Origin of the sequence: Pseudomonas sp. DE0157 (assembly GCF_007678615.1) — a bacterium.
Classification (GTDB): domain Bacteria; phylum Pseudomonadota; class Gammaproteobacteria; order Pseudomonadales; family Pseudomonadaceae; genus Aquipseudomonas; species Aquipseudomonas parafulva_B.
Genome location: NZ_VEJN01000008.1, coordinates 86185 through 141521, shown reverse-complemented (window position 1 = coordinate 141521; position 55337 = coordinate 86185). Strand labels below are relative to the sequence as shown.

The window sequence follows — 55337 nt, the reverse complement described above, 5'->3', positions numbered from 1 at the left end:
CGGGCGGTTGGGCCTAAGCGTGTGCTACGACCTGCGCTTTCCCGAGTTGTACAGCCATCTGCGGGCAGCCGGGGCGGAGCTGATCAGTGCACCGTCGGCCTTCACGGCGGTGACTGGGGCGGCGCATTGGGACGTGCTGATCCGCGCACGCGCCATCGAGACACAATGCTACATGCTGGCCGCAGCCCAAGGCGGGCTACACCCCGGCCAGCGCCAGACCCACGGCCACGCGGCGATCGTCGACCCATGGGGGCGCATCGTGGCGCAACAGGCGCAAGGCGAAGCGGTACTGCTTGCCGAGCGCGACAGTGACGAACAGGCGTCCATTCGGGCGCGCATGCCGGTGATCGATCACCGGCGCTTCTTCTCGCAGGGCGCATTGCGGCCTGCGCACACCTCGGAGTGACTATGAGCCAGATGTTATCCACCGTCAGCGAGCAGCTCCTGACCCCAGGCGGCTTGACCCTGGACAGCCTGCAAAGTGTGCTGGGTGAATTGGCCGGCCCTGGCATCGACGCCGCCGACCTGTATTTCCAAGGCCAGATTTCGGAAACCTGGGCGCTGGAGGATGGGATTGTCAAAGAGGGCAGCTTCAACCTCGACCAGGGGGTCGGTGTTCGTGCCCAGGCCGGCGAAAAAACCGGTTTCGCCTACAGCAATGCCATCAACCTCGAAGCCTTGACCTCTGCCGCACGCGCCGCGCGGTCGATTTCCCGTGCCGGTCAGAACGGCACGGTCCAGGCGTTTCGTGCCCAGGACGTGACCACGCTCTACCCGGCGGATAACCCATTGGACGTGCTCAGCCGTGCCGAGAAGGTCGAGCTGCTCAAGCGTGTCGATGCCGCCACCCGCGCGCTGGACCCGCGTATCCAGCAGGTCAGCGTCAGCATGGCGGGCGTCTGGGAGCGAATTCTGGTCGCGGCCGCCGACGGCAGCCTGGCGGCCGACGTGCGGCCCCTGGTGCGCTTCAACGTCAGTGTCATCGTCGAGCAGAACGGCCGTCGCGAACGCGGCGGGCAGGGCGGCGGCGGGCGCACCGACTATCGCTTCTTCACTGAGGAGCGAGTAATGGGCTATGCCCGCGAAGCACTGCGCCAGGCGTTGGTGAACCTGGAAGCCGTTGCCGCGCCTGCCGGCACCTTGCCCGTGGTGTTGGGGCCTGGCTGGTCCGGCGTGCTGCTGCACGAGGCGGTCGGCCATGGCCTGGAAGGCGATTTCAACCGCAAGGGCAGTTCGGCATTCAGCGGCCGGATAGGCCAGAAGGTCGCGTCCAGCCTCTGCACCATCGTCGATGATGGCACCCTGGAAGGTCGGCGTGGGTCCTTGAGCGTGGACGACGAGGGGACGCCAACCGAGTGCACCACCCTGATCGAAAACGGCGTGCTCAAGGGGTACATGCAGGACAAGCTCAACGCGCGCCTGATGGGCATGGCGGTGACGGGCAACGGTCGGCGGGAATCCTATGCCCACTTGCCGATGCCGCGCATGACCAACACCTACATGCGAGCCGGTGAGAGTGACCCACAGGAAATCATCGCTTCGGTGAAGAAGGGCATCTACTGCGCGAATTTAGGTGGCGGGCAGGTGGACATCACCAGCGGCAAGTTCGTGTTTTCGACCAGCGAGGCCTACCTGATCGAGGATGGCAAGATCACCGCACCGGTCAAAGGCGCGACCTTGATTGGCAATGGCCCGGAGGCGATGAGCCGTGTGTCGATGGTCGGCAACGACCTGTCGCTCGACAGTGGGGTAGGCACATGTGGCAAGGACGGGCAGTCCGTGCCGGTCGGAGTAGGCCAACCGACCTTGAAACTCGATGCGATCACGGTGGGCGGTACCGGGGCGTGAGGGTCGGCTGGGGCCGCATGGCGGCCCCGCCGCGATCAGCGCAGCCCGCGCTGCAGCTCGTCCAGATCGCGAATGTACTTGAACACCTTGCGCGAAGCGGCAGGGGGTTTGTTCCTGGCCTTCTCGTGCTGGGCATGGCGCACCAGCGAGCGCAACTGCTGGCGGTCGGTCTCCGGGTATTCGTTGACGAACCGTTCGAGGTCCTCGTCGTTGCCGTCGATCAACCGATCACGCCAGCGTTCAAGACTGTGGAAACGCTCGTTGTACTGGCGAGTGGAGCTGTCCATCTGTTCCAGCAGGGCATGAATGGCGTCCAGGTCCTGGACACGCATCAGCTTGCCGACGAACGACATGTGGCGTTTGCGAGCCCCATGTGCGGTGTGCTTGCTGGCTTCGGCCAATGCCTTGCGCAGTTCATCGGTCAAGGGCAGGCGCGCCAGGGTATCGGCCTTGAGGGTGGTGAGCCGCTCGCCGAGTTCGACCAGCGCATGCAGTTCGCGCTTGATCTGGGTTTTGCTTTTTTCGCCGTCGAAGGCGTCGTCGTTTGAATCAACCATGGTGGCAGTCCGCTAAAGATCGCCGCCATGATAACCAGTCGGGGGCCGCTTGTCCGGCCCGGCCGTTGAATGGCCCTTGCCGAACGCAGAATTCTGAGTGGAGAAAACCATGAGTGCAGTCCAGAGTATCGGCCCGAACGATCTGCCAGCCTTGCAAGAGCAGGTCGAAGCGATCATTGCCGAGGCCCGCCGCCAGGGCGCCAGCGCCTGCGAGGTGGCGGTGTCGCTGGAGCAGGGCCTGTCCACCACGGTCCGCCAGCGCGAGGTCGAGACGGTAGAATTCAACCGTGACCAGGGCTTTGGCATCACCCTGTACGTGGGGCAGCGCAAAGGCTCGGCCAGCACCTCGGCCAGTGGTCCGGATGCCATTCGCCAAACCGTTGCAGCCGCGCTGGCCATTGCCAAGCACACCTCCGAGGACGAATGCGCCGGGCTTGCCGACGCCGCCCTGATGGCCCGCGATATCCCGGACCTCGACCTTTATCACGACTGGAACCTGGAGCCGCAGAAGGCCATTGAAATGGCCTTGGCGTGCGAAGCTGCGGCCTTCGACGCTGATCCTCGGATTCTCAATGCCGATGGCACCTCGCTCAACACCCACCAGGGGTGCAGGGTGTATGGCAACAGCAACGGCTTTGTCGGTGGCTACGCCTCCACGCGTCACAGCCTGAGCTGCGTGATGATCGCCGAGGGCGATGGGCAGATGCAGCGTGACTACTGGTACGACGTCAATCGCCAAGGCCATCTGCTGGCTGACCCGCGCAGTATTGGCATCCGTGCCGCCCAACGGGCTGCCAGTCGCCTGGGCGCACGGCCGGTGCCGACCTGTGAGGTGCCGGTACTGTTCTCGGCCGAATTGGCAGGCGGGCTGTTCGGCAGCTTCCTGTCGGCGGTTTCCGGTGGGAACCTGTACCGCAAGTCCTCCTTCCTGGAGGGCGCGCTCGGCCAACAGTTGTTTCCAGCCTGGCTGACCTTGGACGAGCGCCCTCACATTCCGCGCGCATTGGGCAGCGCAGCCTTCGATGGTGATGGCCTGGCGACCTATGCCAAACCGTTCGTGGACAAAGGCCAATTAGTGTCCTACCTGCTCGGTACCTACTCAGGACGCAAACTGGGCCTGCCCAGCACCGCCAACTCAGGCGGCGTGCACAACCTGTTCGTCACCCATGGCAGTGACGACCAGGCGGCATTGATCCGGCGCATGGGGCGCGGCCTGCTGGTTACCGAATTGATGGGGCATGGCCTGAACATGGTGACAGGGGACTATTCCCGGGGCGCGGCTGGTTTCTGGATCGAGAATGGGGAGATTCAGCACGCTGTCCAGGAAGTCACCATCGCGGGCAACATGAAGGACATGTTCCAGCAGATCGTGGCCATTGGCAGCGACTTGGAGACCCGTAGCAACATTCACACAGGCTCGGTGCTGATCGAGCGGATGATGGTTGCTGGCAGTTGATCCTTTTCATTTGAGACCGTGGGGCCGCTGTGCGGCCCATCGCGGCGGTCCTATCTATTAACGGCAAAAAATCAATCAGCGGATACTCAATACCATCTACCGGTTGAACTGATTCTATTTATCAATTAATAATGAATATCATTTCACAGCTGCACGATGATGATGTTCATGACTACCGCCCTCCGCGAACTGCCCTATCTCGAAAACTGGCGCTGGCTCAGTCGCCGGATCCGCTGTGCCCTCGAGCCCGATGAGCCGCGCCTGATCGAACATTACCTGGCGGAAGGGCGTTACCTGGTGTGCTGCACCCAAACGTCCCCCTGGACCGTGGCATTGACGTCCTTTCGCCTGCTGCTCGATACCGCCTGCGACCGCATGTTGCCTTGGCATTGGCGCTGCCAGTGCCTGGATCAAGCCTGGCGGCCACTGTTGATCCTGCGCAACCTCGACCGGCAGGAGCAGAACCAACGCTGGCAGCCCTATGCCCTGCAACTGGCCAATTGCCGTTTGCTGCCCTCGATTTCCCCCGATGAATTGATGCAAGGATCCGATGATGACCAATACCCGCATCGAGCGTGACAGCATGGGCGAGTTGCACGTGCCGGCAGACGCGCTGTACGGCGCGCAGACCCAGCGTGCGGTCGACAACTTCCCCATCAGTGGCCAGCGCATGCCTGGCCAGTTCATACGCGCGCTGCTGCTGGCCAAGGCAGCGGCGGCCAACGCCAACGTCGAACTGGAGCAGTTGTCCGCGCAGCAAGGCCGGGCGATCGTCACGGCGGTACAGCAACTGCTGGCAGAAGACTTCAGCGTGCATTTCCCGGTCGATGTGTTCCAGACCGGTTCCGGGACCAGTTCCAACATGAACGCCAACGAAGTGATTGCAACGCTGGCCAGCCGGGGCTCAAGCGAGGCGATCAATCCCAATGATCACGTCAATTGCGGGCAGAGCAGCAACGACATCATTCCGACCACCATTCATGTCAGCGCCGCCCTGGCGCTTCACGAGCAACTGCTGCCAGCGCTAAGCCACCTCGTGCAGGTGATCGAAGCCAAGTCGGTCCAGGTTCGTCCGTATATCAAGACAGGCCGCACGCACTTGATGGACGCCATGCCTGTGCGCATGAGCCAAGTGCTCGATGGTTGGGCGGCGCAGGTCACCGGGGCCAAGGCGCATATCGAGGCCACCTTGCCCAGCCTGCAGGCCCTGGCCCAAGGGGGCACGGCCGTAGGCACCGGCATCAATGCCCACCCTGATTTCGCCGCCGGCTTCGCCCGTCACCTCAGCGCGCTGACTGGCGTAGCGTTTCGCCCTGCCCAGAATCTGTTTGCGGTAATCGGCTCCCAGGACACTGCCGTTGCACTGTCCGGCCAGCTCAAGACCACGGCGGTGGCGCTGATGAAGATCGCCAACGACCTACGCTGGATGAACTCAGGGCCATTGGCGGGCCTGGGTGAAATCGAGCTGCAGGGCTTGCAACCCGGCTCTTCGATCATGCCTGGAAAGGTCAACCCGGTGATTCCTGAAGCCACCGCCATGGTCGCCGCCCAGGTTATCGGCAATGACGCAACGATCGCGGTAGCGGGTCAGTCCGGCAACTTCGAGCTCAACGTCATGTTGCCGGTCATTGCCCGTAACCTGCTCGAAAGCATCGAACTGATGGCCAATGCCAGCCGGTTACTGGCAGACAAGGCCATTGCCACATTCAAGGTCAATGAACACAAACTCAACGAGGCGCTGGCGCGCAACCCGATCCTGGTCACGGCGCTGAACCCGATCATTGGTTACCTCAAGGCAGCCGAAATCGCCAAGGCCGCTTACGCGCAAGGGCGCCCCATCATTGATGTGGCGCTCGAACACACCGACCTTTCCCGTGATCGGTTGCAGGCCTTGCTGAACCCGGAAAAGCTGACCGCCGGTGGTATCTGATGGGTGAAATGGCCCTGGAGGCTCGTCATGCAGCACTGGAAACGCATCACGCAAATCGCCAATCACCTGTTCTCGCAAGGTGAGCTGGTGGACGCTCGCGAACACTACCTCCAGGCCCTGGCATTGGCCCAGGTGCTGTTCACGCGCTGGCAGGATGCCGATGAAGCCGTGGCCTCATTGGTGATTGCGCATCACAACCTGGCCGACTTGCACCTGCGCCTGCAGCAGCCCCATGAAAGCGCCGATTACCTGTGCGCCGTGCACCAACGGCTATTACAGGCCAGTCAGGACGTGTGCCTGCCACCGGCGCTGCGTGATGCAGCACTGCGCCACAGCGCCCGCACCTATACCGAGTTGTTGAGTTTCATCGCCGAACATGGCCAGTACCCGCGCACCGAGCACCTGCTCAATCGGCCCTGTTCACTTCAACCTGCCCACGGAGTCCATTGACATGCCCCATGCATTGCCTGCACTGCCCTATGCCTACGATGCGCTGGAACCGCACATCGACACGCAGACCATGGAAATCCATCACACCAAGCATCACCAGACGTACGTCAATGGCCTCAACGCAGCGGTCGAGAACAGCGAATGGGCCGACTGGCCTGTGGAAAAACTGGTGGCGGCGGTCGAGCAGTTACCTGAAAAGATGCGAGGCGCCGTGATCAACCATGGCGGCGGACATGCCAACCACAGTCTGTTCTGGACGGTGATGTCCCCCCGTGGTGGAGGTGAACCCCAGGGCGAGGTAGCCCGTGCCATCGAGACACAATTGGGTGGCTTCGAGGCATTCAAGGAAGCCTTCACCAAGGCCGCTCTGACCCGCTTCGGCAGTGGCTGGGCCTGGCTCAGCGTTACACCGCAGCAGACCCTTGTGGTCGAGAGCAGCGGCAACCAGGATAGCCCGTTGATGCACGGCCATACGCCGATTCTCGGCCTGGACGTCTGGGAGCACGCGTACTACCTGAAGTATCAGAACCGTCGGCCTGAGTACATTGGCGCTTTCTACAACGTCATCGACTGGGCGCAAGTGAACCGCCGCTACCTCGATGCCATGAAATGAGCCAGGCAGGCATGCGCCCCGAAGTGATGTCCGTCAACAGCGTGCGCTTGTTCAGGCTGGCGCTTGGCACCCTGTTGCTGCTGGCCGGCACCGCGTTGCTGGTGGCGCGCGCACTTGCCTGGCTCGACCTGGACCCACGTATGTTGCGGGCGTTGGAGGGCGGCGCGCTATGCGCATTGGGGACGGCCCTGGGTGCGGTCCCCGTACTGGTAGTTCGCACCATGCCCGTGGCGCTGGCGGACACCCTGTTGGGCTTTGGTGCTGGCGTCATGCTGGCGGCCACGGCCTTCTCGCTGCTGGTGCCTGGGCTGGAGGCCGCTCAGGCAATCGGCTTTGGTTCATGGGGAGCCGGCGCCCTCATCAGCGCGGGCCTGTTGACAGGTGCGCTGTGCCTTTATCTGGTGGACTTGAAACTCTCGGCAGGCTCACCCTCAGGGCTGACCTCTGGCGAACCGGTCATCGCCTCGCGCATGTGGCTGTTCGTTTTCGCCATCATCGCCCACAACATTCCAGAGGGCATGGCCATAGGCGTATCAGCGGGCGGGGGCATGGCAGACGCTGATAGCCTGGCAATGGGCATCGCCTTGCAGGATGTACCGGAGGGGCTGGTCATTGCGCTGGTACTTGCCGGCGCAGGCATGTCACGCTTCAAGGCCTTTCTCATCGGCGCCGCCTCCGGTCTGGTGGAGCCAGTGGCGGCCGTTATCTGCGCCTGGCTTGTGAATGTGGCGCAACTGCTCTTGCCGCTGGGCCTCGCCTGCGCTGCAGGTGCGATGCTGCTGGTCGTGACCCAGGAAATCATCCCCGAATCACGCAGCCACGGTAATCACCGCCTGGCCAGCCTGGGGCTGTGCATCGGTTTCTGCTTGATGATGGTGATGGATACTGCGCTGTCCTGAAGCGCCCGTGAGACTGCGGGCGCAAGGAGGAGGGTGGCGCACTTGGCGACGGTCGATGGAAACGCGTGCTGGCCGTGCTGAGGGTTCACTCCCCCTCGTCGAAGTAGTTGTTGATCAACTCGACCAGTGCCTCCATGGCTTCACTGTCCTGCTCGCCTTCGGTATGCAGGTAGACCTGAGTGCCTTTGCCCGCCGCCAGCATCATGACCCCCATGATGCTCTTGCCATCGACCAGCTTGTCCGGTGCACGACCCACCCTGACCTGGCAGGGAAAGCGACCGGCAACCCCGACGAATTTGGCTGCCGCCCGGGCATGCAGACCCAGTTTGTTGATGATGGTGATTTCGCGGGCGGGCATGAGCTGGCGGATCCTTGGGCTAGAGGTCGCGGTGGCGAACCTGGACGTTTTTCAAAGATTGCTGGAGCAACTGGCCCAGCCGTTCGGTGAGGTACACCGAGCGATGATGGCCGCCAGTGCATCCGATGGCGATGGTGACATAGGCACGGTTGCTGGCGGCGAACCGTGGCAGCCACTTGAGCAGGTAGCTGGAAATGTCGGTGAACATCTCTTCGACGTCCGGCTGGGCGGCGAGGTAATCAATCACGGGCTGTTCAAGGCCGGAGTGCCCGCGCAGCTCTGGCTTCCAGTAGGGGTTGGGCAGGCAACGCACGTCGAACACCAGGTCGGCATCGACCGGCATACCCCGCTTGAAGCCGAATGACTCCACTAGAAAAGCCGTACCCGGCTCTGGCTTGTCCAACAGGCGTAGTTTGATCGAGTCGCGCAACTGATAGAGATTCAGGCGGGTGGTATCGATCTTGAGGTCGGCCAGATCGGCGATCGGCCCCAGCAAATCCCGTTCGACGCGGATCGCCTCGGCCAGTGAGCGATCAGCATTGGTCAACGGGTGGCGCCGGCGGGTTTCGGAGAAGCGCTTGAGCAACGTGTCTTCGTCGGCATCGAGGTACAGCACGTCGCACTGGATGTGACGGGCACGCGCTTGTTCAAGCAGTTCGGGAAAACGCGACAAATGGCTCGGCAGGTTACGCGCGTCAATCGATACGGCAACCTTGGGCTGCGGCAACTCGGTGTTGAGCAACGCGCTTTCCGCCAACTGCGGCAGCAACCCGGCGGGCAGGTTGTCGATGCAGTAGAACCCGTTGTCTTCAAGGACATCGAGGGCCGTGCTCTTACCGGAGCCTGACCGGCCACTGACGATGATCAAGCGCATGTTCAATGCTCGTTCTGCACGTCCAGGACGACCTGGAACAAGGCCTCGCTGCTCTGGGCTGCACGCAAGCGATCACGAACGTCCTTGCGATCGAGCATGCTGGCTATCTGGCGCAGCAGTTCAAGATGGGCGTCGGTGGCCGCAACCGGAACCAGCAGAACGAAAAGCAGGTCCACGGGCGCGCCATCGATCGCGTCATAATCAATAGGCGCGTCGAGGTGCAGAAGGGCGCTGACCGGTGAGGAGCACCCTTCAAGGCGGCAATGGGGAATGGCGATGCCATTACCGAAACCGGTAGAGCCCAACTTTTCGCGGGCCACCAGTTTTTCGAAGACGTCTTGCATTTCAAGTTCAGGCACTTGATCGGCAATCAGGGTGGCGACCTTTTCAAGGGCGCGCTTCTTGCTGCCGCCCGGCACGTTCACGAGGGAACGGCCGGGGGTCAGGATGGTTTCAAGTCGGATCATGGATGAGGGGGATCAGCGGGCTGCTGCACCTTGCAGCAGGCTTTGCTGTTTTTCCTTGTGTTTTTTCAGTTGGCGGTCGAGCTTGTCGGCCAAGGCGTCGATCGCTGCATACATGTCTTCGTGTTCGGCGTTGGCTACCACTTCACCGCCAGGAATCTGCAAGGTCGCTTCGACCTTCTGCTGCAGCTTCTCGACTTTCATGATGACCTGCACGTTAGTGATCTTGTCGAAGTGACTCTCCACGCGGGCGAGCTTTTCGAGCACGTAATCGCGCATTGGCTGGGTGACTTCTACATGCTGTCCACTGATATTGACTTGCATACAGCTTCTCCTTTTGTTGCCCGTGCATCAAAGAGGCAGGTGTTGCACCTGCCACACAAACGCGGTGGCACATCTCAGGGGCTACATCAATCGCTTGCGCTCGCTCGAGGGTGCGATACCCAGGGACTCGCGGTACTTGGCGACGGTGCGACGGGCGACCTGGATGCCTTGTGCCTCCAGTAAACCAGCGATCTTGCTGTCACTCAATGGCTTTTTCTGATTTTCCGCCGCAACCAGTTTCTTGATGATCGCGCGGATCGCCGTGGACGAGCATTCACCGCCCTCGGAGGTGCTGACGTGGCTCGAGAAAAAGTATTTCAGCTCGTAGATGCCACGCGGCGTGTGCATGTACTTCTGGGTGGTGACCCGGGAAATGGTCGATTCGTGCATGCCCACGGCTTCAGCGATGTCGTGCAGCACCAGCGGCTTCATCGCCTCGTCGCCGTGGTCCAGGAAGCCGCGCTGGTGCTCGACGATCTGCGTAGCCACCTTCATCAAGGTTTCGTTACGACTTTGCAGGCTCTTGATGAACCAGCGGGCTTCCTGCAGCTGGTTGCGCATGAAGGTGTTGTCGGCACTGGTGTCGGCGCGGCGCACGAACCCGGCGTATTGCGCGTTCACGCGCAGACGTGGCACCGCCTCCTGGTTCAGTTCCACCAGCCATCGCTCGCTGTCCTTGCGCACGATCACATCCGGCACCACGTACTCGGGCTCGCTGGACTCGATTTGCGACCCTGGGCGAGGGTTAAGGCTCTGCACCAGTTCGATGACCTGGCGCAGCTCGTCTTCCTTGAGTTTCATGCGGCGCATGAGCTGGCTGTAGTCGCGGCTTCCCAGCAGATCGATGAAGTCGCTGACCAGGCGCATGGCCTCGGTCATCCACGGGGTGCTGGCCGGCAGCTGGCGCAGTTGTAGCAACAGGCATTCGCCCAGCGTACGGGCGCCCACACCGGCAGGTTCGAATTGCTGGATGCGGTGCAGCACTGCCTCGACTTCGTCCAGCTCGATGTCGAGCTCGGGGTCAAACCCTGCACAAATCTCGTCCAGGCTGTCTTCCAGGTAGCCCTGGTTGTTGATGCTGTCGATCAAGGTGACTGCAATGAGGCGGTCGGTGTCGGACATCGGGGCAAGGTTCAACTGCCACAGCAGGTGGCTTTGCAAGCTCTCCCCAGCCGAAGTGCGGGTAGTGAAATCCCACTCGTCGTCGTCATTGCTCGGCAGGCTGCTGGCGCTTGTCTGGTAGATGTCTTCCCAGGCGGTGTCGACGGGAAGCTCGTTGGGAATGCGTTCGTTCCACTCGCCGTCCTCGAGGTTCTCGGCGCTGGCAGTGGTTTCCTGGAAGCTGTTGTCCTGAACGTCGCTGGTGGGTTTGTTCTCGGCGTTATCCGCCATGGGGTCGGTGTTGTCGAAGTCGTCGCCGTCTTCCTGGCGCTCGAGCATCGGATTGGACTCCAGGGCTTCCTGGATTTCCTGCTGAAGGTCCAGGGTGGAAAGCTGGAGCAGGCGGATGGCCTGTTGCAACTGCGGTGTCATCGTCAGTTGCTGGCCCATTTTTAGGACGAGCGATGGTTTCATGGCAGATGCTTTGTACCTTGTTCGCCGGCGCACATGCGCCTTCCACTACACGAGGGCGCCGGGGCGCCATTTCAAGCAAGATTTATGCCTTAAATTGTAGCGTTTGCCTAGAGCACTGTAACAACTTGGCCCAACTTGTGGGCGTCTTTGTCCGTGCCCAAGGCGCGCGTCTTGATCAAAGCCTGAACTCGTGCCCCAGGTAAACTTCTTTCACCAGGTCATTGGCCAGGATGGTCTGGGCATCGCCCTCGGCGATCAGGCGACCGTCGTTGACGATGTAGGCCGTTTCACAGATATCGAGCGTTTCACGCACGTTGTGGTCCGTGATCAGCACACCGATGCCCTTGGCCTTGAGGTGATGAATGATCTGCTTGATATCGCCGACCGAAATCGGGTCTACGCCTGCGAAGGGCTCGTCGAGCAGAATGAATTTTGGCGCGGTTGCCAATGCCCGCGCAATCTCGACCCGTCGGCGCTCACCACCGGACAGGCTCATGCCCAGGTTGTCGCGAATGTGGGTGATGTGGAATTCCTGGAGCAGACTTTCGAGCGCCTGGCGCTGGCCCTCGCGGTCGAGGTCCTTGCGGGTTTCCAGGATCGCCTTGATGTTGTCGGCCACAGTCAGCTTGCGGAAGATCGACGCTTCCTGCGGAAGATAGCCGATACCGGCCTGGGCGCGACCGTGCATGGGCTGGTGGCTGACATCGAGGCTGTCGATCAGCACGCGACCCTGATCGGCCTGAACCAGGCCGACGATCATGTAGAAGCACGTGGTCTTGCCGGCGCCGTTGGGGCCGAGCAGGCCGACGATCTGACCGCTGTCGATCGACAGGCTGACGTCTCGCACGACCTGGCGGCCCTTGTAGCTCTTGGCCAGGTGCTGGGCTTTGAGGGTTGCCATTTACTCGGCCTTCTTCTTGGGCTGGATCACCATGTCGATGCGCTGACGCGGCGTGGTTACGTTGCCACCCCGACCGGCAGTGGCCACTTGTGTCTGGGTGTTGTAGACGATTTTCTCGCCTTCGGTGGTGTTGCCTTCGTTCTCCACCTTGGCTCGGTCGGTAAGTACCACCAGGTCTCTCTGGGCCTGGTACTGGATGGTAACGCCCCAGCCTTTCATCTTGTCCGCCTTGGACGCGCTTTGTTGCTGCTCGAAGTAGGCCAGGTTGCCCACCGAAGTAACCACGTCGATATCGCCACCGTTCGTGCGAGTGATGGTCACGGTGTTGCCTTTGATCATCATCGAGCCCTGGGTGATGATCACGTCACCGGTGTAGGTGGCCACGCCTTTCTTGTCGTCCAGGTGCGCATTGTCGGCCTGGATGCGAATCGGCTGGTCACGGTCGTTCGGCAGGGCGAGGGCGCTCGCGCTTCCCAGTGCTGCGCTCAGGCTGAGCAAAAGGGGGAGGGTTTTAACGAGCCTCATACTGTCCTCTTACGTTAGAGAGCAGGTCCATCCTGCCTTCTTTCAGGTACGCTTTCATTCCTTTGCCCGTGGTCGTCCCACCGGCGCCGTCGATTCTAACGGCTTGCTCGGTCTGCGCATATTGCTTCTGCGGGAACACGGTCATGCGCGAGCTGGTGATGATGGTCTCACGCTTCTGTTCGTCAGTGCGGGCAACGCGCACATTGTCGATCAACTCGACCTCGCTGCCATCGGGGTTGACCTCGGCGCGGGTGCTTTGTACATGCCACGGGAACGCCGTGCCGCGGTACAGGTGCAAGTCCGGCGTGGTCAACATCGTGACCTCGCTGGCCTTGAGATGTTCGACTTTGTCGGCGGTCATTTCGTACTGGAGCCTGCCATCGGGCAGAAACTGGACGCTGTGGGCGTTGATGGCGTAGTAGTCGATGGCGCTTTCGTCGACCTGGGCGACTGGCTTCTCCAGGAAACTCTCCGGGCTGACGTTCCAGTAGCCGACGGCCACCAGCAGGGCCGCAATGACCCCGAGCAGCACGATGTTTCTGGCTTTCTTGCTGAACATGGGCAACCTTAAAGGTAGTTGGCGTTGGCAGCATCCAGGGTGCCCTGGGCCTGCATGATGAGTTCGCAGAATTCGCGCGCGGCACCTTCGCCACCGCGGGCCTGGGTCACGCCATGAGCGTGTTCGCGCACGAACGGCGCCGCATTGGCCACGGCCATGCCCAGTGCCACGCGACGAATGACCGGCAAGTCCGGCAGGTCGTCGCCAAGATAGGCCACCTGATCATAGCTCAGGCCCAGCTCGGCGAGCAGGCCGTCGAGCACCACGAGTTTGTCCTCGCGCCCCTGATACAGATGCGCGATACCCAGGTTCTTCGCCCTGCGCTCGACGACCGGTGTCTTGCGTCCGCTGATGATCGCGGTGGTGACGCCTGATGCCATCAGCATCTTGATGCCATGCCCGTCGAGGGTATTGAAGGTCTTGAACTCGCTGCCGTCCTCAAGAAAATAGAGGCGCCCGTCGGTGAGCACGCCATCGACGTCGAAGACCGCCAGTTTGACGGTCTTGGCGCGTTGTATCAGATCCTGATTCATCGTGGAGCTCCTCACAGTACGCCAGCGCGCAGCAGATCGTGCATGTTCAGGGCGCCGGTGGGGCGGTCGTGGGCGTCCACCACCACCAATGCGCCAATCTTGTTGTCTTCCATGATTTTCAGTGCCTCGGCAGCCAGCATTTCAGCCCGCGCAGTCTTGCCGTGTACCGTCATCACCTCCTCGATCAAGGCGGTGCGCACATCGATGTTGCGGTCCAGGCTGCGGCGCAGGTCGCCGTCGGTGAAGACGCCGGCCAGGGTGCCATCGTTTTCGATGATCACGGTCATGCCCAGGCCTTTGCGGGACATTTCAAGCAGGGCGTCCTTGAGCAGCGTGCCGCGCGTGACCCTGGGCAGGTCGTCGCCGGCATGCATCACGTTCTCGACCTTTAGCAGCAGCCTGCGTCCCAGTGCACCGCCGGGGTGCGAGAACGCAAAGTCTTCGGCCGTGAACCCGCGTGCTTCGAGCAGGGCGATGGCAAGGGCATCCCCCAGTACCAGCGAGGCGGTAGTAGAGGATGTGGGTGCCAGGTTCAGCGGGCAGGCTTCCTGGGCGACGCTGGCGTCAAGGTTGACGTCGGCGGCCTGGGCCAGGGAAGAGGCCGGGTTGCCGGTCAGGCTCACCAGCTTGATGCCCAGGCGCTTGATCAGTGGTAGCAAGGTGATGATTTCGGCAGTGCTGCCGGAGTTCGACAGCGCGAGAATCACGTCGTCGCGGGTGATCATGCCCATGTCGCCGTGACTGGCTTCGGCCGGGTGCACGAAGAAGGCTGGCGTGCCGGTGCTGGCCAGGGTGGCGGCGATCTTGTTGCCGATATGCCCGGACTTGCCCATGCCGACCACCACGACCCGGCCCTTGCTGGCCAGGATCAGCTCGCAGGCCTTGACGAAGTCGTCGCCGATACGCTCGATCAGGGCCGTGACGGCCTCGAGTTCCAGGCGCAGGGTGCGCTGGGCGGATTGGATCAGCTCGCTGGATTGGCTCATGTCGAAAAAGCAGTGTCTGATAAAAAGGCGGCGATTATAGCGGTAATGATTGAAACCCTCACGCTTTCGATTGTCGTAGGCAATATCCCCAAACGCTGTCGACTAGCTGAACAGCGGGCGGTACGGCCTTGGGGCGGCGTTCAGAGCGGTGTTATAGTTCGCGGCTATTCGGCCTGGCCCGGGGCGTGTGCCTTCCCGATGAAGGCTGACGTCCACTAGGACAGGGCTGCACTAGCAAGGAGTCTAGATGAGTGTGGATAGCGCCTGCGCGGTCGAGTTGAAGGGGGTTACCTTCAAACGCGGTTCACGCAGCATTTTCAACAATGTCGACATCCGTATCCCACGCGGCAAGGTCACCGGCATCATGGGGCCATCGGGTTGCGGCAAGACCACGTTGCTTCGTCTGATGGGTGCGCAACTGCGCCCTGCAAGCGGGGAAGTGTGGGTGGCCGGGCAGAACCTGCCGGCGCTTTCACGCAGTGACCTGTTCGATGCACGCAAGCAGATGGGCGTGCTGTTCCAGAGCGGCGCCCTGTTCACCGACCTCGATGTCTTCGAGAACGTGGCGTTCCCCCTGCGCGTGCACACCCAACTGCCAGACGAGATGATTCGCGACATCGTGCTGATGAAACTGCAGGCAGTAGGCTTGCGCGGCGCCATCGACCTGATGCCGGACGAACTGTCCGGCGGCATGAAGCGGCGCGTGGCCCTGGCCCGGGCCATCGCACTGGACCCGCAGATCCTCATGTACGACGAGCCCTTCGTGGGCCAGGACCCGATCGCCATGGGTGTGCTGGTGCGCCTGATCCGCCTGCTCAACGATGCCCTGGGCATTACCAGCATCGTGGTGTCCCATGACCTGGCAGAAACTGCCAGCATCGCCGACTACATCTATGTGGTGGGCGATGGCCAGGTGCTGGGGCAAGGTACCCCGGACGAATTGATGGGTTCGGATAACCCGCGCATTCGCCAGTTCATGAAAGGCGATCCCGATGGCCCCGTGCCGTTCCACTTCCCTGCGCCCGATTACCGCGCCGACCTGCTGGGGGCGCGCTGATGCGTCAGAAATCCATTCTTGAACGTGTGCGCCTGCTGGGGCGCTCGGCCATTGACGTGCTGGCGGTGCTGGGGCGGTCCTGCCTGTTTCTGTTCCATGCGCTGGTTGGGCGCGGCGGCATCGGCGGCGGCTTTCAGTTGCTCACTCGCCAACTGTATTCGGTGGGTGTGCTGTCCTTGGCCATCGTGGTGGTCTCGGGCATGTTCATCGGCATGGTGCTGGCCCTGCAGGGCTACAGCATCCTTACAAAGTACGGCTCCGAGCAGGCAGTAGGGCAGATGGTCGCCCTGACCCTGCTGCGCGAACTGGGCCCGGTCGTTACCGCCTTGCTGTTCGCAGGCCGGGCCGGTTCTGCTCTGACGGCCGAGATCGGCAACATGAAGTCGACCGAGCAGCTTTCCAGCCTCGAGATGATCGGCGTCGACCCCCTCAAATACATTGTTGCGCCGCGCCTATGGGCAGGGTTCATCTCGCTGCCGTTGCTGGCGCTGATCTTCAGCGTGGTCGGTATCTGGGGTGGCTCGTGGGTGGCGGTCGACTGGCTGGGCGTCTACGAGGGGTCTTTCTGGGCCAACATGCAGAACAGTGTCTCCTTCACCGACGATGTGCTCAACGGGCTTATCAAGAGCCTGGTGTTCGCCTTCGTTACTACCTGGATTGCCGTGTTCCAAGGGTACGACTGCGAGCCCACTTCTGAAGGGATCAGCCGTGCCACTACCAAGACCGTGGTCTATGCCTCGCTGGCTGTACTGGGTCTGGACTTTATTCTGACCGCTTTGATGTTTGGAGATTTCTGATGCAAAACCGCACCCTGGAAATCGGTGTCGGCCTGTTCCTCCTGGCCGGCATTCTGGCGTTGCTGATGCTGGCCCTGCGTGTCAGTGGCCTATCGGCCAGCCCGGCCACCGATACGTACAAAGTCTATGCCTACTTCGACAACATCGCCGGTTTGACTGTCAGAGCCAAGGTGACCATGGCCGGGGTTACCATCGGCAAGGTCACCGCCATCGACCTGGACCGTGATTCGTACACCGGTCGGGTGACGCTGCAACTGGACAAGTCGGTGGATAACCTGCCGACCGACTCCACGGCGTCGATCCTGACGGCCGGGCTGCTTGGCGAGAAATACATCGGTATCAGCGTGGGCGGTGAGGAAGACGTACTCAAGGAGGGTGCGACCATTCACGACACCCAGTCGTCGCTGGTACTCGAAGACCTGATTGGCAAGTTCCTGCTCAACTCCGTTGGCAAGGAACCCAGAGACGCGCAACCGGACAACTGAGGAGTTTCCATGATATCGATTCTGCGACGTGGCCTGCTGGTTCTGCTGGCGGCTTTCCCCTTGCTGGCCGTGGCGGCACAATCGCCCCACGATGTAATCCAGAGCACCACCAACGAGCTGTTGACTGATCTGAAGGCCAACAAGCAGCAGTACAAGGCCAACCCCAATGCGTTCTACGAGTCGCTCAATCGGATTCTCGGTCCGGTGGTCGATGCCGACGGTATCTCCAGGAGCATCATGACCGTCAAGTATTCGCGCAAGGCCACGCCTGAGCAGATGCAGCGTTTCCAGGAAAACTTCAAGCGCAGCCTGCTGCAGTTCTACGGCAATGCCCTGCTCGAATACAACAACGAAGGAATCGTGGTCGACCCGACCAAGGCCGATGATGGCAAGCGTGCCAGTGTTGGCATGAAGGTCACCGGCAACAACGGCGCGGTATACCCGGTGCAGTACACGTTGCAGAACATCGCTGGCGAGTGGAAGGTCCGCAATGTGATTGTCAACGGCATCAACATCGGCAAGCTGTTCCGTGACCAGTTCGCCGATGCCATGCAGCGCAACGGCAACGACTTGGACAAGACCATCGACGGCTGGGCCGGTGAAGTGGCCAAGGCCAAGCAGAGCGCCGACAGCTCGCCGGAAAAGGCTGTCAAATGAGCCAGGCCGCCACCGCAAGCATGACCGAGCCTGGCGTACTGCGCCTGGCCGGCGTGCTGGACTACCGCAGTGGCCCTGCGCTGCGCAAGCAGGGCCAGGCGCTGATCAAGGCCAGCGGTGACGCGCAGTTGATCATCGACTGCACGGCTGTGGAGCGCTCCACGAGCGTGGGTCTGTCGCTGTTACTGGCTTTCCTGCGCGACGCCCAGGCCGCTGGCAAGCGTTGCCAGGTGCGTGGCATGCCTGATGACATGCGCGACATCGCCCAGGTTTATGACCTCGACGAGGTGCTGGCGAGCTGAAGCGCTAGCGGTAGAATCGCCCCTCGGTCAGTGAACCCCTTCGTTGGGCTTCGCAGGCGAGGGGCTTTTTTGTATGATGGCCGACCCGTGCGCATCGGGCGCCGATTGAGGTTGAGCATGCAGGCCCTAGAAGTTAAAAGCTTCCTTGAAGAAAAATTGCCGGGTTCCCGGGTCGAAGTTGAAGGCGAAGGCTGCAACTTCCAGTTGAACGTGATCAGCGACGAGCTGGCTGGCCTTAGCCCGGTCAAGCGTCAGCAGGCGATCTACGCCCACCTCAATCCATGGATCGCCGATGGCAGCATTCATGCGGTAACCATGAAATTTTTCAGCAGCGCAGCTTGGGCTGAGCGCACCTGAGCCACAAGGCGGCGAGATTCCAAATGGACAAACTGATTATCACTGGTGGCGCTCGTCTTGACGGCGAGATCCGCATTTCGGGTGCGAAAAACGCCGCCCTGCCGATCCTGGCCGCCACCTTGCTGGCCGATGGCCCGGTCACCGTAGGCAACCTGCCGCACCTGCACGACATCACTACCATGATCGAGCTGTTCGGGCGCATGGGCATCGAGCCTGTGATCGACGAAAAGCTGGCTGTGGAAATCGACCCGCGCAGCATCAAGACCCTGGTCGCGCCGTATGAACTGGTCAAGACCATGCGTGCCTCGATCCTGGTGCTCGGCCCCATGGTCGCCCGCTTCGGTGAAGCCGAAGTGGCCTTGCCCGGCGGTTGCGCCATTGGCTCACGCCCGGTCGACCTGCACATCCGCGGCCTGGAGGCCATGGGGGCAACGATCGAAGTCGAGGCCGGCTACATCAAGGCCAAGGCGCCTGAAGGCGGGCTGCGTGGTGCGCACTTCTTCTTCGATACCGTCAGCGTGACCGGTACCGAGAACATCATGATGGCCGCAGCTCTGGCCAAAGGCCGCAGCGTGTTGCAGAACGCCGCGCGCGAGCCTGAAGTGGTCGACTTGGCCAACTTCATCAATGCCATGGGCGGTAACGTGCAGGGCGCGGGCACCGACACCATCACCATCGATGGCGTGGAGCGTTTGGGTTCGGCCAACTACCGGGTCATGCCCGACCGTATCGAGACCGGTACCTACCTGGTCGCCGCTGCCGTGACCGGTGGCCGCGTCAAGGTCAAGGACACCGATCCAACCATCCTTGAAGCCGTACTGGAAAAACTCAAGGAAGCCGGTGCCGATATCAACACCGGCGCGGACTGGATCGAGCTGGACATGCACGGCAAGCGGCCCAAGGCTGTCAACCTGCGCACCGCGCCCTATCCTGCGTTCCCGACCGACATGCAGGCGCAGTTCATCTCGCTCAACGCCATCGCCGAAGGCACTGGCGCTGTCATCGAGACAATCTTTGAAAACCGCTTCATGCACGTGTATGAAATGCACCGTATGGGCGCGCAGATCCAGGTCGAGGGCAACACGGCCATCGTCACTGGCGTCAATGCGCTCAAGGGCGCCCCGGTCATGGCCACCGACTTGCGCGCATCGGCCAGTCTGGTACTGTCGGCCCTGGTTGCCGAGGGCGACACCCTGATTGATCGCATCTACCACATCGACCGTGGTTACGAGTGCATCGAGGAAAAACTGCAGATGCTGGGCGCGAAGATCCGTCGCGTTCCGGGCTAGGAGCCCGTTGGCGCAGTGTAGGAAGGCTTGCAGCCTCGCTTGCCCTGCCTGTGCCTCATGAATTGAATGCCGCCAGGTCGTTGACCTGGCCAGCAGTAGCCGCTTAAGGACTGACGTTCCAATGCTGACCATCGCGCTTTCCAAAGGCCGAATTCTCGACGATACCCTGCCGTTGCTGGCCGAAGCCGGTATCGCACCTACCGAGAACCCGGACAAGAGCCGCAAGCTGATCATTCCCACCACGCAGGACGACGTACGCTTGCTGATCGTGCGTGCCACCGACGTGCCGACCTATGTCGAGCATGGCGCCGCCGACCTGGGCGTGGCCGGCAAAGACGTGCTGATGGAGTACGGCGGCCAAGGCCTCTACGAACCGCTGGACCTGCAGATTGCCCGCTGCAAGCTGATGACGGCCGGGGTGGTCGGTGCGCCAGAGCCCAAGGGGCGTCTGCGGGTGGCCACCAAGTTCGTCAACGTGGCCAAGCGTTACTATGCCGAGCAAGGCCGCCAAGTCGACATCATCAAGCTGTACGGTTCCATGGAGCTGGCGCCGCTGATCAACCTGGCCGACAAGATCATCGACGTGGTCGATACCGGTAACACCTTGCGTGCCAACGGCCTGGAACCCCAAGAGATGATCGCCGACATCAGTTCCCGCCTGGTGGTCAACAAGGCCTCCATGAAAATGCAGCACGCCCGCATCCAAAGCCTGATCGACACCCTGCGCAAAGCGGTCGAATCGCGACACCGCGGCTGACTTCTGCGCGCGACCTTTGCTGTCGCGCCCGTCTATCCGCGTCATAGCCACTTTTCTCAGGTGCCCGCGCGGATGGACTGGTAGCCTAGGGCGCCTGAGCATTCGCTATCAACCGAGGCCCTCGCCATGACCGTGTCCACTGCAATTGCCCGTCTCAACGCTGCTGACCCGGACTTCGCCCGACATCTGGATCATCTGCTGAGCTGGGAGAGTGTGTCCGATGAGGCGGTCAACCAGCGCGTGCTCGACATCATCAAGGCTGTGCGCGAGCGCGGCGACGACGCCTTGGTAGAGTTCACCCAGCGCTTCGATGGCCTGCAAGCCGACTCCATCCAGGACTTGATCCTCGATCATCAGCGGCTTGAGCTTGCACTGACGCGCATCACCGACACCCAGCGTGCGGCCCTTGAAAAAGCCGCCCAGCGCGTGCGCCTTTACCACGAGCGGCAAAAACAGGACTCCTGGCAGTACACCGAAGCCGATGGCACAGTGCTGGGCCAGAAGGTTACCCCGCTGGATCGCGCCGGGTTGTACGTACCTGGCGGCAAGGCGTCCTACCCCTCATCCGTGCTGATGAACGCCATTCCAGCCAAGGTGGCGGGTGTGGGCGAGGTGGTCATGGTGGTGCCCACACCGCGTGGCGAGGTCAACGAACTGGTGCTGGCCGCGGCCTGTATCGCCGGTGTCGATCGGGTGTTCACCGTCGGTGGCGCCCAGGCGGTGGCTGCCCTGGCCTATGGCACTGCCAGCGTACCCAAGGTCGACAAGATCGTCGGCCCGGGCAACATCTATGTCGCCACGGCCAAGCGTCATGTGTTCGGGCAGGTCGGGATCGACATGATCGCCGGCCCCTCCGAGATCCTGGTGGTGTGTGACGGCCAGACCGATCCTGACTGGATCGCCATGGACCTGTTCTCCCAGGCCGAGCACGACGAGGACGCCCAGGCCATCCTGGTAAGCCCGGACGCCGCTTTCCTCGACCGCGTCGCGGCGAGCATCGACAAGCTGCTGCCGACCATGGAGCGGGCCGACATCATCGAGAAGTCGGTCAATGGGCGGGGTGCATTGATCCAGGTGCGCGACATGCAGCAGGCCATTGAGGTGGCTAACCGTATCGCGCCTGAGCACCTCGAGTTGTCAGTGGCAAATCCACAGGCGTGGCTGCCGCACATCCGTCATGCCGGCGCCATCTTCATGGGGCGTCACACCAGCGAGGCGCTGGGTGACTACTGCGCGGGCCCGAACCATGTATTGCCCACCTCCGGCACTGCACGCTTCTCGTCGCCGCTGGGGGTCTATGACTTCCAGAAACGTTCATCGATCATCTTCTGTTCGGAGCAGGGCGCGTCCGAACTGGGGCGCACGGCCTCCGTGCTGGCCCGCGGCGAGTCGCTGACCGCTCACGCGCGCAGCGCCGAATACCGCATTCTGACTACCGAGAAGGGGAACTGAACATGAGTCGATTCTGGAGCCCTTTCGTCAGGGCGCTGGTGCCCTATGTCCCTGGTGAGCAACCCAAGCTTGCCCGCCTGGTCAAGCTGAACACCAACGAGAACCCCTATGGCCCGTCGCCCAAGGCGCTCGAAGCCATGCGCGGTGAAATCAACGACAGCCTGCGCCTTTACCCTGATCCCAATGGCGATCACCTGAAGCAGGCGGTAGCGGACTACTACGGCATCACCGCTGCCCAGGTGTTTGTCGGCAACGGCTCGGACGAGGTGCTGGCGCACATCTTCCATGGCCTGTTCCAGCACGATGCACCTCTGCTGTTCCCAGACATCAGCTACAGCTTCTATCCAGTGTATTGCGGGCTGTACGGTATTGCCTACGAGCAGGTGCCTCTGGACGAGCAGTTCCAGATTCGCGTCGAGGATTACCGCAAGCCCAATGCCGGCATCATTTTCCCCAATCCCAATGCGCCGACTGGCTGCCTGATGCCGTTGCAGGCCATCGAGCAGCTGTTGCAGCAGAACCCGGATTCGGTGGTGGTCGTCGATGAGGCCTATATCGATTTCGGCGGTCAGACGGCGATCAGCCTGGTAGGCCGTTACGACAATTTGCTGGTCACCCAGACCCTGTCGAAATCGCGCTCCCTGGCCGGCCTGCGGGTGGGCTTGGCGGTAGGTCATCCGGACCTGATCGAGGCGCTGGAGCGGATCAAGAACAGTTTCAACTCCTACCCGCTGGACCGCGCCGCCATCGTCGGTGCGGCAGCGGCATTCGCCGATCGCGCTTATTTCCAGCAGACCTGCCAGAAAGTGATCGACAGTCGCGAATCGCTGGTGGGCGAGTTGCAAGCGCGTGGCTTCGAGGTGCTGCCATCGGCAGCCAACTTCGTCTTCGCCCGCCATCCCCAACACGATGCCGCCGCCCTCGCAGCCCGGCTACGCGAGCAAGGGGTGATCGTGCGTCACTTCAAGCAGGCGCGGATCGATCAGTTCCTGCGCATCACCATTGGCACTCCTGAAATGAATCAGGCGTTGCTCGACGCCCTGGTATGACGCCGTTGCGTTCGCCATGTCCTGCAAGGGTCATGGCGAATGTCTTTTTCAAGGTTATCGAACCACGAGTGCGGACCAGGCGACGCACCTGATCCTGCTCGCCTTCTGACACGAGTTACCAATGCCTGAACCTAGAACGCCCAAAACCCCCGCAGTGGATCCTGACCGCGACCCGTTGCTCATCGACGCCGAGGCGGACGACGAGCAGGTACAGCGCCAGCCGCCGATCAGGCACAAGCCCTGGCTGCTGTTACTCGGCCTGGTACTGGTGGCCTTGAACCTGCGCCCTTCGTTGTCGAGCATGGCGCCGGTGCTGGGGCAGGTTTCCGACGGGCTGGGGCTCAGCGCAGCTCAGGCAGGCCTGCTGACGACATTGCCGGTGCTGTGCCTGGGCTTGTTCGCGCCGCTCGCGCCCATGCTGGCGCGCCGTCTGGGCAGCGAACGGGTGGTGCTGGGCATTCTGGCGACCTTGGCGCTGGGCATCGTACTGCGCAGTGTCCTGGGCACGACAGGTCTGTTTCTGGGCAGCCTGGTGGCCGGTGCCAGTATCGGCATCATCGGTGTACTGCTGCCGGGTATCGTCAAGCGCGACTTTCCACAGCATGCCGGCACGCTGACCGGCGTCTATACCATGGCGCTGTGCCTGGGGGCGGCGGTGGCGGCGGGAGCGACCGTGCCGTTGGCGCACGCTTTGGGCGACAACTGGGCCCCGGCACTGGGGTTCTGGATGCTACCGGCCGTGCTGGCCATGCTGGTATGGCTGCCGCAGGCGCGCAACGGTCATGGCGTGCACAAGGTCGCCTATCGCGTGCGTGGCCTTTGGCGTGATCCGCTGGCATGGCAGGTCACCCTGTACATGGGGCTGCAGTCCTCGCTCGCCTACATTGTCTTCGGCTGGCTGCCCTCGATTCTGATTGGCCGCGGCCTCAGTCCAACCCAGGCGGGCCTGGTGCTGTCGGGGTCGGTGATCATGCAGCTGGTCAGCTCGCTTGCGGCACCTTGGCTGGCCACCCGTGGGCGTGATCAGCGCCTGGCGATCGTGGTGGTCATGCTGGTGACCCTGTGCGGGCTGTTCGGCTGCCTTTACGCGCCCTTGTCGGGGCTGTGGGGCTGGGCAGTGCTGTTGGGCCTGGGCCAGGGCAGCACCTTTGCCCTGGCACTGACCTTGATCGTGCTGCGCTCAAGGGATGCGCATGTGGCGGCAAACCTCTCCAGCATGGCTCAGGGCGTTGGCTACACGCTGGCGTCGATGGGCCCGTTCGCCGTGGGCCTGGTGCATGACCTGACCGGAGGCTGGAATGCTTTGGGCTGGGTGTTCGCCGTGCTTGGTGCAGGGGCCATCGTGTTCGGCCTGGGGGCCGGGCGCGCGTTGCATGTGCAGGTTACCAGCGAGAAGGTCTGATAGCTTCGCGGTGGTACTGGCGTAACCCGGCGAGCCAGATTATCGTGCGGTTTTCACCCTCAGGAAGCCCCTTTAATGAGCGATGCCAACCGCGAGTTGATCACCCGTTTCTACCAGGCTTTCCAACGGCTTGATGCCCAGTCCATGGTCGCCTGTTACAGCGATGACGTGGTGTTCAGTGATCCGGTCTTCGGCACGCTGCGTGGCAAGGACGCCGGCGACATGTGGCGGATGCTGACTCAGCGCGCCAAGGATTTCTCCCTGCGCTACGACAACGTGCGTGCCGATGAGCGCGGTGGTTCGGCGCAATGGATTGCCACTTACGTCTTCGCCCAGACCGGACGAGGCGTGGTCAACACCATCCAGGCACGTTTTGAAATCCGCGATGGGCTGATACACCGGCATGAAGACAACTTCGACCTGTGGGCCTGGTCCCGCCAGGCCTTGGGTGCGCCAGGGCTGCTGCTGGGCTGGACACCCTGGCTGCAAGCGAAAGTACGCCACCAGGCATTCAAGGGCTTGCGCGCGTACCAGCACGCTCAAGGGGCGGCGACCGCCTGATCAGGCTCGTGATAGGTGAACGTGGCACGCTCGCCGGCCTGCCAGGGTAGCCGTATCTTGATCACGGGTATGAAGCCGCCATGGGTGCGGTGCCAGTCTTTTTGATCAGCTTGAGCTTGCTCCAGGGCACCGTACTCCCCGTCGATGTAGAAGAATGACTGGATGGGCAGCTCGCTCGCGTGGGCTTCATCCCAAGCGCCGATCACTATCTCGTTCCAGACAAAGGGCAGCTCGTCAGCAAACAGGCGTTGCGCGCGCAGGGTCTGGTGGAAGGCTTGTGCACGTTCCGGTACGCGCGCCCGGCGTATGTCGAAGGCGCATTGACGCTTATAGTCGCCGGTCAGCCTGAAGCGTGCGATCCAGTCTTCGGCCGTATGCACGCCTTGCTCATGGCAGGCCGCTTCACGTTCGGGTGTCTGTCGATTGTCACCGCATCCCCGGTTGTCTCGTTCCCATGTGTCGCCGTCGGTGGGCCATGCGCAGAGCATTTCATAGCGCAGGGAGCCGGCGGGTCGCTGCAACAGCGGATACAAGGTGAAGCCACTGCGACCATCGGCGGGCAGGCCAGTGGTCGGCAAGTCACTGCGCAGGTAGGAAAACGAAACACCACCTTTGTCCTTGCTGTTCTGGCTATGATGCCAGGTGTGATAGTGCGGGGATGGAAGCGTGGACCTCAGCAAGACGCCGGAGCAGGCATGGGCCGGCACGGCATTGCCCTCGCACTGGGTGGGGATGGCGTTATAGTTTTCCTGCATGCGGGCGGCGGTCTGGGCGCCAATCGAAGCCTGTGCGCTGGCGGTTGCAGCGAGTAGCGCAGTGGCCAGCAGTGAACGAGTCTGTGAATGGAGCATGGTGAGCCCTCGTCGAGTGGGCTCATGAAGTTAATGATGGATACAGCCATTGTGGTGAGTGAAAACGTGCCGGATCAGGTAATAAAACCTTGGTATGTGTACCTGGTTAGGGCGGCCAATGGCGCGCTTTACTGTGGCATCAGCGATGACCCGCGGCGGCGCTTCGAGGCGCACTGCAAAGGCCAGGGTGCACGCTTTTTCAAGACCAGCCCTGCCCAGGCCCTGGTCTACGTGGAGCGGTGGCCGGACAAAGGCGAAGCCTTGCGCCAGGAAAGGCTGGTCAAGCGCTTGCGCAAGTCGGCGAAAGAGGCACTGGTGTCCTCCTACAACGCCGAACCTGCCTGCGGTGCAGTCAGTCCTTGCGACGCTTGAGCTGATCCACGAGCGTTGTGGGCAGACCCTTGATGATCAAGGTGCCAGCCGCTTCGTCGTACTCCACCTTGTCACCCAGCAAATGGGCCTCGAAACTGATCGACAGCCCTTCGGCACGGCCGGTGAAGCGCCGGAATTGGTTGAGGGTGCGCTTATCGGCAGGAATCTCCGGTGACAGCCCGTAGTCCTTGTTGCGGATATGGTCGTAAAACGCTTTGGGCCGATCTTCATCGATGAGGCTGGACAGTTCTTCGAGCGTCACAGGCTCGCCCAGCTTGGTCTGCGTGGTGGCGTAGTCCACCAGCGTCTGGGTTTTTTCACGGGCAGAGGCCTCGGGCAGGTCCTCGCTTTCCACGAAGTCACTGAACGCCTTGAGCAACGTGCGCGTCTCGCCCGGCCCGTCCACACCTTCCTGACACCCGATGAAGTCACGGAAGTAATCCGAGACTTTCTTGCCATTCTTGCCCTTGATGAACGAGATGTACTGCTTGGAGTTCTGGTTGTTCTTCCATTCCGAAAGGTTGATGCGCGCCGCCAGGTGCAACTGACCCAGGTCCAGGTGCCGCGAAGGCATGACATCGAGTTCGGCGTTCACGGCAACGCCTTCGCTGTGGTGCAGCAGTGCGATGGCCAGGTACTCGGTCATGCCTTGCTGATAGTGCGCCAAGAGCACGTGCCCGCCGGTGGACAGGTTGGATTCTTCCATCAGCTTTTGCAGGTGCTCCACGGCCAGCCGGCTGAAGGCGGTGAAATCCTGCTCCTGGTCCAGGTACTGCTTCAACCAGCCACTGAGCGGGTAGGCACCGGACTCGCTGTGAAAGAACCCCCAGGCCTTGCCCTGCTTGGCGTTGTAGCTGTCATTGAGGTCAGCGAGCAGATTCTCGATGGCGTCGGAGGCTGCCAGCTCGGCGTCACGGGCGTGCAGCACGGCAGGGCTGCCATCGGGCTTTTTGTCGATCAGGTGAACGATGCAATGTCGGATTGGCATGGGATTCTCGGCCAGCTGCAATAACGCTGAAGTTTACCTCAGACGCTCGGTGATTCAGTGGCCGGATCGTAGCAGAAATGATGGTTGGCGGTTTTTTGCTCAGATTCGCGGCGTTTTCATCAGTAGGGCCTGAAAACCTGCATTAAATCAGGGGCGGCAGCGGATATTTATCCGCTGCTGTGGTAGTTTTGCGCGGTCTTGCGCCCCTGTTGTGGCGCATTGCTGCAGTACGCGCTCGGCGTGTCGAACCAAACGCTGATTTGCGTATCTACATACCCAATTGGCGCGGCCCTCCAATCTCGTCGGGGCTGGCCCGATAACGTCGTCGTTCGCTGCATAACCATCGAATTTGATAGGGAAGGAACACCACCATGGCATTGACCAAAGACCAACTGATTGCCGACATCGCCGAATCGATCGCAGCGCCTAAAGCCACCGCCAAGAACGCTCTGGAGCAACTGGGCCAGATCGTTGCCGACCAACTGGAAAACGGCGCTGAAATCACCCTGCCAGGCATCGGCAAGCTGAAAGTCTCCGAGCGTCCTGCCCGTACCGGCCGCAACCCTTCGACTGGCGCCGCCATCGAAATCGCTGCCAAGAAAGTCGTCAAGTTCGTACCGGCCAAAGTGCTGACCGACGCCATCAACAAGTAATTGTCGATGCGGTGACCTAACCGCGCTCGGGTTGCCCGAGCGCGGTTTTTTCATGCCTGTGAAATGCGCTTGGCGCGCCATGCCTTGCGTGCAGCATCGTCATGGAAGCTCCAGGCGAGCATGCGGCTTTGTTTCTGCCCTTGGCCCATTTCGACAACGCGCACCGCCGCGGCCCCGGTCTTTTTCAAGACGGCCTCCAGCGCCGGCAGGTTACTGGCCTTCGATACCAGGCTGGTGAACCACAGTGTCTGGCTGGCGTAGGGCGCGCTCTCGTGGATCAATTGGGTGACGAAGCGGATTTCACCGCCTTCGCACCACAGCTCGTTGTTCTGGCCTCCGAAGTTCAGCACGGGCAGCTTGCGCTTGGGGTCCTGCTTGCCCAAGTTCTTCCATTTGCGCTGGCTGCCACGGGTGGCTTCCTCGCGTGAGGCATGGAAGGGTGGATTGCACAGGGTCAGATCGAAGCGCTCATCGTCCTTGAGCAGGCCGCTGAGGATATGCGCAGGGTTGCTCTGCTGGCGCAGGTTGATGACCTTGTCCAGGCCATTGGCCTGAAGGATCGTCCTGGCCGACGCCAATGCTATGGGATCGATGTCCGAGCCCAGGAAGCGCCAGCGGTAATCGCTATGGCCCAGCAGCGGGTAGATGCAGTTGGCACCCACGCCGATGTCGAGCACGCGCACCTGGGCGCCTTTGGGGGGCTGGCCTGCGTTGTCGGCAGCCAGCAGGTCGGCGGCCACATGAATGTAGTCGGCGCGACCGGGGATCGGCGGGCACAGGTAGTTGGCCGGGATGTCCCAGTGCTGGATCCCGTACTGGGCTTTGAGCAGGGCACGGTTGAACACTCGCACGGCTTCGGGGTTGGCGAAATCGATGCTGGGTTTGCCATGGGGATTGGTGAGGGTGAAGCGCGCCAGATCAGGGTGGGCCTTGATCAGGCTCGGGAAGTCGTAGCGGCCCTGGTGGCGGTTGCGCGGGTGCAGGGTGGGTTTATTTTGAGTCATGCTCGGGTCCGGTGCTGCATGTGCTGGCCAGGGGGCCGCTGTGCGGCCCATTCGCGGCACAAGGCCGCTCCCACAGGATAGTGGGGCTCCTTGAAGGCAGCGCCGTTCCTGTGGGAGCGGCCTTGTGCCGCGAAACGAGGGCGAAGCCCTCGCTGGTCAGGTCAGCATTGTCAGGTTACAGCGCTGCAATCCGCGCATGCTGCTCGGTGAAGTTCGCCAACGCCTGCTCGGACTCGGCCAGCTTGGCACGTTCCTTCTCGATGACGGCAGGCGGTGCCTTGTCGACGAATGCGGCGTTGGACAGCTTGCCACCCACGCGCGCCACTTCGCCTTGCAGGCGCTGGATTTCCTTGTTCAGGCGGGCCAGTTCGGCATTTTTGTCGATCAGCCCGGCCATCGGTACCAGCACCTGCAGGTCGCCCACCAACGCCGTGGCGGACAATGGCGCCTCGTCGTTGTCGCCCAGCACGGTGAACGATTCGACCTTGGCCAATTTCTTGAGCAAGGCTTCGTTTTCCTGCAGGCGACGCTGGTCGTCGGCGCTGGCGTTCTTCAGGTACAGCGGCAGGGGCTTGCCGGGGCCGATGTTCATTTCGGCGCGAATGTTGCGCAAGCCGACCATCAGCTCCTTGAGCCACTCGATGTCGCCTTCGGCAGCCACGTCGATGCGTGCATCATTGGCCTGGGGCCAGGGCTGCAGCATGATGGTCTTGCCTTCGACGCCGGCCAGGGGCGCGATGCGCTGCCAGATCTCTTCGGTGATGAACGGCATGAACGGGTGGGCCAGGCGCAATGCCACTTCCAGCACGCGAACCAAGGTACGGCGCGTGCCACGGGCGCGCTCCACAGGGGCCTGCTCGTCCCACAACACCGGCTTGGAAAGCTCCAGGTACCAGTCGCAGTACTGGTTCCAGATGAATTCGTACAGCGCCTGGCTGGCCAGGTCGAAGCGGAACTGCTCAAGCTGACGGGTCACTTCGGCTTCGGTGCGCTGCAGCTGCGAGATGATCCAGCGGTCGGCCAGCGACAGCTCGTAGGCTTCGCCGTTCTGGCCGCAGTCCTCACCCTTGTCCAGCACGTAGCGGGCAGCGTTCCAGATCTTGTTGCAGAAGTTGCGGTAGCCTTCGACGCGGCCCATGTCGAACTTGATGTCGCGACCGGTCGAGGCCAAGGAGCAGAACGTGAAGCGCAGGGCGTCGGTGCCGTAGCTGGCAATGCCCTCGGGGAACTCGGCCTTGGTCTGCTTGGCGATCTTCTCGGCCAGCTTGGGCTGCATCATGCCGCTGGTGCGTTTTTCCAGCAGGGCATCGAGGGTGATGCCGTCGACGATGTCCAGCGGGTCCAGCACGTTGCCCTTGGACTTGGACATCTTCTGGCCCTGGCCGTCACGCACCAGGCCGTGCACGTACACGGTCTTGAACGGAACTTGGGGCGTGCCGTCCTCGTTCTTGATCAGGTGCATGGTCAACATGATCATGCGCGCAACCCAGAAGAAGATGATGTCGAACCCGGTCACCAGTACATCGGTGGAGTGGAATTTCTTGAGGAACTCGGTTTGCTCCGGCCAGCCCAGGGTCGAGAAGGTCCACAGGCCCGAGCTGAACCAAGTATCGAGTACGTCGTCATCCTGGCGCAGGTTCACGTCCGCGCCGAGGCCGTGCTTGCTGCGCACTTCCTCTTCGTTGCGCCCGACGTAGACCCGGCCCGCCTCGTCGTACCAGGCCGGGATACGATGTCCCCACCACAGCTGACGGCTGATGCACCAGTCCTGGATGTCGCGCATCCAGGAGAAGTACATGTTCTCGTACTGCTTGGGCACGAACTGGATACGACCATCTTCGACCGCAGCAATGGCAGGCTCGGCCAGTGGCTTGGTGGAAACGTACCACTGGTCGGTCAGCCACGGTTCGATGATGGTGCCCGAGCGGTCACCCTTGGGCACTTTCAAGGCATGGTCGTCGATGCCGACCAGCAGGCCCTGGGCTTGCAGGTCGGCAACGATCTGCTTGCGTGCAACGAAGCGATCAAGGCCGGCATACTGGGACGGCAGGGCGGTGTCTACCTGGTCATTGAGCGAACCATCGAGGTTGAACGCCTGGGCCGCCGGCAGCACCACGGCATTCTTGTCGAAAATGTTCAGCAGCGGCAGGTTGTGACGCTTGCCGACTTCATAGTCGTTGAAGTCGTGGGCCGGGGTGATCTTGACGCAACCGGTGCCGAACTCAGGGTCGCAGTAGTCATCGGCGACGATGGGGATGCGACGGCCAACCAGCGGCAACTCGACGAACTTGCCGATCAGGGCCTGGTAGCGTTCGTCGGTGGGGTTAACCGCGACGGCAGCGTCACCCAGCAGGGTTTCCGGACGCGTGGTGGCGACCACCAGGTAATCCAGCCCCTCGGCGGTGGTGGCACCGTCGGCCAGCGGGTAGCGCAGGTTCCACAGGTGGCCTTTCTCGTCGTGGCTTTCCACTTCCAGGTCGGAAATGGCGGTGTGCAGCTTGGTGTCCCAGTTGACCAGGCGCTTGCCCCGGTAGATCAGGCCGTCTTCGTGCAGGCGCACGAACGCTTCCTTGACCGCTTCGGACAGGCCATCGTCCATGGTGAAGCGCTCGCGGCTCCAGTCTACTGAGGAGCCAAGGCGACGAATCTGCCGGCTGATGTTGCCGCCCGACTGGTCCTTCCACTCCCAGATTTTTTCCAGGAACTGTTCGCGGCCCAGGTCATGACGGTTCAGGCCCTTGGCTTCGAGCTGGCGCTCGACCAGCATCTGCGTGGCGATGCCCGCGTGGTCGGTACCCGGCTGCCAGAGGGTGTCGCGACCCTGCATGCGACGGAAGCGGATCAGGGCGTCCATGATCGCGTTGTTGAAGCCATGACCCATGTGCAGGCTGCCGGTCACGTTTGGCGGCGGGATCATGATGGTGTAGGACTCGCCTGCACCTTGTGGGGCGAAATAGTTCTCGGCTTCCCAGGTGTTGTACCAGGAAGTTTCGATGGCGTGCGGCTGGTAGGTCTTATCCATGCGCGGCGGGACCCTGTGCATTTATTCGGGAAAGCCGGGAAGTATAACCAAGCCGAAGGGCGCAGGCGACAAGCGGCTGCTGGGTGGCCAAGCGGTCTTCATCGCAGTTGGCGTTAGCGATTGGCGCGTTGGAGCGGCCTCGTGCCGCGATGGGCCGCGAAGCGGCCCCAGTATTTGAATCACAACATATAAAATGGGGCCGCTGCGCGGCCCATCGCGGCACGAGGCCGCTCCTACCAGAGGGGCGTAGCTTGCAGGGGTTGTAAAGGCCAAGTGCTCAGCAGCCCTTTCACTCCGAACGTTTGATCAACCGCTCGATGCGCGCATCGAGGCGACGCTTGATCTCGTTTTCGATGTGCGGGGTAAAGTCGTTGATCACATCCTGCATGATCATCTGCGCTGCAGCGCGCAGTTCGCTTTCAAGGTGCAGCAGGGTGTCCTGGCGACGTGCTTGCGGGTCATCAAGGGGGTTGTCGCTGACAGCCGGGGCGGCAGCGCTGTCAACGGGCGAGGGCGCCTGTTCCACCGTGTCGGTGAGCAAAGGCGGTTGCAGGTCGGCATCGCCAAGCAGTTGGCGAATCGACTCGAGGTCGTCGAGCAGGTGGGTGGAGCCGGGCAGGGGAGCGTGCTTGTCCATCGTTATCAAAATCGCTGTAAGCGGTGGTCTTGCAGAGCATAGCCTTGTTCACGGTAGAAACGGAATCGCTCACGCGCCGATTGGCGGATGGCGGCCTCTTCAACCACGATCTCGGCAACCCGCTCGAACTGGCTGACAAAACCGGGAACATTGGCGCCCAGGTTGATCAACAAGTCCTGGTGCCCCTGTGCATGATCCCCGACACCAAGCGCCACGCGCGCATCGGCGTGGTCTTCGGCCAGGTCATGGGGCACGAAGGCTTCGCCCCTGAATGCCCACAAACGCTTGTCCAAGGCGGCACGCTGATCGTCATCCTGGCAATGCAGGTAGACGCGATGGCCCAGCCGCCAGGCTTTGTCGCACAGCTTGCAGGCGAAATCCAGGCGCGCCTCCAGCGAATCGGTGGGCAGTATATAGAAGTCGACTTTGCTCATGTGGGTTCCGTTGGCCGGCAGCGCCCGAGGCACTGCCGGCGCTCGCCGTCAGGCGCCGGCACGGTCCAGCAGGTACTGGGTCAACAGGGGCACCGGGCGACCGGAGGCACCCTTGTCCTTGCCACCGCTGATCCAGGCGGTACCGGCAATATCCAGGTGCGCCCAGTCATAGGCCTTGGCGAACCGCGACAGGAAGCAACCGGCGGTGATGGTGCCGGCTTTCGGCCCGCCAATGTTGCCCATGTCGGCGAACGGGCTGTCCAGTTGTTCCTGGTACTCATCGAACAGCGGCAGTTGCCAGGCGCGGTCATCGGCGCGCTTGCCCGCCTCGAGCAGTTGGCTGACCAGTTCGTCGTTGTTGCCCATCAGGCCGCTGGTGTAGCTGCCCAGGGCGACGATGCAGGCGCCGGTGAGCGTGGCGATATCGATCACCGCCTGGGGCTTGAAACGCTCGGCGTAGGTGAGGGTATCGCACAGCACCAGGCGACCTTCGGCGTCGGTGTTGAGAATTTCCACGGTCTGGCCGCTCATGGTGGTGACAATATCACCAGGGCGAGTGGCGCCGCCGCTGGGCATGTTCTCGGCACAGGCGAGCAGGCACACCAGGTTGATGGGCAGCTGCAGTTCCAGCACCGCACGCAGGGTACCGAACACGCTGGCTGCGCCGCACATGTCGTATTTCATCTCGTCCATGCCGGCACCGGGCTTGAGGCTGATGCCGCCGGTGTCGAAGGTGATGCCCTTGCCCACCAGCACGTAGGGCTTGTCGCCTTTCTTGCCGCCTTGGTAGTTAAGCACGATCAGACGCGGAGGTTGATCGCTGCCCTGGCCGACGGCGTAGAACGCGCCCATGCCCAGGTCCTTGATCTTCTTCTCGTCCAGCACATCGACTTTCAGGCCCTTGTGCGCCTTGCCCAGCTCCTTGGCCTGCTCGGCCAGGTAGCTTGGATGGCACAGGTTGGGAGGCAGGTTGCCCAGGTCACGGGTATAGGCCATGCCGGTGGCAATGGCACTGGCGTGGCGCACGGCGCGCTCCACGTCGGCCTGGTTGAGTTTGGTGGTGAGCAGGGTGACTTTCTTCAGCGCCCGAGGCTCGGCCTTCTGGCTTTTGAAACGATCGAATACGTACTCGCCATCGAGTAGGGTTTCGCCCAGCAGGCGATATTTGCCGTAGCCTGTATCGCGGTTGCTCAGCGCAATGTCATCGAGTGCCAGAACGGCGTCGGCGCCATTGAGGCCCTTGAGCACACCGGCAACGCTGGCCACCAGCTTGCGCCAGGTGCGATCACCCAGTGCCTCATCCTTGCCGCTACCCACCAGCAGCACACGCTCGGCCTTCAGGCCCGCAACGGCGTGCAGCAGCAGCGTCTGGCCAGGCTTGCCGACCAGGTCGCCACGCTTGAGCGCAGCGCTGATGGCGCCCTCGCTTGCCAGGTCCACGGCCTGGGCCACGGTGCCCAAGGCACGTTTTTCACCGACTGGGATGACCAGCGTTGCGGTCTTGACCGATGCAGCGGCTACGCTTTTTACAACCAGTTCCATCTCAGGGTCCCCGAATGATCGATACGTGTGGCGCCGTGCTGGCCGGCGCTTTGAACGCGACTGGCTGCGCGGTGGCAGGCCAGTGGAAAAGCTGCCAGTTTGAGCCTGCGGCCGGCGTGCTGACAACCCCGGCGTGCTGTGCGATGCGCGGCCAAGTGACAGGCGCGGTCAATCACAGGATAATGCGCGCACTTTATATGGAGGTTCGCCTTGGGCGAACCAGCATTGGCCTTGGATGTACTAAGTCATCGTCTGGTGCCATCGATTGGCAGTCCGTGCTGACAACCCAGGAGTGTCTGGTTTGATCGTCTTTCGTTATCTATCCCGCGAGGTCCTGGTGACCTTGAGCGCCGTCAGTGCAGTGCTGCTGGTGATCATCATGAGCGGGCGCTTCATCAAATACCTGGCCCAGGCTGCACAGGGGGTGCTCGACCCTGGCGTCCTGTTCCTGATCATGGGGTTCCGCCTGCCGGGCTTCCTGCAACTGATCCTGCCGCTGGGGTTGTTCCTGGGTATTCTGCTGGCCTATGGCCGGCTGTACCTGGAAAGCGAAATGACCGTGCTGTCGGCCACCGGCATGAGCCAGCAGCGCCTGCTGGCCATGACTATGGCGCCTGCGGCACTGGTGGCGCTGCTGGTGGCCTGGTTGAGCCTGAGCCTGGCACCCCTGGGCGTGGCCCAGGTGCAGAAGATCATCAGCCAGCAGGATGCCCTGACCGAATTCGACACTTTGGTGCCGGGCCGCTTCCAGACCCTGCGCGATGGTTCGCGGGTGACCTACACCGAGCAGCTTTCCGATGACCGGGTAAACCTGGGCGGCGTGTTCATCTCGGAAAAACGCTTCAACCAGGACAAGACCAAGGACCGCGCCCCGTCGGTGCTGGTGGCCGAGCGCGGGCACCAGGAAATCCAGGCTGACGGCAACCGTTACCTGGTGCTCGAAAACGGCTACCGCTACGACGGCAACCCAGGCCAGGCCGACTACCGCGCCATCAAGTACGACACCTATGGCGTGTTGTTGCCCAAGCCTGAAGTCAGCGAGGAGGTCACCGAGCGCGAGGCGATCCCCACCACCGATCTGTTCGGTGCCCAGGATTTGCGAGAGCGCGCCGAACTGCAATGGCGCCTGTCCCTGCCGATCCTGGTGTTCATCGTGACCCTGCTTGCCGTGCCGCTGTCGCGGGCCAACCCCCGGCAGGGGCGGTTCCTCAAGCTGCTGCCAGCCATCCTCCTGTACATGGCGTACCTGACAATGCTGATTTCCGTGCGCGGTGCACTCGAGAAGGGCAAGTTGCCCATCGCCCTTGGCATGTGGTGGGTGCATGGGCTGTTCCTGCTCATCGGCTTGGGCCTGATGTACTGGGAACCCCTTCGCCTCAAGCGCGCAGCCCGTCGTGCGGAGGTGGCCCGTGGCTAAGCTCGATCGTTATATCGGCCAGAGCGTGCTGGTGGCTATCCTGGCTGTGCTGGGCATCATCCTGGGGCTGGCCTCGCTGTTTGCCTTCATCGACGAAATGGGCGACCTGAGCGATACCTACACGGTGCTCGAAGCAGGCAAGTATGTGCTACTTACCGCGCCGCGGCGGCTGTACGACATGCTGCCGATGGCGGCGCTGATCGGCTGCCTGATCGGCCTGGGTACGCTGGCCAGCAGCAGTGAGCTGACCATCATGCGTGCCGCTGGGGTGTCGATCGGTCGTATCGTCTGGGCGGTGATGAAACCGATGCTGGTGCTGATGCTGGTTGGTCTGCTGATCGGCGAATACGTGGCACCGGTCACCGAAAACAAAGCCCAGGCCGATCGCTCCCTGGCCCAGGGTGGCGGTGAAGCGCAAAGCTCCAAGCGTGGCATGTGGCACCGGCAGGGCGAGGAGTTCGTGCACATCAACTCCGTGCAGCCCAACGGCCTTCTGCTGGGTGTGACCCGCTACCGGTTCGACGACCAGCGCAAGATCATCAGCTCCAGCTTTGCGCGCCGGGCGCGTTACGAAAACGATCACTGGCTGCTGACCGATGTGCGCACCACACTGTTCCATGGCGACCGTACCGAAGTCGTGCAAAACCCTGAAGAACAATGGGATGTGTCGGTCACGCCGCAGTTGCTCAACACGGTGGTGCTGGCGCCTGAATCGCTGTCGATCACCGGCCTGTGGGACTACATCCACTACCTGTCCGACCAAGGGCTGAACAACGCCCGCTACTGGCTGGCCTTCTGGACCAAGGTCCTGCAACCGGCCATTACGGCAGCCCTGGTACTCATGGCCATTTCGTTCATTTTCGGGCCGCTGCGATCGGTGACGCTTGGCCAGCGTGTCTTTACCGGCGTGCTGGTGGGCTTCGTGTTCCGTATTGCCCAGGACCTGCTGGGCCCATCCAGCCAGGTGTTCGGCTTCCCGCCTTTGCTTGCGGTGGTGCTGCCAGCCGGCATCTGTGCTGTGGCAGGCTTGTGGTTGTTGCGCCGCGCTGGATAAACCCGCTGCGCAGCCGCATGGCTGCGTGCTTGACCCTAGGGGCCGCTATAGCGGCCCCTCGTGTTTCAGGGCCGCTGCCGCTTGAGTAGAGCGCTCATTTCTTCGGCTTGGGGACTCGAACCAGTTGGCTCTCGGAGTAGATGTCGTGCCAGCTGCGTTTGCGCTTGTCGACCAGGGCCCAGAAGAAACCCAGCCCCAGGCATAGCCACGAGGCGATGGAAACGACAAACCGCAACAGCGCCTGCCAGAGCGTGATGGGCGAGCCATCGGCGTTCTGCACACGCACGCCCCAGACCTGCATGCCTAGTGTTTGCCCGCCATGGGTCCAGAATTTGGCGAAGAAACCGAATAGCACGAACAGCAGCACCGTGGACAGCAAAGGGTCGCCGTCCAGCGCGCCTGCTTCGGTGAGTTCGCGCATACGCTGCTGGCCGATGATCGCCATCTGGACCATCTTGTAGAGGCCTGCGGTGACGATCAGCAAGGCCGTGCACAGCAAAAAATCATAGAACACCGCAGCCAGACGCCTGCCGAGGCCGACCGGAGGGAAATCACCTTGGGGATGCAGCACAGGCTTGGACATGCAGAATAGCTCCATCACGCAAAGCCGCCATTCTACGGGCAAAAAAAAGCCCCTGCACTGAGCAGGGGCTTTTTTGGGGGTAACAAGGCTTATTCAGCTACCTGTACCTTGTCAGCCTGCATACCTTTCTGGCCTTGTACGGCTTCAAAAGTAACTTTCTGGCCTTCTTTCAGGCTCTTGAAGCCGTTGCCTTCGATGGCGCGGAAGTGCACGAAAAGATCAGCACCGCTTTCTGGGGTGATGAAGCCGAAACCTTTTTCGTCATTGAACCACTTGACGGTACCGTTCTGACGCTGAGACATGGTCTTATTTCCTATGAAACTTAGGTTTGGATGACAGTTTTCTTTCGCTTTCAAACAAGCAAAAGAGTACTGGGCTGGGTTGCAGGAAAGTAAGAGACGTCGAACGGGTTGTAGCAGATTGCGGCTACTGGCCCAGGTCACGAACTGTTGCGACCCATGCAAACACAGTGCGTTGACTCTACGCCAACTACCGAGCGAAAAACAAGCCTTGCAGCGGGTGTAAAAGTGACTGTTTTACAACCCTTGGTCAAATCGCCGAAAAGTGCATGGCGCCTGGCCTGGCGCCATGTTCGCAGTGGCGCGCGCCACGTTCGTAAACGAAGATACCGAGCACTGCCACGTCGTCGATGAAACTGCCTTAACCGCGATAGTAACGGGGCGCTACGAACGGCGTTTTACTGACTTTCAAGGCCACCTTCTTACCGCGCACAAGGGCATATAAAAGCGTGTCCAGGGCGGCATGTTCGGTGTCGACATACCCCATCGCCACAGGGGCGCTGAGTGTGGGCCCAAAGCCGCCACTGCAGATGGTGCCGACCAGGGTACCTTCTGCATCGACAATCTCGGCGCCTTCGCGCACAGGTGTGCGTTCCTGGGGCAGCAAACCAACCCGCTTGCGTTTTACACCCTCACGTTGCTGGCCGAAGATGGCCTGCGCGCCCGGAAAGCCGCCGGCACGGGCACCATCGGCCCGACGTGGCTTGGACATTGCCCACACCAGGTTGGCTTGCACGGGCGAGGTGTCGCTGCTCATGTCATGGCCATACAGGCACAGGCCAGCTTCCAGGCGCAACGAGTCACGGGCCCCTAGCCCGATCGGCTGGACCTCTGGCTGCTTGAGCAGCTCCCTGGCGAGCGTCTCTGCGCCCGCCACCGGCACGGAGATCTCATAACCATCCTCCCCGGTGTAACCCGACCGACTGAGCCAGCACGGATGGCCCAGTAACGTGACAGGACGCACCTGCATGAACGTCATGTCAGCCACTTCATGCGCCAGACGCTGCAGGACCTTGACCGCTGCCGGCCCTTGCAAGGCGAGCAGGGCACGCTGGTCGAACAGCGGCTGGACCTCGCAACGTTGGCCGATATGCCGCTGCAGATGCGCCAGGTCCTGATCCTTGCAGGCGGCGTTCACCACCAGCAGCAGTGTTTCGTCACCCAGATTGGCGACCATCAGGTCGTCGAGGATGCCCCCGTGTTCGTTGGTGAACATGGCATAGCGCTGCATGCCAACGGGCAGGTCGATGATGTCGACCGGTACCAGCGTTTCCAGGGCACTGGCAGCGTCGCGACCTTTGAGCAGAACTTGCCCCATGTGCGAGACGTCGAACAACCCGGCTTGTTCACGGGTGTGCAGGTGCTCTTTGAGCACGCCCAGAGGGTACTGCACCGGCATGTCGTAGCCCGCGAAGGGCACCATGCGCGCACCCAGTTCCAGGTGCAGGGCATGCAGTGGGGTTTTGAGCAGTGTTTCGGACATCGATGACTCCTTGCATGGGTTTCGGTCAATGTCCGGGGACATTGACCGCCAGGCGAATGACACACTCAGGATCCGGCGCTGTCAGACGTCCTGGTAGCTTTCGATCGACGGGCAGGCACAGACCAGGTTGCGGTCGCCAAAGACGTTGTCGACCCGGCTCACAGGCGGCCAGTACTTGCTTTGCACCAGGCCAGGCAGCGGGTAGACCGCTTGCTCGCGGGAGTAACCATGGGCCCATTCGCCCACCAGTTCCGCTGCGGTGTGCGGCGCGTTCTTGAGCGGGTTGTCGTCCTTGTCCAGCGTGCCGTCCTCTACCGCGCGGATTTCCTCGCGGATCTGGATCATGGCTTCGCAGAACCTGTCCAGCTCTTCCCGGGATTCGCTTTCGGTCGGCTCGATCATCAGCGTGCCTGCCACCGGGAACGACATGGTCGGGGCGTGGAAGCCGTAGTCGATCAGGCGCTTGGCCACGTCGTCGACGCTGATGCCACTGCTGTCCTTGAGCGGGCGCAGGTCCAGGATGCACTCATGGGCGACCAGGCCATTGCTGCCGGTGTACAGCACCGGGTAGTGCTCCTCCAGGCGGCGAGCGATGTAGTTGGCATTGAGGATGGCCATCTGCGAAGCCCGCTTGAGCCCCGCGCCCCCCATCATGCGAATGTACATCCAGGTGATCGGCAGGATGCTGGCGCTGCCGAAGGGTGCGGCGCATACCGCGCCTTCGGCAGTGCCCAGGGCGGCATGGCCCGGCAGGAAGGGCGCCAGGTGCGATTTCACGCCGATCGGCCCTACGCCCGGCCCACCGCCGCCATGGGGAATGCAGAAGGTCTTGTGCAGGTTCAGGTGCGACACATCGCCCCCGAACTTGCCCGGCGCGCACAGGCCGACCATGGCGTTCATGTTGGCGCCGTCGATGTAAACCTGGCCGCCGTTGTCGTGGACGATGGCGCAAATCTCGCCGATCGCTTCCTCGAACACCCCATGGGTGGACGGGTAGGTGATCATCAGCGCCGCCAGGCGTTCGCGGTGCTCGATGGCCTTGGCACGCAGGTCGGCGACGTCAACGTTGCCGCGCGCGTCGCAGGCCGTGACCACCACCTGCATGCCGGCCATGTTGGCCGTTGCCGGGTTGGTGCCATGGGCTGAAGAAGGGATCAGGCAGATATCGCGATGCCCTTCGTTACGGCTGCGATGATAGGCGCGGATCGCCAATAGGCCCGCGTACTCGCCCTGAGAACCGGCGTTGGGTTGCAGCGATACGGCATCGTAGCCCGTGGCTGCGCAGAGCATGGCCTCCAACTCCGACGTCAATTGCAAGTAGCCCTGGCTCTGCTGCGCTGGGGCGAAGGGGTGCAGGTTGCCGAATTCTGCCCAGGTGACCGGGATCATTTCGCTGGCCGCGTTGAGCTTCATGGTGCACGAGCCCAGCGGGATCATGCTGCGGTCCAGGGCCAGGTCCTTGTCGGCCAGCTTGCGCAGGTAGCGCATCAACTCCGTTTCGCTGTGGTAGCGGTTGAACACGGGGTGTTCGAGGAACGTCGAACGACGCAGCAAGGCCTCGGGCAGTAGTGTACCGCTGCTGGCGGCCAGCGCCTGGAAGTCAGGCTGCGTTTGACCAGCGCCGAACAGCTGCCACAGCGCCTGCACATCGGCCGGAGTAGTGGTTTCGTCCAGCGATACACCTACATGGCCGGCATCGACCTGGCGCAGGTTGATGCCTTGGGCGCGCGCTTTCTCGTGCAGGCCGTGGGTGGCATCGCCGGTAGCCAGGGTCAGGGTATCGAATGCCGTGTCGCTCACGACCGGCACAGCCATTGCCCGCAGGCCCTGTGCCAGGATGGCGGTCAGGCTGTGGGTACGTTGGGCAATGCGCTTGAGGCCTTCAGGGCCGTGATAGACGGCGAACATGCTGGCAATATTGGCAAGCAGCACCTGGGCGGTGCAGATGTTGCTGGTGGCCTTTTCGCGGCGAATGTGCTGCTCACGTGTCTGCATGGCCAAGCGCAGGGCCGTCTTGCCGAAGCGGTCTATCGACACGCCGACCAGGCGCCCTGGCATGTCGCGCTTGAAGGCATCGCGGGTCGCGAAGTAGGCCGCATGCGGCCCGCCGAAGCCCAGGGGCACACCAAAGCGCTGGGCGCTGCCGATGGCCACGTCGGCCTCGAACTCGCCAGGTGGGGTCAACAGGGTCAAGGCCAGCAGGTCTGCCGCCACGGCCACCAACGCATTGGCGTGATGGAACCGCTGCACCACCTCCCGGTAATCGAAGATACCACCGGTGCTGGCGGGGTACTGCAGCAATGCGCCGAAGAATGGGCTGGCATCATCGAGCGCCTGCTCGTCGCCTACCACCACCTCGATGCCCAAGGGCTCTGCGCGGGTACGCAGTACATCGAGGGTCTGCGGGTGGCAATGCATCGAGGCGAAGAAGCGGTTGCTGGCCTTGTTCTTCGACAGGCGTTTGCAGAACGTCATGGCTTCGGCAGCCGCCGTGGCTTCATCGAGCAGCGAAGCATTGGCGATCGGTAACCCTGTGAGGTCGCTGATCAGGGTCTGGAAATTGAGCAAGGCTTCCAGCCGGCCCTGGGAAATTTCTGGCTGGTAGGGCGTGTACGCGGTGTACCAGGCCGGGTTTTCCAGCAGATTGCGCAGGATGGGCGCGGGCGTGTGGGTGTTGTAGTAACCCTGGCCTATGTAACTTTTGAAAAGCTGGTTCTTGCCGGCGATGGCCTTCAGGGCGGCGAGCGCATCCGCTTCGCTGTGCCCATCGTCCGTGCCCAGCACGCTGGTGCCCTTGATGCTGGCGGGGATGACGGCGTCGGTCATGGCCTCCAGTGAATCGAAGCCCAGGGTGGCGAGCATGGCCTGCTCGTCTTCGCTGCGTGGCCCGATGTGACGGGCAATGAACTCATTGGCAGTGCCGAGGTTGATAGTCATGGCGTGGTTCCTCAGGCGTCGTCGTTGGCGTTGAGCAGGCGGTCGTAGGCGTCCTGGTCGAGCAGGGCGCTCACAGCGCTGGCGTCGGCAGGCTTGAAGCGGAAGAACCAGCCTTCGCCCAGCGGGTCCTCGTTGACCAGCTCGGGGCTATCTTCAAGCTGGGCGTTGACCTCAATCACTTCGCCGGCCAGCGGCATGTACACGCCGCTGGCAGCCTTGACCGACTCGACGGTGGACGCTTCGCTACCTTTGTCATAGTGCTGCAGCTCCGGCAGCTGCACGAACACCACATCGCCCAGAGCATTCTGGGCATAGGCGGTGATCCCTACGGTGACGCTGCCATCGGCTTCTACACGCAGCCATTCGTGGTCGTCGGTGAAACGCAACTCGCTCATGAAAAATCCTCGTGGACCGGGTGGCACGATTAGGTTCGCGCTCTGGTGGGTTTTCAGTAAGCAATAAGGTGGCCAACTGTGCACAGGCCAGCTATATCAGCTTCCTGGAGTGAGGACTCGAAGTGGCGCAAGCGGCTTTTGGAGTGAAATCGTTACATTAAGTCGCTCTGTATTGGTGTGATGGTTGTGATCGCCCTGATTCACGTCATCACCGCATTTGTAACGATTAAATTACAGTGTATTGAATTAGTTACGGCTAACTGGCCTGCCTGCATCCTCAGCGGTAGTTGACGAAGTGAAACGGTGGCGCGCTGAGCAGGGGCTTCCAGGTTTCAAGCCATCCTGAATCCAAAACAGACGACTCCCGCAGCTCATCGTGCGGGAGTCTTTCAGCTTACCGGTTCGGCAACGCCATCACAGGTTCATTATTGAAAAAACGGCAGCGCCAGATACACCTTGATCACCACCACATTGATCAAGTCAATGAAGAACGCCCCCACCATCGGCACCACCAGAAATGCCACGTGCGAAGGCCCGAACCGCTGGGTCACCGCTTGCATGTTCGCGATTGCGGTAGGCGTTGCACCCAGTCCGAAGCCGCAATGGCCGGCGGACAGGACAGCCGCGTCGTAGGTGCGGCCCATGACCCGGAAGGTGATGAAGATGGCAAACAGCGCCATCAGCAGGGTCTGCGCCGCCAGCAGCACAAAGAAAGGCAGTGCCAGTGCAGCCAGGTCCCACAGTTTCAACGACATCAACGCAATGGCCAGAAACAACGACAGGCTCACATTGCCCAGTACCGACACTTCCCGCTCGAACACCTGATAAAAGCCGAAGGCTGACAGGCCATTGCGCAGCAGTACGCCCACGAACAATACGCAGACGAAGTTTGGCAACTCGAAGGCAGTGCCCTTGAGCAGCTCATTTAGCACGGTACCGGTCAACAGGCTCACTGCAATCAGGGCAAGCGTCTCGATCACGGAAAACGAGGTGATCAGGCGTTCTTTCTCCGGCTGCTCGAAGCCTGAGGGCAACTGAGGCGTGTTGTTAGCCAAGCCAGGGGTCGCGACCCGCTTGATCAGTAGGCGGGCCACGGGGCCGCCAATCAAGCCGCCCAAGACCAGCCCGAACGTGGCGGAGGCCAATGCCAGCTCCGAGGCCGAGGCCAGGCCGAACTTTTCAGTGAAGGTGGCGCCCCACGCAGCACCGGTGCCATGGCCTCCCGACAGGGTGATCGAGCCGGCCAGCAGACCCATCAACGGGTCCAACCCCAGCGCCGTGGCCAGACCGATGCCCAAGGCGTTCTGCACCACCAGCAGGCCGGTCACCACCGCCAGGAACAGGACCACCGCACGCCCACCTTTTTTCAGGCTGGCAAAATCGGCGTTCAGGCCGATGGTGGCGAAGAATGCCAGCATCAAAGGTGTCTGCAGGGAGGTGTCGAAGTGAACTTGCACATCGAAGGTGCGCAGCACCAGCAGGGCAATCGCGACCACCAGGCCACCGGCGACCGGTTCAGGGATGTTGTAGGCACGCAGAAAACCTATGCGTGCGACCAGACCGCGACCTAGCAGCAGCACCAGGGAAGCGGCCACCAGCGTGCCGTAAAAATCGAGTTCGAACATCAGGTACTCTCGTTGAATCCATAACGGACCGCTGACCGCTCTGGGGCGGTCTGGCGGGGTGACAGGCAGGATTGCACTGGCACCATTCTACGAGGCGTGACGAAAGACGTATCCGGGGAACGCCTAGGACAAGTCTGCTAAAACAGAGGGAATTGTCGTCAACCTCAGGTTTTTCCAGGAATTCCGTATTTGCGCAGGCGTTGGGCAATGGCGGTATGTGAGGTCTGCAGCCGGGCCGCCAGCAATCGGGTCGAGGGGTATCTGGTATACAGCCGTTGCAACAGCTCACGCTCGAAATCACCCACGGCCTGTTCCAGGCTGGCCACGTCGCCCTCATGGGTGCGACTGACAGACGTGCCAGCGATGTCCAAATCGCCGATGTCCACCAGGTTGCTTTCGCAGATAGCGGCGGCGCGAAAGATCACGTTCTGCAATTGCCGCACATTGCCCGGCCAAGGGTTAGCCAGCATGGCGCTGTGGGTGGCGGGGGTGAGCCTGCAGGCAGGCCGCTGGATCTGTGTGCAGGCCTGCTGCATGAAGAAGTGCGCGAGCATCAGGATGTCCTGGCCGCGGTCACGCAGGGGAGGGACTTGCAGGTTCAACACATTGAGGCGGTAAAACAGGTCCTCGCGGAACGTGCCCTCGGCCACCATCTGCTCCAGGTTACGGTGGGTCGCGCTGATGATACGCACGTTGACCTTCACTTCCCGGTCGCCCCCCACGCGGCGGAAACTGCCGTCACTGAGAAAACGCAGCAGCTTGGCTTGCAGGTAGGGGGACATCTCGCCGATCTCATCGAGAAACACCGTGCCCTGGTTGGCCAGCTCCATCAGCCCTGGTTTGCCGCCGCGCTGAGCGCCAGTGAAGGCGCCTGGTGCATAACCGAACAGTTCGCTCTCGGCCAGGCTTTCAGGCAAGGCGGCGCAGTTCAGGGCCAGAAAGGGAGCCGCGTGACGGCTGCTGATCGCGTGGCAGGCGCGGGCCACCAGTTCCTTGCCGGTGCCGGTCTCGCCATGCACCAACAGCGGTGCATCCAGGGTAGCCACACGCAAGCCCCGAGCCTTCAGGGTACGGATGGCGGGTGATTCGCCCAACAGGGCGTCGAAACCCTCGGCATGATCGTGGCGCAGGGCTGATAGCCGCTCACCCAATCGCGTGGGCGGGTAAAGTGTCAGCAGGCCGCCGGTGTGGGTGATTGGCATGGCGTCGAGCAGCAGGCTCTGGCCATTGAGCTGCATTTCGCGCATGGGCAGGTGAAAGTTGCTGTCGAGCAACGCTTGCAGCAGGCCCGGGTCGCCAAACAACTCGCCTACGCAGCGCCCGGCCGACTCCCGACCACACAACGCCACCAGCGCAGGGTTGGCCAGCAACACCTTGCCGGCCCTGTCCACCGCCAGCACTGGGTCGCTCATGGCGGCCAGCAGTGCATCGAGCTGCAGGTGACGACGTTGCCCCGGCAGGATGTCGACCACCTCCACTGCCTTCACACCCTGTACGTCGAACAAGGCGTCATGCAGCTCTTCCAGCACGGCGGGGCTGAGGGTCGGTGCGTCGATGTAGACGTTCGGCGGCACCATCTCCACGGCATCGAGGTTGAGGTTGCGCGCACCGAGCAGCGCCAGGACTTCCTGAGTGATGCCGACGCGGTCGATGAAGCTGACATGGATACGCATGGGGCAATACGAAATGGCCGGGTAGGGCGCTAGTATGCCTCAAGCGGATCCTGCTCGTGACGGGTCGCGTCCTACTCCAGATGCTCAGGCTTGATGGGGTCACCGGACTTCACGTCCAGCTTGGCGCGGATGTCCTCGAACATCCAGTCGTAGATCCTGTGGGGTGAAGCCAGGCTTTCGAATTTCTTCGGTGGGGCCAGGTAAGCCTGGGCGCGGCGACTCAGTTGCATCAGAAAACTGGGCAGCACCTGATCCTTGGGCAGAAAGAAAGCCTCGTCGACAGGCTTGCCCTCGATACTGCCCTTCATGTGGAATTGAATACCCCTGCCCTCACGGGGGTCGGTAAAGGCCTCGTAGTCCACCTTGAGGTCATAGCTGTGGTCACTGCTGTTGAGCGCAGTGCGCTCGATGTGGACGTGACCGGGTTCATATTTGGCCATGGGCTCTCCTGTATGAGATTGAGCGGGCACATGGCCCGCCGACGGTATTCAACGGTAGCTGATCCCAGGGGCAGCGGTCGAAACCCGCGTGCCGGCGGTACCGGTCACGATGCGCTCGATATTGGCCAGCGAGCTGATCACCGCCACCTTGCCCGTGTGCCGGGCAAAGTCGCTGGCCGCCTGCACCTTGGGCCCCATCGAACCTGCCGCGAAACCTAGCGTGTCCAGCTCGTCAGGGTGGGCCTGGGCGATGGCGCGTTGGGTCGGCTTGCCAAAATCGATGTACGCCGCCTCCACATCGGTGGCAATGATCAGCAGGTCGGCCTCGAGCTGTTCGGCCAGCAGTGCAGAGCACAGGTCCTTGTCGATCACCGCCTCGATACCCTTGAGCTTACGGTGTTCATCGTAGAGGGTCGGGATGCCGCCGCCGCCGGCACAGATCACGATGCTGCCCTTTTCGAGCAGCCATTTGATAGGGCGGATTTCGAAGATGCGTTTGGGCCTGGGGCTTGCCACCACCCGGCGGTATTTGTCCCCGTCAGGCTTGACCACCCAGCCCTTTTCAGCGGCCAGGCGCTGGGCTTCATCCTTGCTGTAGACCGGGCCGATGAACTTGCTCGGGTCCTTGAACGCAGGGTCCTCGGCGTCCACTTCGACCTGGGTCAGCAGGGTGGCAAACGGCACGCCGACGTCCAGCAGGTTGCCCAGTTCCTGCTCGATCATGTAGCCGATCATGCCCTCGGTTTCGGCGCCCAACACGTCCAGCGGATAGGCCTCGTCGGGCTTGTACGACAGCCCTTGCAAGGCCAGCAGGCCCACTTGCGGGCCATTGCCATGGGCGATTACCAGCTCGTTACCGGGGTGGATCTTGGCAATCTGCTCGGCAGCGGTACGAATGTTGGCGCGCTGGTTTTGCGCGGTCATGGGCTCGCCACGGCGCAGCAGGGCATTGCCGCCTAGTGCAACAACGATACGCATGGAGAATGTCCTTTATCGAAAGTCGTGAGCGGCTGCAGGACGGCTAATGCGGCCCGCTAACAGCCGCAATGCCAAAGCAGGCGGCGATCTACAGATCGGCCAGTGTCGACACCAGAATCGCCTTGATCGTGTGCATGCGGTTTTCCGCTTGCTCGAACGCAATGCAGGCCGGGGACTCGAACACGTCATCGGTCACTTCGATGCCGTTAGTGAGGTCCGGGTACTGCTCGGCGATCTGCTTGCCCACCTTGGTCTCGCAGTTGTGAAACGCCGGCAGGCAGTGCATGAACTTGGTCCTGGGATTGCCGCTGGCCTTCATCAGCTCGGCGTTGACCTGGTAGGGCTTGAGCAGCTTGATGCGTTCGCCCCAGGCTTCGATGGGTTCGCCCATCGATACCCACACGTCGGTATGAATGAAGTCCACGCCCTTGACGGCGGCCTTGGCATCTTCGGTGAGGGTGATGCGGGCACCGCTTTGCTCGGCGTACTGCTTGCAACGTTGCACCAGGTCATCGTGGGGCCAGAGGTCCTTGGGCGCAGCGATGCGCACGTCCATGCCCAGCTTGGCGCCGATCAATAGCAGCGAGTTGCCCATGTTGTTGCGCGCATCGCCCAGGTAGGCGTAGCTGATGTCATGCAGCGGCTTGTCGCTGTGTTCGCGCATGGTCAACACGTCGGCAATCATCTGGGTAGGGTGATATTCATCCGTCAGGCCATTGAATACTGGCACGCCGGCATACTTGGCCAGTTCTTCGACGATTTCCTGCTTGAAGCCGCGGTATTCGATTGCGTCGTACATGCGCCCGAGCACGCGAGCGGTGTCCTTCATGCTTTCCTTGTGGCCGATCTGCGAGGAGTTCGGGTCGATGTAGGTGACGTTGGCGCCTTGGTCGTAAGCGGCCACTTCGAAAGCACAACGGGTACGCGTGGAGGTTTTTTCAAAAATCAGCGCAATGTTGTTGCCCTTGAGGTGCTGCTGTTCGGTGCCGGTGTACTTGGCCCGCTTGAGGTCGCGGGACAGGTCCAGCAGGTAACGCAGCTCACGGGTGCTGTGGTGTTCCAGGCTGAGCAGGTTGCGGTTGTGGATGTTGAACGCCATGACTTTTCTCCTGGGTGTGGTGAACGCCGGGCCGCTACCGGGTAGGGGCGGCCTGGTTGATGGACGTCAGTAATCGATGGGGTCGCGAACGATAGGGCAGGTCATGCAGTGGCCTCCGCCGCGGCCGCGGCCCAGTTCGCCAGCACTGATGGTGATCACTTCGACCCCGGCCTTGCGCAGCAAGGTATTGGTGTAGGTGTTGCGGTCGTAACCAATGACCACGCCTGGCTCCAGCGCCACCACGTTGTTGCCGTCATCCCATTGCTCGCGTTCGGCGGCAAAGCTGTTGCCGCCGGTTTCGACCACCCGCAGGCGCACACCCAGCTGTTCGCCCACAACCTCGATGAACGACTTGTGCTCGCGGCGCACGTCCATGCCATAGGGCCGGCTTTCGTCGGGCTGGATGATGAACGGTACGATCTCGCTGACCACCTCGGGGAAGACCGTGACCAGGTCGCGGTCGCAGAAGCTGAACACGGTGTCCAGGTGCATGGCGGCGCGGGACTTGGGCAAGCCGGCGACGATGACCTTGTGCACGGCGCCCTTGGCGAACAGGCTCTGCGCCAACTGGCCGATGGCCTGGCGGGAGGTGCGCTCGCCCATGCCGATCAGCACGATGCCGTTGCCGATGGGCATGACATCACCGCCTTCGAGGGTGGACTGACCATGGTCCTTGTCCGGGTCACCGTACCAGACCTGGAAGTCGGCGCCTGTGAACTGCGGGTGGAACGTGTAGATGGCGGTGGTGAGCAGCGTTTCCTGGCGCCGTGCCGGCCAGTACATGGGGTTGAGCGTGACGCCCCCGTAGATCCAGCAGGTGGTGTCGCGGGTGAATTGGGTATTGGGCAACGGTGGCAGGATGAAACTGGAATGGCCCAGGTAGTCGTTGTACATCTTGACCACTTCGGCACCTTCGCTTTGCGGCAGATCCTGGCCAGCTACACCGCCAAACAAAAATTCAGCCAGGTGACGCGGCTCCATGCCTTCGAGCCAACTGCGCACCTCATTGGTCAGGCCTACCCCGACGGTGTCAGGGGTGATCTTGCGGTCCAGTATCCATTTGAGCGCTTCGGGTTGCTGCACGATGTCGGTCAGCAGGTTGTGCATTTCCAGCACATCGACACCCCGCTCGCGCATCTTGGTGACGAAATCGAAGTGGTCACGCTTGGCCTGATCCACCCAGATCACATCGTCAAACAACAGCTCGTCGCAGTTGGTCGGGGTCAGGCGCTTGTGCGCAAGGCCCGGCGCGCACACCATGACCTTGCGCAGCTTGCCGGCTTCGGAATGCACACCGTATTTCTGTTTTTCAGCGGACATGGTTTCAATCCTCCATTGAGTCGAAGAGGGATCACAGCGTCAGGAAGCCGTCGTACAGGCCGAAGGCTGCCACCAGGGCACCGACGACCACGGCTGCGAAAATCAGTTTTTCCACGGGGGTGAAGACGGGTTGGCCCACTTCACGCTTGGCCTTTGCAAACAGGATGGCGCCAGGGGCATACAGCAGCGCCGAGAGCAGCAGGTATTTCACTCCGCCGGCATACAGCAGCCAGATGGCATAGAGCAGGGCGACGCTGCCGATGAACAGGTCCTTGCGGCGTTCGGCCAGCGCCTGTTGGTAGGTTTCACTGCGCACCGCCAGCAATACGGCGTAGGCCGCCGACCACAGGTAGGGCACCAGGATCATCGAAGTGGCCAGGTAGATCAGCGACAGGTAGGTACTGTTGGAGAACAGCGTGATCACCAGGAAGATCTGCACCATGGCGTTGGTCAGCCACAAGGCGTTGGCAGGCACCTGGTTGGCGTTCTCGCGGCGCAGGAAGGCCGGCATGGTGTGGTCCTTGGCAGCGGCGAACATGATCTCGGCGCACAACAGCACCCAGGACAGCAGCGCACCGAGCAGCGAGATGATCAGGCCGACACTGATCAGCACGGCGCCCCAGTGGCCGACCACGTGCTCGAGCACGGCCGCCATCGAGGGGTTCTGCAACCCTGCCAGTTCAGGCTGGGTCATGATGCCCAGCGACAGCACATTGACCAGCACCAGGAACAACAGCACGGTGATGAAGCCGATGACGGTGGCCTTGCCCACATCGGAGCGTTTTTCCGCACGGGATGAGAAGATGCTCGCGCCTTCGATGCCGATGAACACCCACACCGTCACCAGCATCATGTTGCGCACCTGATTCATCACGCCGCCCAGTTCAGGTGTACCGGTGCCCCATATATCGGCGGTGAAGACGTCCAGCCGGAAGGCGAACAGGCAGATCAGCGCGAACAGCACCAACGGCACCACCTTGGCCACCGTGGTAACCAGGTTGATGAACGCCGCTTCACGGATGCCTCGCAGCACCAGAAAATGCACTGCCCACAGCAGGATCGAGGCGCCGATGATCGCGGCCGGCGTGTTGCCCTCGCCAAATACCGGGAAGAAGTAGCCCAGGGTACTGAACAACAGCACGAAATAGCCGACGTTCCCCAGCCAGGCACTGATCCAGTAGCCCCAGGCCGAAGAAAAGCCCATGTAATCGCCGAAACCGGCCTTGGCATACGCATAGACTCCGCCGTCAAGGTCAGGCTTGCGGTTGGCCAGCGTCTGGAATACGAAAGCCAGGGTCAGCATGCCCACGGCGGTGATAGCCCAGCCAATCAACACTGCGCCTACGCCGGCGCTGGCGGCCATGTTCTGCGGAAGGGAAAAGATGCCGCCACCGATCATCGAGCCGACGACCAGCGCAACTAACGCACCGAGTTTTAGTTTTGCGGGAGAATCAGACATTTAACAACTCCTGCCAGGAGGAAGTTGGCCACAGATTAAATCTGATGCCGTGGCCATACGCTGATATGGATCAGTGCATTGCAAGGTAAGGGCGTTGAATTACCTTACCGAACTCCTGGAGATTGCCGACTGCCATGGCTGCAGGCCTTGTACGCTGGCACCTCCATGTCTTGCTACGCTTCATCCCTCTGCCCTGCGAAGGTTGAAACTAGTCGCTTCTGGGCAGAGCGCAAATTTTTTACCGGTATTTATGCTTTTATCGAAATAGTGTGAACCGGTTGGCACTCTGGAGTTCTTAACAACCGCACGCTTAGACGTTAATGGCTTAGTGGCTAAATGAGAGTACGGCTGTAATTGAGGTCAGCCTCTATTAATAAACAGCGTCTTGTTACAACTGCAACACTGTCAGGAAATATTTGGAGACCTATGGGCGAACAAGGACAGAAACTGCGTCTAGGGGCATTGGTGGCGCTGGTCGTGGGTTCGATGACCGGAGGCGGCATTTTCTCCTTGCCCCAGAACATGGCGGCCCGTGCCCAGGCCGGGGCGGTGCTGATTGGCTGGGGGATCACTGCCGTGGGCATGCTGGCCCTGGCCTTCGTCTTCCAGACGCTGGCCAACCGCAAGCCTGAACTGGATTCAGGCGTGTATGCCTATGCCAAGGCTGGGTTCGGCGACTACATGGGCTTTTCCTCGGCGTGGGGCTACTGGATCAGTGCCTGGCTGGGGAATGTCGGTTATTTCGTGCTGTTGTTCAGCACCCTTGGGTTCTATTTCCCGGTGTTCGGTGAAGGCAATACCCCAGTGGCCATCGGGTGTGCCTCGGTGTTGCTGTGGGCGGTGCATTTTCTGGTATTGCGCGGGATTCGCGAGGCGGCGTTCATCAACCTGGTGACCACAGTGGCCAAAGTGGTGCCCCTGGTGCTGTTCGTCGTCATCGCGGCCTGCGCTTTTCGCCTGGATATCTTCACCCAGGACATCTGGGGGCTGGACAATCCGGCGTTCGGCAGCGTGCTCGAGCAAGTGCGCAACATGATGCTGGTAACGGTGTTTGTCTTCATCGGTATCGAAGGCGCCAGTGTGTACTCAGGCAGGGCTCGGCGGCGGGCCGACGTGGGCAGGGCCACGGTCATCGGCTTCGTGGGTGTGCTGGCACTGCTGGTACTGGTCAACGTCCTCTCCCTAGGGGTCATGACGCAACCGGAGCTGGCCGGTTTGCAGAACCCTTCGCTGGCGGCGGTCCTGGCCCACATCGTCGGCCCTTGGGGCGCGTTGCTGATCAGCCTGGGGCTAGCGGTTTCGTTGCTGGGGGCGTTACTGTCGTGGGCGCTGCTGTGTGCCGAGATTCTCTACGCCACGGCGCGCGACCAGACCATGCCCCGTTTCCTTGCCCAGGAGAACGCCAACCAGGTACCTGCCAATGCACTGTGGCTGACCAACGGCATGATCCAGGGTTTTTTACTGATCACGCTGGTGTCCGCCGGTACCTATACCAGCCTGATCTACCTGGCCTCGTCCATGATTCTGGCGCCGTACCTGTGGTCCGCCGCCTACGCCATGTCGCTGGCCGTGCGGGGAGAGACTTACGAAGGCCAACCGGCCCAGCGGCGCAAGGACCTGCTCGTGGCCGCGCTCGCGGTTGGGTACGCCGTCTGGCTGCTGTATGCCGGTGGCCTGAAGTATCTGCTGCTCTCGGCACTGTTGTACGCGCCGGGGGTGATCCTGTTTGCCCGAGCCAAACATGAGCAAGGGCTTAAGCTTTTCACGCTGACAGAGAAGCTGATCTTCGCCGCCGTGCTATCGGGTGCGGCGCTGGCAGGCTATGCCCTCTGGTCAGGGTTGCTGAGCCTGTGAGCCGGCTGTGAACGGCCGTTCCGGTCGCGACCAGATCCACAGGTTGCCCAGGCTCATACCGGCAATGGCCAGGAATACCGGCCAGTGATGCTCAAGAAACACCAGCATCAAAACCGCGCAGAGCAACATGCTGACCGTCGCACTGACCTTGGCCCGCCGCTGGATCACCTTGCCGTTGCGCCAGTTGTACAGGATAGGGCCAAACAACCGGTGGCTTTCGAGCCAGGCGGACAGGCGAGGCGAGCTTCGCGTGGCCGCCCACGCCGACAACAGGATGAATTCGGTGGTCGGCAAGCCCGGAACGACAATGGCGACCAGGCCTACCCCCAGGCTTGCGTAAGCCAGGATCGCATACAGCAGACGGGCAATTTTGGAGCGGGCAGGTTGGGTCATGGGCTCACTGCTAGAACGAACGGCCCCCGGTCAGAGGGCCTTGAAAGTGTTTCAAGCCTGCTCGGCATTCATGGCATAGGCCTGTTTGAGCAAGACGGTGAAGCGCTCGAACGCTGCGACGGCGCCGTGTTCGGCAGCCGCCTCTTCTTCAGCTGACAGTATCAGGCCATCGAGTGTTCGCGTGAACTGCTTCCAGCCTTCGGCGCGCCCACCGGCGGGCTCGCCCAGGTGACGGGCGCCGAAGGTCTCCGACAAGCCCAGCGCCGCGGCCCGCTTGATCAGAAACGCGGCGCCCAGTTTGAAGCCTTCGGACACGAAGATCCAGCCTAGTGCCTCTGCCATGCTTGGACGTTGCACCGCCCCCGGTAGCTCGGCAGGCGCCTGCATGTCCAGGTCCGCCAGGTCCTGACGCGCCTGACGGGCTCGACAGCGCTCGGCAAGGTCGGGTAGGAGGGCGATCAATTGCGGGTCGTTGTAAAGCGGCTGCAGTTCGGCCTGGAACAGGTACTGGGCAACCACGAAGCGGGCAAAACTTTCGCGGCTATCGAATGGCGCATGGGATTTGACCAGGGCGTCGAGTGCGGCATGGGGCGCCTGGGTCACCAGGTTCAGGCGTTGGGTAAGCGAAGAAGCGCGGTTGTTCATGATGCAGTCCTTGGAAAGCAAAGCGTTTCAATACAAGACGAATCAACAGGAGCGGGGGCGTAAAAAGCCTGCAGGAGCAGGCGTGGGTGCTGGGAGCCAAGCCGGGTGCACAGCGGCCCGGCCGGCCCCAGCTGCGCCAGCGCCTCAGATATCCCACACCACGTTGATGGCGAAGTTACGGCCCGGCATGCTCAGGCGGTCGATGTTGGCCGGCTGGGTCACCGCGGCCTCCCCCTGGCCGTCGTAGCTGCGCACCGAGTCCCACTGCCAGTATTTCTTGTCGGTGAGGTTGTACAGGCCAGCGTTCACCGTGATGTCATCGGTGACGTTGTAGAAGCCGGTCAGGTCCAGTACGCCATAGCCGGGCGTGCGGAACTTCGACGCCGAGCCATCGGGCGAATAGAAGGTGCTGTCGTCGACCCGCGTCTTGCGCTTGACCAGCGTCCAGCTCAGCAGCCCACCCATGTCGCCCTGCGTGTAGCCCAGGCCCACGACGCCCTTGAGCGGGTTGACGGTGTTGAGCGGCTGGCCGCTGTCGTCGTTGCGCCCGTAGGTGTACGCCAGGGAGCCTTGTGCATACAGCCCCGCTGGCGCGCCAAACCGGTCGAGTTCCAGCTGGCCTCTTACCTCGGCACCTTTGATGGTCGCGCGCTTGATGTTGTTGGCCTGGAATGTCTGCTCGAGGTTGGCGCCTTGCACGGCGTCTTCGTCAATGAAGTCGCGGTACTTGTTGTAGTAGACCGCCACATCGAAGCTGCCCGCGTCGAAGCGGCCGCGCAGGCCGGTTTCCAGGCCCTTGCTGCGCTCAGGCTGCAGGCCAGGGTTACCCTCCACGCGGTAGCCTTGCTCCAGGTTCACGAACTTGCCGTACATGGACTTGGCCGTGGGCGTGCGGAAGCCCTGGGCGTATTGCGCGTATCCGGTGTAGTGGTCGTTGAAGGCATAGGTCACCCCCAGCTTGGGCGACACGCGGTGCCACTTTTTGTCCGAATCATCCTGGAAAGCCGGGGCCGTACCGCTGGCGTCAAGCCCGCGCAGGAAGGCGTCGGTAAAGTGAGGCGCCATGCGTGTGTAGTCGTAGCGCGCACCTGGCAGGAACGTCCAGTTGCCCCAGCGAACCTCGTCCTGAACGAACAGACTGTAGGTATTGACGGTCGGGTCCG

The 55337-nt window shown here is 61.9% G+C and carries 59 protein-coding genes (2 of these 59 only partly in view); 26 read left to right on the top strand and 33 right to left on the bottom strand.

Annotation, left to right across the window (positions count from 1 at the left end):
* On the top strand, positions 1 to 406 hold the end of the coding sequence (locus tag FS777_RS12500; RefSeq protein ID WP_078479057.1) for a carbon-nitrogen hydrolase family protein. 446 nt of this gene lie to the left of the window's left edge; the window shows 406 of its 852 coding nt (coding positions 447-852); its start codon lies off the left edge, out of view; it ends in the stop codon at positions 404 to 406.
* A 2-nt stretch (positions 407 to 408) separates the two neighbouring features.
* A complete protein-coding gene (gene tldD, locus FS777_RS12495) occupies positions 409 to 1848 on the top strand; it encodes a metalloprotease TldD (RefSeq protein WP_058604405.1) in 1440 nt (479 codons plus the stop codon).
* Positions 1849 to 1883: 35 nt separating this feature from the next.
* On the opposite strand, the gene yjgA is transcribed toward tldD, so the two are convergent.
* Positions 1884 to 2405 carry a ribosome biogenesis factor YjgA gene (gene yjgA / locus FS777_RS12490; protein WP_058637496.1) on the bottom strand — a complete coding sequence of 174 codons (522 nt, stop codon included), beginning with the start codon at positions 2403 to 2405 and terminating at the stop codon, positions 1884 to 1886.
* A 109-nt stretch (positions 2406 to 2514) separates the two neighbouring features.
* Between yjgA and pmbA the strand changes: the two genes are divergently transcribed.
* The 6 genes from pmbA to FS777_RS12460 all read left to right on the top strand — a co-directional run bounded on the left by pmbA (position 2515) and on the right by FS777_RS12460 (position 7753).
* Entirely contained in the window at positions 2515 to 3861 is a 1347-nt protein-coding gene (pmbA, locus tag FS777_RS12485; RefSeq protein ID WP_145255743.1) for a metalloprotease PmbA, read from the top strand.
* 159 nt (positions 3862 to 4020) lie between these two features.
* On the top strand, positions 4021 to 4440 hold the full coding sequence (locus FS777_RS12480; RefSeq protein ID WP_058637550.1) for a hypothetical protein: 420 nt from the start codon (positions 4021 to 4023) through the stop codon (positions 4438 to 4440).
* Positions 4415 to 5791, top strand: coding sequence for a lyase family protein (locus tag FS777_RS12475; protein ID WP_058637498.1), 1377 nt, complete (start codon positions 4415 to 4417; stop codon positions 5789 to 5791). Before FS777_RS12480 ends, FS777_RS12475 begins: the two co-directional genes overlap by 26 nt.
* 27 nt (positions 5792 to 5818) lie before the next feature.
* Positions 5819 to 6241 carry a hypothetical protein gene (locus FS777_RS12470; protein WP_058637499.1) on the top strand — a complete coding sequence of 141 codons (423 nt, stop codon included), beginning with the start codon at positions 5819 to 5821 and terminating at the stop codon, positions 6239 to 6241.
* 1 nt (position 6242) lies between these two features.
* A complete protein-coding gene (locus FS777_RS12465) occupies positions 6243 to 6854 on the top strand; it encodes a superoxide dismutase (RefSeq protein ID WP_058637500.1) in 612 nt (203 codons plus the stop codon).
* Between the two features lie 11 nt (positions 6855 to 6865).
* Entirely contained in the window at positions 6866 to 7753 is an 888-nt protein-coding gene (locus FS777_RS12460) for a ZIP family metal transporter (protein ID WP_145255831.1), read from the top strand.
* Positions 7754 to 7838: 85 nt separating this feature from the next.
* On the opposite strand, the gene FS777_RS12455 is transcribed toward FS777_RS12460, so the two are convergent.
* From FS777_RS12455 to FS777_RS12410, 10 genes are all read right to left on the bottom strand, one after another.
* Positions 7839 to 8111, bottom strand: a complete 273-nt coding sequence (locus FS777_RS12455; RefSeq protein WP_058637501.1) for an HPr family phosphocarrier protein — start codon at positions 8109 to 8111, stop codon at positions 7839 to 7841.
* A gap of 19 nt (positions 8112 to 8130) precedes the next feature.
* Positions 8131 to 8985 (bottom strand): RNase adapter RapZ, encoded by an 855-nt coding sequence (gene rapZ, locus FS777_RS12450; RefSeq protein ID WP_058637502.1) that lies wholly within the window; start codon positions 8983 to 8985, stop codon positions 8131 to 8133.
* 2 nt (positions 8986 to 8987) lie between these two features.
* Positions 8988 to 9452, bottom strand: coding sequence for a PTS IIA-like nitrogen regulatory protein PtsN (ptsN, locus tag FS777_RS12445; protein WP_027913742.1), 465 nt, complete (start codon positions 9450 to 9452; stop codon positions 8988 to 8990).
* 12 nt (positions 9453 to 9464) lie between these two features.
* Complete coding sequence (gene hpf / locus FS777_RS12440; protein ID WP_058604411.1) at positions 9465 to 9773, bottom strand: ribosome hibernation-promoting factor, HPF/YfiA family; 309 nt, start codon at positions 9771 to 9773, stop codon at positions 9465 to 9467.
* An 81-nt stretch (positions 9774 to 9854) separates the two neighbouring features.
* On the bottom strand, positions 9855 to 11348 hold the full coding sequence (locus FS777_RS12435; RefSeq protein WP_058637503.1) for an RNA polymerase factor sigma-54: 1494 nt from the start codon (positions 11346 to 11348) through the stop codon (positions 9855 to 9857).
* Positions 11349 to 11523: 175 nt separating this feature from the next.
* Positions 11524 to 12249: an LPS export ABC transporter ATP-binding protein gene (gene lptB / locus FS777_RS12430; protein ID WP_058604413.1), complete on the bottom strand. Its 726-nt coding sequence runs from the start codon at positions 12247 to 12249 to the stop codon at positions 11524 to 11526.
* Positions 12250 to 12774, bottom strand: a complete 525-nt coding sequence (gene lptA, locus FS777_RS12425) for a lipopolysaccharide transport periplasmic protein LptA (protein WP_078479051.1) — start codon at positions 12772 to 12774, stop codon at positions 12250 to 12252.
* Entirely contained in the window at positions 12761 to 13333 is a 573-nt protein-coding gene (gene lptC / locus FS777_RS12420; protein WP_078479050.1) for an LPS export ABC transporter periplasmic protein LptC, read from the bottom strand. Before lptC ends, lptA begins: the two co-directional genes overlap by 14 nt.
* 8 nt (positions 13334 to 13341) lie before the next feature.
* Positions 13342 to 13866, bottom strand: a complete 525-nt coding sequence (locus FS777_RS12415) for an HAD family hydrolase (protein ID WP_078479049.1) — start codon at positions 13864 to 13866, stop codon at positions 13342 to 13344.
* Between the two features lie 11 nt (positions 13867 to 13877).
* The gene (locus FS777_RS12410) at positions 13878 to 14852 is read right to left on the bottom strand and encodes a KpsF/GutQ family sugar-phosphate isomerase (RefSeq protein ID WP_058637505.1); all 975 of its coding nucleotides are present in this window, start codon (positions 14850 to 14852) and stop codon (positions 13878 to 13880) included.
* A gap of 247 nt (positions 14853 to 15099) precedes the next feature.
* On the opposite strand from FS777_RS12410, the gene FS777_RS12405 reads away from it, so the two are divergent.
* From FS777_RS12405 to FS777_RS12350, 12 genes are all read left to right on the top strand, one after another.
* Complete coding sequence (locus FS777_RS12405; protein ID WP_023533446.1) at positions 15100 to 15909, top strand: ATP-binding cassette domain-containing protein; 810 nt, start codon at positions 15100 to 15102, stop codon at positions 15907 to 15909.
* Positions 15909 to 16706, top strand: a complete 798-nt coding sequence (gene mlaE / locus FS777_RS12400; RefSeq protein ID WP_058604415.1) for a lipid asymmetry maintenance ABC transporter permease subunit MlaE — start codon at positions 15909 to 15911, stop codon at positions 16704 to 16706. Before FS777_RS12405 ends, mlaE begins: the two co-directional genes overlap by 1 nt.
* A complete protein-coding gene (mlaD, locus tag FS777_RS12395; protein ID WP_023533426.1) occupies positions 16706 to 17191 on the top strand; it encodes an outer membrane lipid asymmetry maintenance protein MlaD in 486 nt (161 codons plus the stop codon). The genes mlaE and mlaD overlap by 1 nt, the downstream gene beginning before the upstream one ends.
* Positions 17192 to 17200: 9 nt before the next feature.
* Positions 17201 to 17848, top strand: a complete 648-nt coding sequence (locus FS777_RS12390) for a phospholipid-binding protein MlaC (protein WP_058637506.1) — start codon at positions 17201 to 17203, stop codon at positions 17846 to 17848.
* Positions 17845 to 18150 (top strand): lipid asymmetry maintenance protein MlaB, encoded by a 306-nt coding sequence (locus FS777_RS12385; protein ID WP_058637507.1) that lies wholly within the window; start codon positions 17845 to 17847, stop codon positions 18148 to 18150. Before FS777_RS12390 ends, FS777_RS12385 begins: the two co-directional genes overlap by 4 nt.
* 117 nt (positions 18151 to 18267) lie before the next feature.
* Positions 18268 to 18507 carry a BolA family protein gene (locus tag FS777_RS12380; RefSeq protein WP_058637508.1) on the top strand — a complete coding sequence of 80 codons (240 nt, stop codon included), beginning with the start codon at positions 18268 to 18270 and terminating at the stop codon, positions 18505 to 18507.
* 23 nt (positions 18508 to 18530) lie between these two features.
* The gene (gene murA / locus FS777_RS12375; protein ID WP_058604417.1) at positions 18531 to 19796 is read left to right on the top strand and encodes a UDP-N-acetylglucosamine 1-carboxyvinyltransferase; all 1266 of its coding nucleotides are present in this window, start codon (positions 18531 to 18533) and stop codon (positions 19794 to 19796) included.
* Positions 19797 to 19917: 121 nt separating this feature from the next.
* Positions 19918 to 20553 (top strand): ATP phosphoribosyltransferase, encoded by a 636-nt coding sequence (hisG, locus tag FS777_RS12370; protein ID WP_058604418.1) that lies wholly within the window; start codon positions 19918 to 19920, stop codon positions 20551 to 20553.
* Between the two features lie 126 nt (positions 20554 to 20679).
* Positions 20680 to 22005, top strand: coding sequence for a histidinol dehydrogenase (gene hisD, locus FS777_RS12365; RefSeq protein ID WP_145255740.1), 1326 nt, complete (start codon positions 20680 to 20682; stop codon positions 22003 to 22005).
* Between the two features lie 2 nt (positions 22006 to 22007).
* The gene (gene hisC / locus FS777_RS12360; RefSeq protein ID WP_145255737.1) at positions 22008 to 23054 is read left to right on the top strand and encodes a histidinol-phosphate transaminase; all 1047 of its coding nucleotides are present in this window, start codon (positions 22008 to 22010) and stop codon (positions 23052 to 23054) included.
* 121 nt (positions 23055 to 23175) lie between these two features.
* A complete protein-coding gene (locus FS777_RS12355; protein ID WP_145255733.1) occupies positions 23176 to 24456 on the top strand; it encodes an MFS transporter in 1281 nt (426 codons plus the stop codon).
* A 75-nt stretch (positions 24457 to 24531) separates the two neighbouring features.
* Positions 24532 to 25017: a nuclear transport factor 2 family protein gene (locus FS777_RS12350; RefSeq protein WP_058637512.1), complete on the top strand. Its 486-nt coding sequence runs from the start codon at positions 24532 to 24534 to the stop codon at positions 25015 to 25017.
* On the opposite strand, the gene FS777_RS12345 is transcribed toward FS777_RS12350, so the two are convergent.
* On the bottom strand, positions 24996 to 25868 hold the full coding sequence (locus FS777_RS12345) for a hypothetical protein (protein WP_145255729.1): 873 nt from the start codon (positions 25866 to 25868) through the stop codon (positions 24996 to 24998). The two genes, FS777_RS12350 and FS777_RS12345, sit on opposite strands and share 22 nt — an antisense overlap.
* A 36-nt stretch (positions 25869 to 25904) precedes the next feature.
* Here FS777_RS12345 and FS777_RS12340 point away from each other — a divergent pair, with 36 nt between their 5' ends.
* On the top strand, positions 25905 to 26240 hold the full coding sequence (locus FS777_RS12340; RefSeq protein WP_372239218.1) for a GIY-YIG nuclease family protein: 336 nt from the start codon (positions 25905 to 25907) through the stop codon (positions 26238 to 26240).
* On the opposite strand, the gene yejK is transcribed toward FS777_RS12340, so the two are convergent.
* Positions 26221 to 27228 (bottom strand): nucleoid-associated protein YejK, encoded by a 1008-nt coding sequence (gene yejK / locus FS777_RS12335; RefSeq protein WP_145255726.1) that lies wholly within the window; start codon positions 27226 to 27228, stop codon positions 26221 to 26223. The two genes, FS777_RS12340 and yejK, sit on opposite strands and share 20 nt — an antisense overlap.
* A 371-nt stretch (positions 27229 to 27599) precedes the next feature.
* Here yejK and FS777_RS12330 point away from each other — a divergent pair, with 371 nt between their 5' ends.
* A complete protein-coding gene (locus FS777_RS12330) occupies positions 27600 to 27881 on the top strand; it encodes an HU family DNA-binding protein (RefSeq protein WP_003255106.1) in 282 nt (93 codons plus the stop codon).
* 50 nt (positions 27882 to 27931) lie between these two features.
* Here FS777_RS12330 and rlmF read toward each other — a convergent pair whose 3' ends face one another.
* The 5 genes from rlmF to FS777_RS12305 form a co-directional block, all read right to left on the bottom strand.
* Entirely contained in the window at positions 27932 to 28885 is a 954-nt protein-coding gene (gene rlmF, locus FS777_RS12325) for a 23S rRNA (adenine(1618)-N(6))-methyltransferase RlmF (protein WP_145255723.1), read from the bottom strand.
* A gap of 175 nt (positions 28886 to 29060) precedes the next feature.
* Complete coding sequence (locus FS777_RS12320) at positions 29061 to 31907, bottom strand: valine--tRNA ligase (protein WP_078479046.1); 2847 nt, start codon at positions 31905 to 31907, stop codon at positions 29061 to 29063.
* A gap of 289 nt (positions 31908 to 32196) precedes the next feature.
* Positions 32197 to 32544 carry a DNA polymerase III subunit chi gene (locus FS777_RS12315; RefSeq protein WP_078479045.1) on the bottom strand — a complete coding sequence of 116 codons (348 nt, stop codon included), beginning with the start codon at positions 32542 to 32544 and terminating at the stop codon, positions 32197 to 32199.
* Between the two features lie 5 nt (positions 32545 to 32549).
* On the bottom strand, positions 32550 to 32978 hold the full coding sequence (locus tag FS777_RS12310) for a DNA polymerase III subunit chi (RefSeq protein WP_058604426.1): 429 nt from the start codon (positions 32976 to 32978) through the stop codon (positions 32550 to 32552).
* Positions 32979 to 33026: 48 nt separating this feature from the next.
* The gene (locus tag FS777_RS12305; protein ID WP_058637517.1) at positions 33027 to 34520 is read right to left on the bottom strand and encodes a leucyl aminopeptidase; all 1494 of its coding nucleotides are present in this window, start codon (positions 34518 to 34520) and stop codon (positions 33027 to 33029) included.
* A 301-nt stretch (positions 34521 to 34821) separates the two neighbouring features.
* On the opposite strand from FS777_RS12305, the gene lptF reads away from it, so the two are divergent.
* Both lptF and lptG read left to right on the top strand, forming a co-directional pair.
* Positions 34822 to 35937 carry an LPS export ABC transporter permease LptF gene (lptF, locus tag FS777_RS12295; RefSeq protein ID WP_058604428.1) on the top strand — a complete coding sequence of 372 codons (1116 nt, stop codon included), beginning with the start codon at positions 34822 to 34824 and terminating at the stop codon, positions 35935 to 35937.
* A complete protein-coding gene (gene lptG, locus FS777_RS12290; RefSeq protein WP_023533306.1) occupies positions 35930 to 36991 on the top strand; it encodes an LPS export ABC transporter permease LptG in 1062 nt (353 codons plus the stop codon). The genes lptF and lptG overlap by 8 nt, the downstream gene beginning before the upstream one ends.
* A 94-nt stretch (positions 36992 to 37085) precedes the next feature.
* Here lptG and FS777_RS12285 read toward each other — a convergent pair whose 3' ends face one another.
* The 5 genes from FS777_RS12285 to gcvH form a co-directional block, all read right to left on the bottom strand.
* A complete protein-coding gene (locus FS777_RS12285) occupies positions 37086 to 37574 on the bottom strand; it encodes an RDD family protein (protein ID WP_058637520.1) in 489 nt (162 codons plus the stop codon).
* 89 nt (positions 37575 to 37663) lie between these two features.
* The gene (locus tag FS777_RS12280; RefSeq protein ID WP_058637521.1) at positions 37664 to 37876 is read right to left on the bottom strand and encodes a cold-shock protein; all 213 of its coding nucleotides are present in this window, start codon (positions 37874 to 37876) and stop codon (positions 37664 to 37666) included.
* 358 nt (positions 37877 to 38234) lie between these two features.
* Positions 38235 to 39356, bottom strand: coding sequence for a glycine cleavage system aminomethyltransferase GcvT (gcvT, locus tag FS777_RS12275; protein WP_058637522.1), 1122 nt, complete (start codon positions 39354 to 39356; stop codon positions 38235 to 38237).
* A gap of 81 nt (positions 39357 to 39437) precedes the next feature.
* Complete coding sequence (gene gcvP / locus FS777_RS12270) at positions 39438 to 42293, bottom strand: aminomethyl-transferring glycine dehydrogenase (protein WP_145255720.1); 2856 nt, start codon at positions 42291 to 42293, stop codon at positions 39438 to 39440.
* Between the two features lie 11 nt (positions 42294 to 42304).
* Positions 42305 to 42688 carry a glycine cleavage system protein GcvH gene (gcvH, locus tag FS777_RS12265; RefSeq protein ID WP_145255717.1) on the bottom strand — a complete coding sequence of 128 codons (384 nt, stop codon included), beginning with the start codon at positions 42686 to 42688 and terminating at the stop codon, positions 42305 to 42307.
* Between the two features lie 265 nt (positions 42689 to 42953).
* Between gcvH and FS777_RS21925 the strand changes: the two genes are divergently transcribed.
* Positions 42954 to 43034 (top strand): bacteriocin immunity protein, encoded by an 81-nt coding sequence (locus tag FS777_RS21925; RefSeq protein ID WP_145255828.1) that lies wholly within the window; start codon positions 42954 to 42956, stop codon positions 43032 to 43034.
* Between the two features lie 79 nt (positions 43035 to 43113).
* Here the strand turns inward: FS777_RS21925 and gltS are convergent, their stop codons facing one another.
* From gltS to arcD (FS777_RS12225), 7 genes are all read right to left on the bottom strand, one after another.
* A complete protein-coding gene (gene gltS, locus FS777_RS12255; protein WP_078479037.1) occupies positions 43114 to 44313 on the bottom strand; it encodes a sodium/glutamate symporter in 1200 nt (399 codons plus the stop codon).
* Positions 44314 to 44477: 164 nt separating this feature from the next.
* Positions 44478 to 45986: a sigma-54-dependent transcriptional regulator gene (locus tag FS777_RS12250; protein WP_145255714.1), complete on the bottom strand. Its 1509-nt coding sequence runs from the start codon at positions 45984 to 45986 to the stop codon at positions 44478 to 44480.
* 71 nt (positions 45987 to 46057) lie between these two features.
* On the bottom strand, positions 46058 to 46426 hold the full coding sequence (locus FS777_RS12245) for a DUF5064 family protein (protein ID WP_078479036.1): 369 nt from the start codon (positions 46424 to 46426) through the stop codon (positions 46058 to 46060).
* Positions 46427 to 46474: 48 nt separating this feature from the next.
* The gene (gene arcC / locus FS777_RS12240; RefSeq protein ID WP_078479035.1) at positions 46475 to 47404 is read right to left on the bottom strand and encodes a carbamate kinase; all 930 of its coding nucleotides are present in this window, start codon (positions 47402 to 47404) and stop codon (positions 46475 to 46477) included.
* A gap of 88 nt (positions 47405 to 47492) precedes the next feature.
* Positions 47493 to 48503: an ornithine carbamoyltransferase gene (locus tag FS777_RS12235; protein ID WP_058604437.1), complete on the bottom strand. Its 1011-nt coding sequence runs from the start codon at positions 48501 to 48503 to the stop codon at positions 47493 to 47495.
* 66 nt (positions 48504 to 48569) lie between these two features.
* A complete protein-coding gene (gene arcA / locus FS777_RS12230) occupies positions 48570 to 49823 on the bottom strand; it encodes an arginine deiminase (RefSeq protein WP_145255711.1) in 1254 nt (417 codons plus the stop codon).
* A 31-nt stretch (positions 49824 to 49854) separates the two neighbouring features.
* Positions 49855 to 51282 carry an arginine-ornithine antiporter gene (gene arcD, locus FS777_RS12225; RefSeq protein WP_058637529.1) on the bottom strand — a complete coding sequence of 476 codons (1428 nt, stop codon included), beginning with the start codon at positions 51280 to 51282 and terminating at the stop codon, positions 49855 to 49857.
* A gap of 426 nt (positions 51283 to 51708) precedes the next feature.
* On the opposite strand from arcD (FS777_RS12225), the gene arcD (FS777_RS12220) reads away from it, so the two are divergent.
* On the top strand, positions 51709 to 53136 hold the full coding sequence (gene arcD / locus FS777_RS12220) for an arginine-ornithine antiporter (protein ID WP_145255708.1): 1428 nt from the start codon (positions 51709 to 51711) through the stop codon (positions 53134 to 53136).
* On the opposite strand, the gene FS777_RS12215 is transcribed toward arcD (FS777_RS12220), so the two are convergent.
* From FS777_RS12215 to FS777_RS12205, 3 genes are all read right to left on the bottom strand, one after another.
* Positions 53116 to 53529: a YbaN family protein gene (locus FS777_RS12215; RefSeq protein WP_058637531.1), complete on the bottom strand. Its 414-nt coding sequence runs from the start codon at positions 53527 to 53529 to the stop codon at positions 53116 to 53118. The genes arcD (FS777_RS12220) and FS777_RS12215 overlap by 21 nt on opposite strands.
* 51 nt (positions 53530 to 53580) lie before the next feature.
* The gene (locus FS777_RS12210) at positions 53581 to 54174 is read right to left on the bottom strand and encodes a biliverdin-producing heme oxygenase (RefSeq protein WP_145255705.1); all 594 of its coding nucleotides are present in this window, start codon (positions 54172 to 54174) and stop codon (positions 53581 to 53583) included.
* Positions 54175 to 54318: 144 nt separating this feature from the next.
* Positions 54319 to 55337: the 3' end of a TonB-dependent receptor gene (locus FS777_RS12205; protein WP_058637533.1), read on the bottom strand. Its footprint extends 1570 nt past the window's final position; only the last 1019 of its 2589 coding nucleotides appear in the window; the start codon falls outside the window, past its right edge; it ends in the stop codon at positions 54319 to 54321.

Bases quoted from the DNA above. Each gene is read 5' to 3' on its own strand.
- FS777_RS12415 (WP_078479049.1), bottom strand. From the start codon at position 13,866: ATGAATCAGGATCTGATACAACGCGCCAAGACCGTCAAACTGGCGGTC.
- hisC (WP_145255737.1), top strand. From the start codon at position 22,008: ATGAGTCGATTCTGGAGCCCTTTCGTCAGGGCGCTGGTGCCCTATGTC.
- FS777_RS12245 (WP_078479036.1), bottom strand. From the start codon at position 46,426: ATGGCCAAATATGAACCCGGTCACGTCCACATCGAGCGCACTGCGCTC.
- lptA (WP_078479051.1), bottom strand. From the start codon at position 12,774: ATGAGGCTCGTTAAAACCCTCCCCCTTTTGCTCAGCCTGAGCGCAGCA.
- arcC (WP_078479035.1), bottom strand. From the start codon at position 47,404: ATGCGTATCGTTGTTGCACTAGGCGGCAATGCCCTGCTGCGCCGTGGC.
- FS777_RS12285 (WP_058637520.1), bottom strand. From the start codon at position 37,574: ATGTCCAAGCCTGTGCTGCATCCCCAAGGTGATTTCCCTCCGGTCGGC.
- FS777_RS12340 (WP_372239218.1), top strand. From the start codon at position 25,905: ATGGATACAGCCATTGTGGTGAGTGAAAACGTGCCGGATCAGGTAATA.
- FS777_RS12435 (WP_058637503.1), bottom strand. From the start codon at position 11,348: ATGAAACCATCGCTCGTCCTAAAAATGGGCCAGCAACTGACGATGACA.
- hisG (WP_058604418.1), top strand. From the start codon at position 19,918: ATGCTGACCATCGCGCTTTCCAAAGGCCGAATTCTCGACGATACCCTG.
- FS777_RS12280 (WP_058637521.1), bottom strand. From the start codon at position 37,876: ATGTCTCAGCGTCAGAACGGTACCGTCAAGTGGTTCAATGACGAAAAA.
- FS777_RS12410 (WP_058637505.1), bottom strand. From the start codon at position 14,852: ATGAGCCAATCCAGCGAGCTGATCCAATCCGCCCAGCGCACCCTGCGC.
- FS777_RS12315 (WP_078479045.1), bottom strand. From the start codon at position 32,544: ATGGACAAGCACGCTCCCCTGCCCGGCTCCACCCACCTGCTCGACGAC.
- FS777_RS12465 (WP_058637500.1), top strand. From the start codon at position 6,243: ATGCCCCATGCATTGCCTGCACTGCCCTATGCCTACGATGCGCTGGAA.
- mlaD (WP_023533426.1), top strand. From the start codon at position 16,706: ATGCAAAACCGCACCCTGGAAATCGGTGTCGGCCTGTTCCTCCTGGCC.
- FS777_RS12310 (WP_058604426.1), bottom strand. From the start codon at position 32,978: ATGAGCAAAGTCGACTTCTATATACTGCCCACCGATTCGCTGGAGGCG.
- FS777_RS12350 (WP_058637512.1), top strand. From the start codon at position 24,532: ATGAGCGATGCCAACCGCGAGTTGATCACCCGTTTCTACCAGGCTTTC.
- gcvP (WP_145255720.1), bottom strand. From the start codon at position 42,293: ATGACTATCAACCTCGGCACTGCCAATGAGTTCATTGCCCGTCACATC.
- lptC (WP_078479050.1), bottom strand. From the start codon at position 13,333: ATGTTCAGCAAGAAAGCCAGAAACATCGTGCTGCTCGGGGTCATTGCG.
- FS777_RS12385 (WP_058637507.1), top strand. From the start codon at position 17,845: ATGAGCCAGGCCGCCACCGCAAGCATGACCGAGCCTGGCGTACTGCGC.
- gcvH (WP_145255717.1), bottom strand. From the start codon at position 42,688: ATGAGCGAGTTGCGTTTCACCGACGACCACGAATGGCTGCGTGTAGAA.
- rapZ (WP_058637502.1), bottom strand. From the start codon at position 8,985: ATGCGCTTGATCATCGTCAGTGGCCGGTCAGGCTCCGGTAAGAGCACG.
- pmbA (WP_145255743.1), top strand. From the start codon at position 2,515: ATGAGTGCAGTCCAGAGTATCGGCCCGAACGATCTGCCAGCCTTGCAA.
- FS777_RS12455 (WP_058637501.1), bottom strand. From the start codon at position 8,111: ATGCCCGCCCGCGAAATCACCATCATCAACAAACTGGGTCTGCATGCC.
- FS777_RS12470 (WP_058637499.1), top strand. From the start codon at position 5,819: ATGCAGCACTGGAAACGCATCACGCAAATCGCCAATCACCTGTTCTCG.
- yjgA (WP_058637496.1), bottom strand. From the start codon at position 2,405: ATGGTTGATTCAAACGACGACGCCTTCGACGGCGAAAAAAGCAAAACC.
- FS777_RS12305 (WP_058637517.1), bottom strand. From the start codon at position 34,520: ATGGAACTGGTTGTAAAAAGCGTAGCCGCTGCATCGGTCAAGACCGCA.
- arcA (WP_145255711.1), bottom strand. From the start codon at position 49,823: ATGTCCGCTGAAAAACAGAAATACGGTGTGCATTCCGAAGCCGGCAAG.
- mlaE (WP_058604415.1), top strand. From the start codon at position 15,909: ATGCGTCAGAAATCCATTCTTGAACGTGTGCGCCTGCTGGGGCGCTCG.
- arcD (WP_145255708.1), top strand. From the start codon at position 51,709: ATGGGCGAACAAGGACAGAAACTGCGTCTAGGGGCATTGGTGGCGCTG.
- FS777_RS12215 (WP_058637531.1), bottom strand. From the start codon at position 53,529: ATGACCCAACCTGCCCGCTCCAAAATTGCCCGTCTGCTGTATGCGATC.
- gcvT (WP_058637522.1), bottom strand. From the start codon at position 39,356: ATGTCCGAAACACTGCTCAAAACCCCACTGCATGCCCTGCACCTGGAA.
- FS777_RS12355 (WP_145255733.1), top strand. From the start codon at position 23,176: ATGCCTGAACCTAGAACGCCCAAAACCCCCGCAGTGGATCCTGACCGC.
- hisD (WP_145255740.1), top strand. From the start codon at position 20,680: ATGACCGTGTCCACTGCAATTGCCCGTCTCAACGCTGCTGACCCGGAC.
- FS777_RS12480 (WP_058637550.1), top strand. From the start codon at position 4,021: ATGATGTTCATGACTACCGCCCTCCGCGAACTGCCCTATCTCGAAAAC.
- tldD (WP_058604405.1), top strand. From the start codon at position 409: ATGAGCCAGATGTTATCCACCGTCAGCGAGCAGCTCCTGACCCCAGGC.
- FS777_RS12320 (WP_078479046.1), bottom strand. From the start codon at position 31,907: ATGGATAAGACCTACCAGCCGCACGCCATCGAAACTTCCTGGTACAAC.
- murA (WP_058604417.1), top strand. From the start codon at position 18,531: ATGGACAAACTGATTATCACTGGTGGCGCTCGTCTTGACGGCGAGATC.
- FS777_RS12210 (WP_145255705.1), bottom strand. From the start codon at position 54,174: ATGAACAACCGCGCTTCTTCGCTTACCCAACGCCTGAACCTGGTGACC.
- hpf (WP_058604411.1), bottom strand. From the start codon at position 9,773: ATGCAAGTCAATATCAGTGGACAGCATGTAGAAGTCACCCAGCCAATG.
- FS777_RS12250 (WP_145255714.1), bottom strand. From the start codon at position 45,986: ATGCGTATCCATGTCAGCTTCATCGACCGCGTCGGCATCACTCAGGAA.
- FS777_RS12405 (WP_023533446.1), top strand. From the start codon at position 15,100: ATGAGTGTGGATAGCGCCTGCGCGGTCGAGTTGAAGGGGGTTACCTTC.
- FS777_RS12460 (WP_145255831.1), top strand. From the start codon at position 6,866: ATGCGCCCCGAAGTGATGTCCGTCAACAGCGTGCGCTTGTTCAGGCTG.
- arcD (WP_058637529.1), bottom strand. From the start codon at position 51,282: ATGTCTGATTCTCCCGCAAAACTAAAACTCGGTGCGTTAGTTGCGCTG.
- FS777_RS12345 (WP_145255729.1), bottom strand. From the start codon at position 25,868: ATGCTCCATTCACAGACTCGTTCACTGCTGGCCACTGCGCTACTCGCT.
- lptB (WP_058604413.1), bottom strand. From the start codon at position 12,249: ATGGCAACCCTCAAAGCCCAGCACCTGGCCAAGAGCTACAAGGGCCGC.
- FS777_RS12235 (WP_058604437.1), bottom strand. From the start codon at position 48,503: ATGGCGTTCAACATCCACAACCGCAACCTGCTCAGCCTGGAACACCAC.
- ptsN (WP_027913742.1), bottom strand. From the start codon at position 9,452: ATGATCCGACTTGAAACCATCCTGACCCCCGGCCGTTCCCTCGTGAAC.
- FS777_RS12475 (WP_058637498.1), top strand. From the start codon at position 4,415: ATGACCAATACCCGCATCGAGCGTGACAGCATGGGCGAGTTGCACGTG.
- FS777_RS12380 (WP_058637508.1), top strand. From the start codon at position 18,268: ATGCAGGCCCTAGAAGTTAAAAGCTTCCTTGAAGAAAAATTGCCGGGT.
- gltS (WP_078479037.1), bottom strand. From the start codon at position 44,313: ATGTTCGAACTCGATTTTTACGGCACGCTGGTGGCCGCTTCCCTGGTG.
- rlmF (WP_145255723.1), bottom strand. From the start codon at position 28,885: ATGACTCAAAATAAACCCACCCTGCACCCGCGCAACCGCCACCAGGGC.
- FS777_RS12330 (WP_003255106.1), top strand. From the start codon at position 27,600: ATGGCATTGACCAAAGACCAACTGATTGCCGACATCGCCGAATCGATC.
- FS777_RS12390 (WP_058637506.1), top strand. From the start codon at position 17,201: ATGATATCGATTCTGCGACGTGGCCTGCTGGTTCTGCTGGCGGCTTTC.
- yejK (WP_145255726.1), bottom strand. From the start codon at position 27,228: ATGCCAATCCGACATTGCATCGTTCACCTGATCGACAAAAAGCCCGAT.